55 protein-coding genes (1 of these 55 only partly in view) are annotated in these 56,457 nt (G+C 67.2%); 26 read left to right on the top strand and 29 right to left on the bottom strand.

What is annotated here, in order from left to right; genetic code table 11:
* From HG262_RS16885 to HG262_RS16850, 8 genes are all read right to left on the bottom strand, one after another.
* Window positions 1-47, bottom strand: the start of a protein-coding gene (locus HG262_RS16885; RefSeq protein ID WP_169272103.1) for a TRAP transporter small permease subunit. It extends 580 nt beyond the left edge of the window; only the first 47 of its 627 coding nucleotides appear in the window; its start codon is at window positions 45-47; its stop codon lies off the left edge, out of view.
* A gap of 79 nt (window positions 48-126) precedes the next feature.
* Entirely contained in the window at window positions 127-903 is a 777-nt protein-coding gene (locus HG262_RS16880) for an ABC transporter permease (RefSeq protein ID WP_169272102.1), read from the bottom strand.
* Entirely contained in the window at window positions 900-1,709 is an 810-nt protein-coding gene (locus HG262_RS16875) for an ABC transporter ATP-binding protein (protein WP_169272101.1), read from the bottom strand. Before HG262_RS16875 ends, HG262_RS16880 begins: the two co-directional genes overlap by 4 nt.
* A complete protein-coding gene (locus HG262_RS16870) occupies window positions 1,706-2,731 on the bottom strand; it encodes an ABC transporter substrate-binding protein (protein WP_169272100.1) in 1,026 nt (341 codons plus the stop codon). Before HG262_RS16870 ends, HG262_RS16875 begins: the two co-directional genes overlap by 4 nt.
* 64 nt (window positions 2,732-2,795) lie before the next feature.
* Window positions 2,796-4,016 carry a 2Fe-2S iron-sulfur cluster-binding protein gene (locus HG262_RS16865; protein ID WP_169272099.1) on the bottom strand — a complete coding sequence of 407 codons (1,221 nt, stop codon included), beginning with the start codon at window positions 4,014-4,016 and terminating at the stop codon, window positions 2,796-2,798.
* A gap of 11 nt (window positions 4,017-4,027) precedes the next feature.
* The gene (locus HG262_RS16860; protein ID WP_169272098.1) at window positions 4,028-4,855 is read right to left on the bottom strand and encodes an FAD binding domain-containing protein; all 828 of its coding nucleotides are present in this window, start codon (window positions 4,853-4,855) and stop codon (window positions 4,028-4,030) included.
* The gene (locus HG262_RS16855) at window positions 4,852-7,251 is read right to left on the bottom strand and encodes a xanthine dehydrogenase family protein molybdopterin-binding subunit (protein ID WP_169272097.1); all 2,400 of its coding nucleotides are present in this window, start codon (window positions 7,249-7,251) and stop codon (window positions 4,852-4,854) included. Before HG262_RS16855 ends, HG262_RS16860 begins: the two co-directional genes overlap by 4 nt.
* A 23-nt stretch (window positions 7,252-7,274) precedes the next feature.
* Window positions 7,275-8,378 (bottom strand): TRAP transporter substrate-binding protein, encoded by a 1,104-nt coding sequence (locus HG262_RS16850; protein WP_169272096.1) that lies wholly within the window; start codon window positions 8,376-8,378, stop codon window positions 7,275-7,277.
* Between the two features lie 401 nt (window positions 8,379-8,779).
* Here HG262_RS16850 and HG262_RS16845 point away from each other — a divergent pair, with 401 nt between their 5' ends.
* The 4 genes from HG262_RS16845 to HG262_RS16830 are packed head-to-tail and all read left to right on the top strand — an operon-like array spanning window position 8,780 to window position 12,256.
* Complete coding sequence (locus HG262_RS16845) at window positions 8,780-9,094, top strand: non-heme iron oxygenase ferredoxin subunit (protein WP_169272095.1); 315 nt, start codon at window positions 8,780-8,782, stop codon at window positions 9,092-9,094.
* A 2-nt stretch (window positions 9,095-9,096) separates the two neighbouring features.
* Entirely contained in the window at window positions 9,097-10,395 is a 1,299-nt protein-coding gene (locus tag HG262_RS16840; RefSeq protein ID WP_169272094.1) for an FAD-dependent oxidoreductase, read from the top strand.
* A 35-nt stretch (window positions 10,396-10,430) separates the two neighbouring features.
* A complete protein-coding gene (locus HG262_RS16835) occupies window positions 10,431-11,720 on the top strand; it encodes an aromatic ring-hydroxylating dioxygenase subunit alpha (RefSeq protein WP_169272093.1) in 1,290 nt (429 codons plus the stop codon).
* 17 nt (window positions 11,721-11,737) lie between these two features.
* The gene (locus tag HG262_RS16830) at window positions 11,738-12,256 is read left to right on the top strand and encodes a nuclear transport factor 2 family protein (protein WP_169272092.1); all 519 of its coding nucleotides are present in this window, start codon (window positions 11,738-11,740) and stop codon (window positions 12,254-12,256) included.
* Window positions 12,257-12,326: 70 nt separating this feature from the next.
* Here the strand turns inward: HG262_RS16830 and HG262_RS16825 are convergent, their stop codons facing one another.
* From HG262_RS16825 to HG262_RS16805, 5 genes are read right to left on the bottom strand one after another with little or no spacing between them, the layout of a single operon-like run.
* Complete coding sequence (locus HG262_RS16825) at window positions 12,327-12,947, bottom strand: N-carbamoylsarcosine amidohydrolase (protein ID WP_169272091.1); 621 nt, start codon at window positions 12,945-12,947, stop codon at window positions 12,327-12,329.
* A gap of 40 nt (window positions 12,948-12,987) precedes the next feature.
* Complete coding sequence (locus HG262_RS16820) at window positions 12,988-14,037, bottom strand: 2,5-dihydroxypyridine 5,6-dioxygenase (protein WP_169272090.1); 1,050 nt, start codon at window positions 14,035-14,037, stop codon at window positions 12,988-12,990.
* A gap of 30 nt (window positions 14,038-14,067) precedes the next feature.
* Window positions 14,068-14,892, bottom strand: a complete 825-nt coding sequence (locus tag HG262_RS16815; protein WP_169272089.1) for an alpha/beta hydrolase — start codon at window positions 14,890-14,892, stop codon at window positions 14,068-14,070.
* Between the two features lie 11 nt (window positions 14,893-14,903).
* Window positions 14,904-15,656, bottom strand: a complete 753-nt coding sequence (locus HG262_RS16810; RefSeq protein WP_169272088.1) for an Asp/Glu racemase — start codon at window positions 15,654-15,656, stop codon at window positions 14,904-14,906.
* A gap of 21 nt (window positions 15,657-15,677) precedes the next feature.
* The gene (locus HG262_RS16805) at window positions 15,678-16,640 is read right to left on the bottom strand and encodes an amidohydrolase family protein (protein ID WP_169272087.1); all 963 of its coding nucleotides are present in this window, start codon (window positions 16,638-16,640) and stop codon (window positions 15,678-15,680) included.
* Window positions 16,641-16,992: 352 nt separating this feature from the next.
* Here HG262_RS16805 and HG262_RS16800 point away from each other — a divergent pair, with 352 nt between their 5' ends.
* A complete protein-coding gene (locus HG262_RS16800) occupies window positions 16,993-17,982 on the top strand; it encodes an XdhC family protein (RefSeq protein ID WP_169272086.1) in 990 nt (329 codons plus the stop codon).
* 43 nt (window positions 17,983-18,025) lie between these two features.
* On the opposite strand, the gene HG262_RS16795 is transcribed toward HG262_RS16800, so the two are convergent.
* Entirely contained in the window at window positions 18,026-18,559 is a 534-nt protein-coding gene (locus HG262_RS16795; protein WP_169272085.1) for a MarR family transcriptional regulator, read from the bottom strand.
* Between the two features lie 121 nt (window positions 18,560-18,680).
* The gene (locus HG262_RS16790; protein WP_169272084.1) at window positions 18,681-19,589 is read right to left on the bottom strand and encodes a LysR family transcriptional regulator; all 909 of its coding nucleotides are present in this window, start codon (window positions 19,587-19,589) and stop codon (window positions 18,681-18,683) included.
* Window positions 19,590-19,710: 121 nt separating this feature from the next.
* Here HG262_RS16790 and HG262_RS16785 point away from each other — a divergent pair, with 121 nt between their 5' ends.
* The 16 genes from HG262_RS16785 to ccmI all read left to right on the top strand — a co-directional run bounded on the left by HG262_RS16785 (window position 19,711) and on the right by ccmI (window position 32,867).
* Complete coding sequence (locus HG262_RS16785) at window positions 19,711-20,673, top strand: 3-hydroxyacyl-CoA dehydrogenase NAD-binding domain-containing protein (protein ID WP_169272083.1); 963 nt, start codon at window positions 19,711-19,713, stop codon at window positions 20,671-20,673.
* On the top strand, window positions 20,670-21,524 hold the full coding sequence (locus HG262_RS16780; protein ID WP_169272082.1) for a 3-keto-5-aminohexanoate cleavage protein: 855 nt from the start codon (window positions 20,670-20,672) through the stop codon (window positions 21,522-21,524). Before HG262_RS16785 ends, HG262_RS16780 begins: the two co-directional genes overlap by 4 nt.
* A 185-nt stretch (window positions 21,525-21,709) precedes the next feature.
* On the top strand, window positions 21,710-21,868 hold the full coding sequence (gene napE, locus HG262_RS16775; RefSeq protein WP_105560214.1) for a periplasmic nitrate reductase, NapE protein: 159 nt from the start codon (window positions 21,710-21,712) through the stop codon (window positions 21,866-21,868).
* Window positions 21,869-21,888: 20 nt separating this feature from the next.
* Window positions 21,889-22,206 carry a chaperone NapD gene (locus HG262_RS16770; protein ID WP_169272081.1) on the top strand — a complete coding sequence of 106 codons (318 nt, stop codon included), beginning with the start codon at window positions 21,889-21,891 and terminating at the stop codon, window positions 22,204-22,206.
* Window positions 22,190-24,685, top strand: a complete 2,496-nt coding sequence (gene napA, locus HG262_RS16765; RefSeq protein ID WP_169272080.1) for a periplasmic nitrate reductase subunit alpha — start codon at window positions 22,190-22,192, stop codon at window positions 24,683-24,685. Before HG262_RS16770 ends, napA begins: the two co-directional genes overlap by 17 nt.
* A 21-nt stretch (window positions 24,686-24,706) precedes the next feature.
* A complete protein-coding gene (locus HG262_RS16760; RefSeq protein ID WP_169272079.1) occupies window positions 24,707-25,183 on the top strand; it encodes a nitrate reductase cytochrome c-type subunit in 477 nt (158 codons plus the stop codon).
* Window positions 25,184-25,198: 15 nt separating this feature from the next.
* Window positions 25,199-25,837, top strand: coding sequence for a cytochrome c3 family protein (locus HG262_RS16755; RefSeq protein ID WP_169272078.1), 639 nt, complete (start codon window positions 25,199-25,201; stop codon window positions 25,835-25,837).
* Window positions 25,824-26,507 carry a heme ABC exporter ATP-binding protein CcmA gene (gene ccmA, locus HG262_RS16750; protein WP_169272077.1) on the top strand — a complete coding sequence of 228 codons (684 nt, stop codon included), beginning with the start codon at window positions 25,824-25,826 and terminating at the stop codon, window positions 26,505-26,507. The genes HG262_RS16755 and ccmA overlap by 14 nt, the downstream gene beginning before the upstream one ends.
* Complete coding sequence (gene ccmB / locus HG262_RS16745) at window positions 26,473-27,138, top strand: heme exporter protein CcmB (protein ID WP_169272138.1); 666 nt, start codon at window positions 26,473-26,475, stop codon at window positions 27,136-27,138. The genes ccmA and ccmB overlap by 35 nt, the downstream gene beginning before the upstream one ends.
* A gap of 8 nt (window positions 27,139-27,146) precedes the next feature.
* Window positions 27,147-27,938, top strand: coding sequence for a heme ABC transporter permease CcmC (ccmC, locus tag HG262_RS16740; RefSeq protein ID WP_169272076.1), 792 nt, complete (start codon window positions 27,147-27,149; stop codon window positions 27,936-27,938).
* Window positions 27,935-28,099, top strand: a complete 165-nt coding sequence (gene ccmD / locus HG262_RS30995; RefSeq protein WP_169272075.1) for a heme exporter protein CcmD — start codon at window positions 27,935-27,937, stop codon at window positions 28,097-28,099. Before ccmC ends, ccmD begins: the two co-directional genes overlap by 4 nt.
* Window positions 28,096-28,563: a cytochrome c maturation protein CcmE gene (gene ccmE, locus HG262_RS16730; RefSeq protein ID WP_169272074.1), complete on the top strand. Its 468-nt coding sequence runs from the start codon at window positions 28,096-28,098 to the stop codon at window positions 28,561-28,563. Before ccmD ends, ccmE begins: the two co-directional genes overlap by 4 nt.
* Window positions 28,560-30,569, top strand: coding sequence for a heme lyase CcmF/NrfE family subunit (locus HG262_RS16725; RefSeq protein ID WP_169272073.1), 2,010 nt, complete (start codon window positions 28,560-28,562; stop codon window positions 30,567-30,569). The genes ccmE and HG262_RS16725 overlap by 4 nt, the downstream gene beginning before the upstream one ends.
* Window positions 30,569-31,090, top strand: a complete 522-nt coding sequence (locus tag HG262_RS16720) for a DsbE family thiol:disulfide interchange protein (RefSeq protein WP_169272072.1) — start codon at window positions 30,569-30,571, stop codon at window positions 31,088-31,090. Before HG262_RS16725 ends, HG262_RS16720 begins: the two co-directional genes overlap by 1 nt.
* Window positions 31,087-31,575: a cytochrome c-type biogenesis protein gene (locus tag HG262_RS16715; RefSeq protein ID WP_211187438.1), complete on the top strand. Its 489-nt coding sequence runs from the start codon at window positions 31,087-31,089 to the stop codon at window positions 31,573-31,575. Before HG262_RS16720 ends, HG262_RS16715 begins: the two co-directional genes overlap by 4 nt.
* Entirely contained in the window at window positions 31,572-32,867 is a 1,296-nt protein-coding gene (gene ccmI, locus HG262_RS16710) for a c-type cytochrome biogenesis protein CcmI (protein ID WP_169272071.1), read from the top strand. Before HG262_RS16715 ends, ccmI begins: the two co-directional genes overlap by 4 nt.
* 29 nt (window positions 32,868-32,896) lie before the next feature.
* Here ccmI and HG262_RS16705 read toward each other — a convergent pair whose 3' ends face one another.
* The 4 genes from HG262_RS16705 to HG262_RS16690 all read right to left on the bottom strand — a co-directional run bounded on the left by HG262_RS16705 (window position 32,897) and on the right by HG262_RS16690 (window position 39,077).
* A complete protein-coding gene (locus HG262_RS16705; RefSeq protein WP_248293382.1) occupies window positions 32,897-36,010 on the bottom strand; it encodes a tetrathionate reductase subunit A in 3,114 nt (1,037 codons plus the stop codon).
* Between the two features lie 148 nt (window positions 36,011-36,158).
* A complete protein-coding gene (gene nrfD, locus HG262_RS16700; RefSeq protein WP_169272070.1) occupies window positions 36,159-37,193 on the bottom strand; it encodes an NrfD/PsrC family molybdoenzyme membrane anchor subunit in 1,035 nt (344 codons plus the stop codon).
* A gap of 19 nt (window positions 37,194-37,212) precedes the next feature.
* Window positions 37,213-37,974 carry a sulfate reduction electron transfer complex DsrMKJOP subunit DsrO gene (dsrO, locus tag HG262_RS16695; RefSeq protein ID WP_169272069.1) on the bottom strand — a complete coding sequence of 254 codons (762 nt, stop codon included), beginning with the start codon at window positions 37,972-37,974 and terminating at the stop codon, window positions 37,213-37,215.
* A gap of 566 nt (window positions 37,975-38,540) precedes the next feature.
* Entirely contained in the window at window positions 38,541-39,077 is a 537-nt protein-coding gene (locus tag HG262_RS16690; RefSeq protein WP_169272068.1) for a DNA-deoxyinosine glycosylase, read from the bottom strand.
* Between the two features lie 166 nt (window positions 39,078-39,243).
* Here HG262_RS16690 and HG262_RS16685 point away from each other — a divergent pair, with 166 nt between their 5' ends.
* On the top strand, window positions 39,244-40,107 hold the full coding sequence (locus HG262_RS16685; RefSeq protein WP_169272067.1) for a pirin family protein: 864 nt from the start codon (window positions 39,244-39,246) through the stop codon (window positions 40,105-40,107).
* Between the two features lie 235 nt (window positions 40,108-40,342).
* Window positions 40,343-41,371 (top strand): AraC family transcriptional regulator, encoded by a 1,029-nt coding sequence (locus tag HG262_RS16680; protein WP_169272066.1) that lies wholly within the window; start codon window positions 40,343-40,345, stop codon window positions 41,369-41,371.
* A 136-nt stretch (window positions 41,372-41,507) separates the two neighbouring features.
* Here the strand turns inward: HG262_RS16680 and HG262_RS16675 are convergent, their stop codons facing one another.
* From HG262_RS16675 to HG262_RS16635, 9 genes are all read right to left on the bottom strand, one after another.
* Complete coding sequence (locus HG262_RS16675) at window positions 41,508-42,404, bottom strand: transporter (RefSeq protein WP_169272065.1); 897 nt, start codon at window positions 42,402-42,404, stop codon at window positions 41,508-41,510.
* On the bottom strand, window positions 42,401-44,023 hold the full coding sequence (locus tag HG262_RS16670) for an NAD(P)/FAD-dependent oxidoreductase (RefSeq protein ID WP_169272064.1): 1,623 nt from the start codon (window positions 44,021-44,023) through the stop codon (window positions 42,401-42,403). The genes HG262_RS16675 and HG262_RS16670 overlap by 4 nt, the downstream gene beginning before the upstream one ends.
* A 24-nt stretch (window positions 44,024-44,047) precedes the next feature.
* Complete coding sequence (locus HG262_RS16665) at window positions 44,048-44,557, bottom strand: flavin reductase family protein (protein ID WP_169272135.1); 510 nt, start codon at window positions 44,555-44,557, stop codon at window positions 44,048-44,050.
* Window positions 44,554-45,795, bottom strand: a complete 1,242-nt coding sequence (locus HG262_RS16660; RefSeq protein ID WP_169272134.1) for a styrene monooxygenase/indole monooxygenase family protein — start codon at window positions 45,793-45,795, stop codon at window positions 44,554-44,556. Before HG262_RS16660 ends, HG262_RS16665 begins: the two co-directional genes overlap by 4 nt.
* A 63-nt stretch (window positions 45,796-45,858) precedes the next feature.
* Window positions 45,859-46,647: an SDR family oxidoreductase gene (locus tag HG262_RS16655; RefSeq protein ID WP_169272063.1), complete on the bottom strand. Its 789-nt coding sequence runs from the start codon at window positions 46,645-46,647 to the stop codon at window positions 45,859-45,861.
* 258 nt (window positions 46,648-46,905) lie between these two features.
* Complete coding sequence (locus HG262_RS16650; RefSeq protein WP_169272062.1) at window positions 46,906-47,535, bottom strand: class I SAM-dependent methyltransferase; 630 nt, start codon at window positions 47,533-47,535, stop codon at window positions 46,906-46,908.
* Window positions 47,532-48,542 (bottom strand): PDDEXK nuclease domain-containing protein, encoded by a 1,011-nt coding sequence (locus HG262_RS16645; RefSeq protein ID WP_348984400.1) that lies wholly within the window; start codon window positions 48,540-48,542, stop codon window positions 47,532-47,534. The genes HG262_RS16650 and HG262_RS16645 overlap by 4 nt, the downstream gene beginning before the upstream one ends.
* 235 nt (window positions 48,543-48,777) lie before the next feature.
* Window positions 48,778-50,634 carry a phosphoenolpyruvate carboxykinase (GTP) gene (locus HG262_RS16640; RefSeq protein ID WP_169272061.1) on the bottom strand — a complete coding sequence of 619 codons (1,857 nt, stop codon included), beginning with the start codon at window positions 50,632-50,634 and terminating at the stop codon, window positions 48,778-48,780.
* A 141-nt stretch (window positions 50,635-50,775) separates the two neighbouring features.
* Window positions 50,776-52,398 carry an acyl-CoA synthetase gene (locus tag HG262_RS16635; RefSeq protein ID WP_169272060.1) on the bottom strand — a complete coding sequence of 541 codons (1,623 nt, stop codon included), beginning with the start codon at window positions 52,396-52,398 and terminating at the stop codon, window positions 50,776-50,778.
* A gap of 101 nt (window positions 52,399-52,499) precedes the next feature.
* Here HG262_RS16635 and HG262_RS16630 point away from each other — a divergent pair, with 101 nt between their 5' ends.
* Window positions 52,500-53,243, top strand: coding sequence for a TetR/AcrR family transcriptional regulator (locus HG262_RS16630; RefSeq protein WP_169272059.1), 744 nt, complete (start codon window positions 52,500-52,502; stop codon window positions 53,241-53,243).
* On the opposite strand, the gene HG262_RS16625 is transcribed toward HG262_RS16630, so the two are convergent.
* Complete coding sequence (locus HG262_RS16625; protein ID WP_169272058.1) at window positions 53,189-54,118, bottom strand: SDR family oxidoreductase; 930 nt, start codon at window positions 54,116-54,118, stop codon at window positions 53,189-53,191. The genes HG262_RS16630 and HG262_RS16625 overlap by 55 nt on opposite strands.
* A gap of 137 nt (window positions 54,119-54,255) precedes the next feature.
* On the opposite strand from HG262_RS16625, the gene HG262_RS16620 reads away from it, so the two are divergent.
* Window positions 54,256-55,050, top strand: coding sequence for an enoyl-CoA hydratase/isomerase family protein (locus HG262_RS16620; protein ID WP_169272057.1), 795 nt, complete (start codon window positions 54,256-54,258; stop codon window positions 55,048-55,050).
* A gap of 120 nt (window positions 55,051-55,170) precedes the next feature.
* On the top strand, window positions 55,171-56,457 hold a 1,287-nt coding region (locus tag HG262_RS16615), incomplete at its 3' end, for a Zn-dependent hydrolase (RefSeq protein ID WP_169272056.1).

Genomic DNA, 56,457 nt, shown 5'->3' with positions numbered 1-56,457 from the left:
AGGTTGATCGCGTCTATGCCGCGCGACAAGGCGAGTAGTGCCTGCATCTGTTTTCCCCAGAATTGTTTTTTGACCACACATTTGCCCGCACTCGGCGCGGTCCGCCGCCTCGGGCCTGAACCCGCCTCAGCCATCCTCGCGATGGTGCCGCAACCACGGCGTCGACCGGCGTTCCAGCCACGCCAGCAGCGCGAACAACAGCATGCCCATCAGCGCCAGCACGAAGATCGCGGCAAACACCCTCACCGTGTCGAACGTGCCCTGCGCGCTCATGATCACGTAGCCCAGGCCGCGCTGCGACGACACGAACTCCCCGACGATGGCGCCCACCAGCGCCAGCGAAATCGACACTTTCATGCCCGCCAGGATGGAGGGCAGCGCGCTGGGCAGCCGCACTTTGAAGAAGAAATCACGGCGTGAGCCCTTCAGCACCCGCCCCAGGTCCAACACGTCCTGCGGCACCGACCGCAGGCCATGGACCGTGTCCACGATGATCGCGAACACGGCGATCAGGAAAGCGATCGCGATCTTGGGCTCGGCGCCCGTGCCCATCCAGATCACGAACAGGGGCGCGATGGCGACCTTCGGCACGCTGTTCAGCGCCACGATCAAGGGATAGATGAAGCGTTCGAACCAGCGCGACCCCACCAGCATGATGGCGATCGCCACGCCGCCCGCCACGGCCAGCGCAAAGCCAGCCAGCGTCGTCATCAAGGTGTAGGCGGCGTGGCCGGCGTACCAGCTCCACTCGGACACCAGTTCCAGCACCACTTGCCCGGGCAGCGGCAGCATGATGGGGCGCACATGGAACGCCCGGGCGGCGAATTCCCAGAACAGCAGGAACACTGCCACCGACACCAGGCCCGCCATCCGACGGACGGTTCCCCGCAATAGCCGGATCATCGAGCGGCCTCCCCGTGCGCGGCCGCCCGGGCACCCTCGTCGATCAGGCCCATTTGCTGGAACAGCCCCCGGATGTGCCGCACGTATTCGCCGAAGGCCGGCGTTTCGCGCAGCGCCAGCGGCCGGGGACGCGGCAGGTCGATGGCAATGGTCTCCAGAATGCGGCCGGGACGCGGCGAGAACACCATCACCACGTCGCCCAGGAACACCGCCTCGGCGATGCCGTGGGTCACGAACAGCACCGTGTTGCGCGTTTCCATCCAGATCCGCTGCAGCTCCACGTTCATCTGGTCGCGGGTCAACGCATCCAACGCCCCGAAAGGTTCATCCATCAGAAGCAATTGCGGGTCGTCTACCAGCGCGCGGCAGATCGCCGCGCGCTGGCGCATGCCACCGGACAGTTCGCGCGGGTAGCTCTGGGCAAATGATTCCAGGCCGGTCAAGGCCAGCAGCCCGCGCACCTTGTCTTCATAGGCCGCCACGGGCTTGTGCGCGAATTCGATCGGCAGCAGGATGTTGCGCCAGACGTTGCGCCATTCCAGCAGCGCATCGCGCTGGAACACCATGCCCATGCCTTGCGGCGGCCCCTGCACCGGCACGCCCGCCACACTCAACTCGCCGGTGGAGATCGTCTCCAGGCCCGCCACGCAGCGCAGGAATGTGCTTTTGCCGCAGCCGCTCGGCCCCAGGATGCTGACGAAGCGCCCCGGCGGCACCTCGACCGATACCGAGGCCAGCGCCTCCACTCCCGATGCCCCCGGATAGCGCTTCTGCACGTTGCGCGCCGCGACCGCCCACGGCGTCATGGTTGCACCAGGGTGTCGTACGTTTCCGCGTGCGCCAGGTCCGGCACGTAGAACGACGTGGGCTCGGCGCCCGCGCCGACCAGTCCCACGGAGGACAGCGTCTTGACGGCCTGCGTCCAATCCTGCGGCACGATGGCGCCCAGCCGCGCGCCGGGCGCGGGCTGCCCGAAGTACGGCTGCAGGGCGTCGATCTGGCCGCGCAGCACCTTCTTGTCCAGCCGGGCCTGCGGCCGCTGCGCCAGGATGGCGGCCACGGCCTCATCCTGGTGCCCGGCGTAGATGTATTCCCAGGCGCGCGCCGTCACGCCGGCAAAGCGCGCGATGGCCTCGCTGCGCTGCGCCAGCTTGGATTCGTTGGCGAACAGGCCGAAGCTGGGCATGTTCAAGCCGAAGTCGGCAAAGCGCACCGCGCGGGACGGCCGGTTCTGCGAGACGACGGGCAGGAAGAACGGGATCGTGGAAAACGCGGCGTCGGCCCGCCCCACCGCATAGGTCGAGGCCTTGCCGGCGGCGTCCACGTTTATCAGTTCAAGGTCGCCCTTCTTGAGCTTGCCCGCGGCCAGGAAGGCGTCGATGAAGGGAGCTTCGAGCGAGCCGGCGGTATACGCCACCTTCTTGCCCTTCAGCTGGGCCGGCCCCGTGATGCCGGCATCGGCCGGAACCAGCAGCCCGATATCGCTCTGGCGCGCGAACACCGCCACCGCCTTGACGGGCATGCCCTTCTCGCGGGCGATCATCATCGAGGCCAACGCGGCGTGCCCCACATCGAAACTGTCACCGGCGCCGACGATCTGCACCGTCGTCACCGACCCGTTGCCGTCTTCCAGCGACACATCCAGGCCGGCCTGCTTGTACCAGCCCTTCTGCTGCGCCAGGTGGAACGCGCCGTGCACGCCCCACGGCGTCCAGTCCAGCCGCACCCGCAGCGGCTCCGGAGCCTGCGCCCAGGCCGATGCGCTCAGCCCGGCCGCCACCAGGCCCAACACCGCTTTGCGCCACCCTCTTGCGAATACCGCGTGCATGATTTTCCCCGTCATCCGTCGACACTGTGCGGCCGCCTTGGCAGCGGCCCATCCCCGCCCGCGCTCAGCCGCCGCGGCCGAACCAACGCTTGATGCGCGCCCACAACACGCTGAAGAACATGGCCGTGGGATTGAAACTGGCTTGAACCAGGGGTTCGCCCTGGCCGGCGGGCTGACGCAGCCTGGCCGTCACGTTGTTGCCGAAGTCGGCGATCATGCGGCGCACGAAATCCTGCACCAGCCCCGAACGCGAGAACTGCGCCAGCGGTCCCTGCAGCGAATACAGAAGGTTCACGTTGACCCGCGTTTCGGTCGGCGACAGCGCTTCAAGTTGATAGGTGATATCGCCATTGGCGCGCGACTGGCTGAGCGAATCCTGCCCGGCGCCCCGGAACACGGCGCGCATGGCGGCGTCGTCCCGTTCCAGCCGGGCTGCGCCATTGAAGGCCGCGGCCATCGGGCCGAACTTGATGGCCACGCGGCCTTTGACGCGGTCGCCCTCGTGCGATTCGATCGAGGCGCCCGGCAGGCAACTGGCCAGGGCCGGCAAGTCCACCATGAACGCCCAGACGTCGGCGGCCGGAAACGGCACCTGGAAGCCGCCGTCGATCTGACTGCCGCGACCCTCCTTCTTGCCGGCCGGGGCAGCGCCGGCCGTTCCGGCGGGATTGGCGGGATTGGCGGGGGTGGTAGCGGATGCTGCGACACTTGCCGCTGTCGGCGTAAAACCAGCGAACGCCACGGGTTTCTCCACCGCCGGCGCCGCGCCGCGCCCCTGCGCCTGCGCCGTGCGCAACGCCTCGACGGCGGCGTCGGGCTGCGCCCTCAGATCCGCCAGCACCGACATCACCGCGGCGACAATGCCCATGTAGCCCGTACAGCGGCAAAGGTTGCCAGACAGCTCCACCCGGACCCGGCTTTCATCGGCCTGCGGCAACCGCAGCACGATATCCCGCGAGGTCGCCAGCATGCCCGGCGTGCAATAACCGCATTGCAATGCGTGGTGCTTCGTAAAGGCGGCGCGTAGCCGTTGCATCACCGGATCGGCGTCGTAGCCCTCGATGGTGGTCACCTGCCGCCCGTCGCACGCTACCGCGAACGAAATACAGGACCGCACCGGCGCACCGTCCACCAGCACGGTGCACGCGCCGCACACGCCATGCTCGCAACCGAGGTGGGTCCCGGTCAGGCGCGCCTGATCCCGCAGGAAATCCCCCAGATGCATCCGCGCGGGCGCCTCGTACGACACGCGCTTGCCGTTTACTTCCAATGTCACCTGAACCATGGTTTTTCCTGTCAACCCAACGCCTGAGCCAGGCAGCGCGCCACCGCCGTCCCGTGCAGCTTGCGGTGGTGTTCATCCTTGTCCTGCATGACGCCGGCCAATTCATCGGCCAGCAGCGTCTCGTCCAGGCCGGGCAGGCCCTGCTGCGCGATGCGCGCCGCCAATTGAGGCAGCAGCCTGGGCGCGCCGTCCAGAGCGCCCACCGCGATGCGCGCCGTGCCCGTCGACGGATCGAACCAGGCGGCGCAGCTGGCCTCGGCGAACTCGCCCGTCTTGCGGCAGAACTTGTAGTAGCCCCAGCGCCCCGCTGGGCCGGCGACCGGCACGTGCACCGCAGCGATCAGCTCGTCGTCGCGCAGCGCCGTGGTGTAGGCGCCCTGCATATAGCCATCAGCCGGCAGCATGCGCACACCGTCCGGCCCGGCGATTTCGAGGGTCGCCCCCAGGCCGACCACGGTCAGCACCCAATCGGCCGCCGGATCGGCATGCGCCAGGCTGCCGCCCAGCGTCCCGCGGTTGCGGATGGCGCGATAGGCGATGCCCGGGGCCACCTGCTGCAACGGCGTGCCGCGCAAGAGCTCGTGCACACCGTCTTCGATTTCGGCGTGTGTCACGGCCGCGCCCACGCGCAGCATGCCGTCCTGCCGGGTGACGGTACGCAACTCCGGCAACCCGGAAATGTCGATGACGACGGGCGGACGCGCCAGGCGCAGGTTCAGCATCGGCCCGAGCGACTGGCCGCCGGCCATCAGCTTGGCGCGTCCATCGTGTTCGCGCAGCGCCAGCAAGGCTTCCTTCAACGAGCCGGGACGCGTGTAGTCGAATGCGGCGGCCTTCATGCCATCACCTCCGCGGCGGCCTGGACCGGCTGCTTGCCCAGCGCAATGGCGGCCAGCACCCGCGTGGGCGACAAAGGCGTGCGCAACAGCTCGGCGGCGCCAAGCGGCCGCAGCGCATCGTTGACCGCGTTGAACAGCACGGCAGGCGGCGCGATGGCGCCCCCCTCGCCCATGCCCTTCGCCCCGAACTCGGTATGCGGCGACGGCGTCTCGAAATGATGCAGGCGCATGTTGGGGACTTCCGTGGCGCCGGGCAGCATGTAGTCCGCCAGGGTCGACGCCAATGGCTGGCCGTTCTCGTCGTAGGGCGTCTCTTCATAGAAGGCGGTGCCGATACCCTGGGCCACGCCGCCGATGGTCTGCCCTTCGACGACCATGGGATTGATCATCGTCCCGCAATCCTCCACCACCACGTAGTCCAGGATCTCGACGCCGCCCGTGCCCGGGTCGACCGCGACCACCGCCGCGTGAGTGGCGTACGTGAAGCAGCCCGTATCGACCTTGGGCTTGTAGCCCACGGTGACCTCCAGGCCGCTGGGATCGACATCGGGCGGCAGCAGCTGCGGCCGCAAATACCAGGCGTCGGCCACGTCCTTGACCGACACCGACTTGTCGCCCGCTTCCAGGCGGTCCTGGTTCCAGGCCACGTTGGCAGGATCGGCCTGCAACAGATGCGCGCCGATATGCGTCAAGCGGGGCAGCAGGCGCTTGCAGGCCTGCGACACCGCGCCGCCCGACATCACCAGCGAACGCGACGCGTAGGTGCCGGTGGAAAACGGCGTCTGCCCCGTATCGCCGTGCAGCAGCTTGATGCTGCCCACGTCAACGCCCAGGATTTCGTTGGCGATCTGCGCGAAAGTGGTTTCCATGCCCTGCCCGTGGGAATGCACGCCCACGCGCAGTTCCAGCCCGCCGTCGGGCGTGATCCGTGCGGTGGCCTGGTCGAACCCCGGAATGACGGGGGTGCCCCAGGCCGCGAATACGGACGTGCCGTGGGCGGCCTGCTCGGTATACGTCGCAAGGCCCACGCCGATCAAACGGCCGTCGGCCTCGCCCCGCCGCTGGCGTTCGCGCACCGCGTCCACGCCGATCATGTCCATGGCCTGCTGCAAGCTGGCGGGATAATCGCCGCTGTCCAGATGCTTGCCGGTGACGTTGACGAACGGCATCTGGTCGCCCTGAACCAGGTTTTCCTGGCGCACTTCCCAAGGCTCGCGTCCGACTTCGCGCGCGATCGCATCCATCGTCAGCTCCATGGCGAAGCACACGCCGGTACGCGCCACGCCGCGGTAAGGCACGAATCCCGGTTTATTGGTGGCCACCGCGCGCGTCACGCAACGGTAGCCCTTGAAGGCGTACGGCCCGGGCAGGTTGCCGATGGCTTGCCCCGGTTCCAGCCCGATGGTGAACGGCCACACCGAATAGGCACCGCCGTCGATGGTGATCCTGGCGTCCAGCGCCAGCAGTTTGCCGCGGCGATCGGCGTAGGCCACCATCTCGTAATGGTGCTCGCGCGAATTGGCGCCCGCGGTCAGGTGTTCGCGGCGGTCCTCGATGAAACGGAACGGCCGCTTGAAGGTCTTGGCCAACCAGGCCACGCACAGCTCTTCCTGCTGCAAGACGCATTTGTACCCGAAGGCGCCGCCCACATCCGGCGACACCACCCGCACGCGGCCCTGCTCCAGGTCCAGGCACTGAGCCAGCACGCTGCGGATCATATGCGGCACTTGCGTGGCGCTGACCACCACCAGTTGGTCGGCCTGGTGGTCCCAGTACGCCAGCACCGCCTTGCCTTCCATCGGCACCATGCATTGGCGCGCCAGGTCGATCTTGCGGCGGACCACCACCTCGGCTTGCGCCGCATACTCGTCGAACTGTTTGTCGGCGTTGAGCGTGACGAAGACGTTGTCGCGCCATTGCTCGTGCAGCAGGTCGGCCGTTGCCGCCTGGGCGCTGTCGACGTCGGCATATACCGGCAGGTCGTCGTAGTCGACCTCGATCAGTTCGGCATAGTCCTCGGCTTCGGCACGCGTCGGCGCGAACACCATGGCGACGGGTTCCCCCACGAAACGCACCTTGCCCGAGGCAAGCGGCGGCTGGGCTGAAGCCTGATAGGTGGGTAGCGTTGAATCGGCCACGATGTCGCGCGCATCGGGCATTGACTGGCGCAGGAACACATTGGCGGCGACCGAGTCGGCCACGCGCACCGCCGAAATGCGCGCATGCGCAAGCGGGCTGCGCAGGAACGCCACTTCGCTCAAACCCGGCATGGCCATGTCGGCCACGAAATTGCCCTTGCCGTGCAGGTGGCGCGCATCCTCCTTGCGCGGCACCCGCGCGCCCACTCCCTGCGGCTTGCCCGGCCGGCCGTGCGTATTGGCGTGATCTGTCGTCATGACTGCCTTCTGCCTCCCTGGCGTCACTTGGCCTGCGCCTTCGCCACGGCGGCGAAGGTGTAGTTGTCAAGCGGACTTTCGGCGACGCGGAACCAGCCAGCCTGGTCCACCTGGAACTTCTTCCAGTCCGGATAGATCGCGGCAAAGTCCGGATTCTTGGCCGACAGTTCCACCCACAATTCCTGCGACGCGGCATAGGCGGCGTCCATCACTTCCTTGGGGAAGAAGCTGACCTTGGCGCCGCCTGCGATCAGCTTGCGCAGTGCAAGCGGGTTGCGCGCGTCGTAGTTGGCAAGCATGCGCATGGTCTGCTCACCCGCCGCTGCTTCGAACGCGGCCTGATAGGCCGGAGGCAACGCGTCCCAGGCCTTGTCGTGCACCATGCTGGTGATCGAGGCGCTGCCTTCGAACCAGCCGGGCGAATAGTAGTAAGGCGCCACTTTGTTGAAGCCGAGCTTCTCGTCGTCGTAGGGCCCGATCCACTCGGCGGCGTCGATCGTGCCCTTTTCCAGCGCCGGGTAGATATCGCCAGGCGGAATCTGCTGCGGCACCGCGCCCAGCTTGGACAGCACCATGCCGCCGATTCCGCCGATCCGCATGTTCAGGCCTTTCAGGTCGGCGACCGACTTGATCTCCTTGCGGTACCAGCCGCCCATCTGCACACCGACGTTGCCACAGACGTGGTTCACGATGTTGTATTTCTTATAGAGCGCCCGCAGCATCTTCAGGCCACCGCCGCTATGGATCCAGGCATTGTGCTGGCGCGCGCTCAAGCCGAACGACAGGCCGGTATCGAACGTCAGCGCGGTGTTCTTGCCGATGTAAGCCGTGCTCAGCACGTGGTTGCATTCCACCGTCCCGTTGCTGACCGCGTCCATGTTCTGCGCGGCCGGCACCAGTTCGCCGCCGGGGAACGCGCGGATTTCGAACTTGCCATCGGTCAATTGCGCCACGCGCTTGCAGAGGTCTTCGGCCGAACCGTAGATGGTGTCCAGGCTCTTTGGCCAGCTGGTCGACATGCGCCAGCGCACCGCGGGCGCGGATTGCGCGATGGCGGGCATGCCGACAGTGGCAAGTCCGGCGCCGGCGGCGCCAGCGGCTTGTGCGAGGAAACGGCGTCGTTGCATGTAGTGCTCCCGATCTGATTCGATTGAGTCCCCTTGGACCCGCCTCAACCCATGCCAACGCCGCTTTTTTACGACCCAAAAAAACGTTAGCACACTGAATTGTTGATCAGCATACTGACAGTAATTTTGAGTGTCAACAAGGTTAATCCCCACTGCGAAACACGTGAAAACCCTGCGTTTCCGGCCCTTTGGGTCCGCGTTGCGAGACGGCCCGGACGGCGTTTTTGGGCATGCCTTCCATATAGGAGAAACGGCCCCGTCCACGTCGCGCGGGGCGGGCATAATAGGCGCGCGCAGCAAGCCGCCGACGATCGTCGCGTCGGGGAAATCCCTAGCTCCTGACTTGTTTTTTTGAGCAGTACACTGACCACATTACTCAGCATACTGATTAGAGAGACAATATGAACTGGATCCGCATTGCCTCCACCGACCAACTGACGGACGACGACGAGGTCATCCCCGTCGCGGCCGGCGAAAAACAGCTTGCGCTATATCGCAGCGACGGCGAGTTCTTCGCGTCCGACAACGTCTGTACGCACGCCTACGCGCTCCTGTCCGACGGTTACCTGGAAGACGGCTGTATCGAGTGCCCGCTGCACCAGGCCAGGTTCGACATCCGCACCGGCCACGCCATGTGCGCGCCCGCGACCAGCGGCATCCGCGTGTACCCCGTCAAGGTCGAAGGCCAGGACATCTACGCGGACGTGCAGGGTTGAGCATGGCTGACGCCGACTCGATCCTCATCATCGGCGCCGGGCAGTCCGGCGCGGTGGCCGCCGCAGCCTTGCGCGACCTGGGCCATGACGGCCCCATCACGCTGATCGGCCGCGAGGCGCATGCCCCTTACGAGCGCCCGCCCTTGTCCAAGGCCGTGCTGCAATCGAACGAGGCGCATGCGCAGACGGCCGTCCACCCCAGCGGCTTCTATGAACAGCGGCGCATCGGCTTGTTGACCGGCGTCGAAGTGGTCCGGCTGGATTCCGCGGGCCATCTCGTCCACTTGGCCGACGGGCGCCGCCTGAACTACCACCGCTGCCTGCTTGCCACCGGCGGCCGGGCGCGCGAATTGCCCACCTTGCCCCGCGGCACTGCCGGCGTGCACTACATCAGGACGCTCGATGACGCGGCGGCGCTGCGCGCCAGCCTGACGCCTGATGCGCGCGTCGCCGTCATCGGCGGCGGTTTCCTGGGGTTGGAAGTGGCCTCCACCGCGCGCGGCCTGGGCGCCCAGGTAACCGTGCTGGAAAGCGCGCCGCGCCTGCTGGAACGCGTGTTGCCGCCGGCCCTGTCCGACTGGCTGGCCGAACGCACCCGCCACGCCGGCGTGGCGCTGCGCCTGGACGCGCGCATGGCACGCTGCACCCGGCGGCCCGATCCCGATGACACGGTCCCCCCTCGGGCCCGTTTCACGATCGAATTAGAGGGCGACGCCGTGATCGACGCCGACGTGGTGGTGGTCGCCATCGGCCTGACGCCCGAGGTGTCGCTGGCGGCCGAGGCCGGCCTGGCGCTGGACCCCGCCAACGGCGGCATCGCGGTCGACGCCGACTGCCGCAGCAGCGCCCCCGACGTCTACGCCGCCGGCGATTGCGCCAGCCAGCACCGGCGTCATCTGAACATGGCCCTGCGGCTGGAGTCTTGGCAGAACGCCAATGAACAGGCGCGCGCCGCCGCGGCCGGCATGCTGGGCCAGCCCGCGCCGGGCGAACCCTATCCGTGGTTCTGGACCGACCAATTCGGCTGCAACGTGCAGATGCTGGGCCTGCCGCAACCGGGCCTGGCCTATGCCTGCCGCGGGACGCCCCAAAGCGGGGCCGACGTGCCCAAGTTCATCTGGCTGGGCCACCGCGACGGCGTGCCGGTCCATGCCATCGCCATCAACGCCGGCGGCGACCTGCGCCAATTGCGCGTGTTGTTCGAACAAGGCCTGCGCATCGATCCGCAGCGCTACGCCGACGAAACCGTGGCGCTCAAGCCGCTGGTGAAAGCCTGCCAGCAACCCGCCGCCACGCCCTGAATTCCATTGTTGCCCCGCCTCGACAGGAGCTTTCCATGTATCAATCACAAACCGTCATCGGCCGCACGGTGGCCGCCAAGGACGCAGCGCTAGCCGACTGTGTCTGGCCGGAAGACGCGCTGCACTACATCCCCGACTGGGTCTACACCAGCAGCGCCATCTACGACAAGGAAGTCGAGAAGATCTTCCACGGCAAAACCTGGAACTACGTGGCGCTTGAGGCCGAACTGCCGAATCCGGGCGACTACAAGCGCTCTTACGTGGGGCCAACGCCGGTCGTGGTCTCGCGCGCCGAAGACGGCTCGGTCAACGTATTCGAAAACCGCTGCGCCCACCGTGGCGCCGAGTTCTGCCGCAATAGCCAAGGCAACGCCAAGGAATTCGTCTGCCCTTACCACCAATGGTCGTACGATCTGAAAGGCAATCTGCAAGGCATTCCCTTCAAGCGCGGCGTGAACCGCGAAGGCGGCATGCCCAAGGACTTCAAAAACGACGAGCACGGCCTGCGTAAGCTCCACGTCACGACGCGCAACGGCGTCATCTTCGCGTCCTATCACGCTGACGTCGAACCCATCGACCAGTACCTGACGCCCGAGATCCTGGCCGATTTCGACACGGTTTTTCCTGGCAAGAAGCTAAAGATCCACGGCTACTACCGCAACGAGTTGCCTTGCAACTGGAAGATGTACCACGAGAACCTGAAGGATCCGTACCACGCGACCCTGCTGCATTCGTTCCTGGTGGTGTTCGGGCTGCTGGTGGCCGGCAATAAATCGGCCATGCTTGTCGATTCCGTGCACGGCCGCCACGGCACCATGGCCTCGGCCAAGAGCGAAGACAAGTACGCCACCGTCAGCGAAGAGAACAAGAAGGAAATGCGCTCCTTCCATGACGGCCTGCACCTGCAGGACGACCGCTTCCTGGAATTCGTGAAGGAGTTCGACTCGCCCTGGTCGGTCACAATGCAGACGGTGTGGCCCAACCTGATCGTGCAGCGCGAGATGAACACGCTGGGCGTGCGCCAGATCGTGCCCAACGGGCCCGACAGCATGATCATGCAATGGACCATGTTCGGCTACGAGGACGACACGCCCGAAATGGAACGCCATCGCCTGCGCCAGGGCAACCTGATGGGGCCGGCCGGCTTCCTGGGCCTGGAAGACAACGAAGCCATGAAATTCGTGCAGGAAGGCGTGCGGCGCGCCAGCACCGACGTCAACGTGCTGAAGCTGGAGTCCGGCAAGCAAGGGACGTCGAACACGTTGATTTCGGAGGCCGCGATCCGCTCGATGTACAGCTACTACCGCGGCGTGATGGGCTTCTGAGGCAGGAACCAAGACACATGAGAACCCGATTCGAATTTTCCCCCCGCAAGATCGATCCGGCACGCGCCATCGCGCTGCGCCAGGAAATCGAGGAATTCCACGCCGACTACTGTGCGACGCTGGACGCCGGCCAGATCGAGGCCTGGCCCGACTTCTTCACCAAGGACGGCCTGTACCGCGTGACCGCGCGCGAGAACGCCGAGCTGGGCTTGCCGGTGGGGCTGGTCTACGCCGAGGGCCGGGCCATGATGCACGACCGCGCCGTGGCCATTTCGCGCACCCAGATGTTCGCCCCGCGATACATGCTACACCTGGTCAGCAACACCCGCGTGATCAGCGAATCGCCTGACGGCGACATCGAGGCCCAGGCCGCGTTCATGCTGATGCAGACCTTGGTGGAAGGCCCCACGACCCTGCATCTGGCGGGCACCTACTACGACCGCTTCACCCAGCAGGACGGCGTGCTCAAACTGAAAGAGCGCCAGGTGGTGTACGACACCACCATCCTGGCCAACGACCTGGTCTACCCCGTGTAGGCAGGCGGCCGCCAACGCAAAAAGAGGGGTTGCGCCAACTAGGCGCAACCCCTTTTCCGTTGGAAGGCCATCAGGCCAGCGTCGCTCGCACCGCTTCCTCGCGCGTCAGCACCGTGGCGTATTTCTGTCGCATGTCGAACAGGTTGGCCTCATGCGGGCCGATGGCGCGGTCGCCTACGCAATCGGACACCACCAGCGGCCGAAAGCCATACTGCATCGCGTCCACGACGCTTGCCCGCACGCAGCCGCTGGTGACGGCGCCCGCCACCAGCAGCGTCTGCACCCCGCGCTGCGACAACCAAGCCGCCAAGCCGGTGCCGAAGAACGCCGAAGGCACCGTCTTGCGCACCACCAGTTCCCCGGCGGCAGGCGTCAGTTCAGGGACGATCGCGCTGTTGGGATGCGCTTCCTTCAGCGTCAGCATGCCTGGGACTTTCAGCGTGAAGATGTTGTGGTCGGCGTCGTCGTCGGCGAACACGATGCGGCTGTGCGCCACCGGCCAGCCCTGGCTGCGCGCATGCGCCAGCAGATGCGTCGTCTGCGCGATGGCCGGCGCGATGTTGCCGCCGCCGAATACGGCTGGATCGGCGAATCCGTTGACCAGGTCCACGATCAGCAGGCCATAGGGCGGCTTCGGGGCCATCGTGGCGCCGAAGCCCTGGCGTTCGTAGGCGGAGATGTCGTCATGCATGAAGCAGTTTCCTTGATCGATGGTTGCTTGGCGCCATGGCTTATTCCTGCGGGGCGGCGCCGTCCAGCACCTTGCCCTGGCGGACCACGTCCTCGCCGTCCAGCCGCACGGTGCAGCCGCGCAACGGGATGTCGATGTGGCAGGTGGTGGTGCGGCTGCCGCCCGCCTCGTTGTTCGGCCCCAGCGAGAACAGGAAATTGCCCTCGTACGCCCGTGCGTCCATGCCGATGGTGGCTTCACGGTCGTACAGGCCCAGCGTGGTCCAGTGCGCGCGCGGCTGCAGGCCCCAGCCGATATGCGAGATCGCGTACGCCTCGGGGTCCCGGAACGACGCCACGTACTCGCTCAGCAGCTCCGCGTCGACCCCGCCTTCAATGCGCGTGGCGAAACCGTTCTCTACCGTCAGTTCGATGGGCGAGCGCACGTACAGCTTCTGCGGCAGCAGAATGTCGCCCGCGTCGATCACGATCTTGCCGTGGGCGCCGCGTTCGTTGGGCCAGGTCAGCACAAAGCCGCTGGGCCAATGATCCCAACGCCCCGGTTCGTCCACGAACCCGTATTCGCTGATCGCCGGGAACTCGCCCAGCGGGCAACGCAAGTCCGTACCCGCCGCCGACACGACGCTCATCTCGCGCGCCGCACTGATGCGCGCCGCCGCGGCCTTCACCCGCGCGCGGTCCGCCTCCGTCGGCACCAGCCGCGCCAGCACCTCGGGCGGCTCCACGGCCAGCAGGATCTTGGTGCCGGTGGCCAGGATCTCGTGCTGCTCCGGCGAAAACAGCAGGGTCATCAAATCCAGCACCAGATCGCTTTCCTTCAGCGCCGCGATCGCGGGCATGTTCCCGGTCAGCGGCGTGGTGCCCAGATAGGCCAGTGAATCGCGGCTTAACGCCTTTTCACCATTGACGGGCGGCAAGTCCAGCCGGTTGACCACCGCCCCCATCGATTGCGCCGCGATCAGCGCGGTTGACAGCGTTTGCGGGTGGGTCGCGGCGCTGGTCAGCACCGTTACGGACTGGCCGGGCTGCAGGTTGGACAAGGTCAGCACCTGCTGCCAGGCTTTCACCAGTTCATAGTCGCTTACAGGCATGATTCTCTCCTTGCGTGAAGGCCCGGCGATTCAGGCCCGCGCCAGCGGCGCGCCCAGGAAATCGCCGAAGGCCGCGTAGAAGCCTTCCTCGTTATCCCACGGGATCATGTGCCCGGCCGCCGGCACGCGGTGGTGCAGGGTCCCCGGCGCCAGCCGCGCAATCTCGGCCGCGTCGTCTTCCAGCACGACGTCGCCCTTTTCCGCTGTCACCAGCAGGACCGGCACATTCAGACGCGGCAGGTCGGCATGAATATCGTCGGTCTGGAAGGCGTCAAAGCTCTGGATGATGGCGCGTTCGTCGCAGGTGTGCAGCCATTCGGCGCGCAGTTGGCGTTGCGCGTCCGTCCAACTGGGGCAAAAGGCCCGCATGGCCTCGGCGTCCATCCCGTGGCGGGCCTGCGCCATGGAATCGACATACCAGGGCAGCTTGGCCGGATACGGCCGGCGGCCAGGGCCGGACACCGGCGGGTCGACCAGGACCAGGCGGCGCAGGCCGGCGGGCCGGGTACGGCCCGCGCGCACGCCGATCCGCCCGCCCATGGAATGGCCGACCAGGCTGTAGCGTTCCAGTCCCAGCGCCTGCGCGAAGGCCAGCACGTCGGCGGCTTGGGCGTCCAGGCTGTAGTCCAGCGATGCGCCGGCTTCCGACAGGCCACGTCCGCGCACGTCAAGAATGTAGGTGTCGAACGTCTTGCCGAACCGCTCGCCCACGAAGCCCCACGTGGCCGCGGGGCTGGTGATGCCCGGCACGATCACGACCGCATCGCGGTCCGCCGCGTGGCCGCCGCCGTAGCGCAGGTAGTGTTGGCGGATGCCATTGGCATGGACGTTGCCGCCATAGAGATAAGTGCTCATGGCCGTCTTCCTTAGTAGGCGCCCGACAGCAGCGCGCCCGCGCCGGGGACTACCGGTTCCAGGTCCAGCGACTTCAGGATCGCGTAGGTGGTGGCGACGGCGGCGGTGATCACCGGTTTGCCGGTCTGCGCCTCGACCTTGGCGATGGCCGGCAGCGACGGCATCTGCACGCAGGCCGACAGCACAATGGCGTCGACATCGCGGGTGTCCATCTGCGCGACGATCTCCGGCAACCGCGCCGGGTCGTGGCGGCCGACGTCCAGATTGTCGGGGATCTCCAGCGCGCGGTAGTCCACCACCTCAAAGCCTTCGTTGCGGATGTAGTCCACCACCAGTTCGGTCAACGGCTTCATGTACGGGGCCACCACCACGATGCGGCGCGCGCCGATCACCGTCAAGGCGTCCACCAGGGCCCCCGCGCTGGTGATCACGGGCGCATCCGCGCCGTTGGTGGCCGTGTGCGCCTGCAGGCGCTTTTCCGATACCCGGTGATATCCATGGCCCATTGCCATGATGGCCACCAGGCAGGCGTATCCCAGCACGTCCACCCGCGCGTCGCTCAGTTCCACCGCGCAACGGTCGGACTCGCCGTCCATCGCCGCCAGTTCCTCCTTCACCACCTTCTTCATGCGCATCCGGCTGGAATGGAACGTGAAACGTTCCGGCCGGATCTGCTGGCGCGCCAGCAGCATCGCGGGGATCTCGGTTTCCATCGTCGTGTTCGAGCTCGGCACGATCTGGCCGATACGGAAGGGTCTCTGCATGGTTGCTCCTTTTTCCGGGGATCAGAGTTTGAACAGGCGCTGCGCGTTGCCGTGGCAGACCAGGTTTCGGGTGGCGTCGTCCATCGGCGTCTGCTCGATGAACTCGGCGGCCAGCGCCGTCGATTCATAGGGGTAATCCACCGAGAACATCACCGCTTCGCGGCCCATTTCGGCAATGGCGGCCGTCAACGTGGGAGGCGAACAGACACCGGACGTGGTGATGACGATGTTGCTGCCCAGGTATTCCGACGGCGCGCGCGCCAGCTTGATGCCGTGCGAATAGACCGCGAAACGACTGTCGAAGCGCCACCGCTGGAACGGCAGGCCTTCGCCCATGTGCCCCAGGATGAGCTTGACGCCGGGATAGCGGTCGAACACGCCGCCGAACAACAGCCGCAGCGCGTGCGTGGCGGTCTCGACGCCCCAGCCCCACGACGCCCCCACCAGCTCCGGGTGGCCTGAATAAGCCTGCGGAATGACATAGGGATCGCTCGGATGCAGGTAGATCGGCACATCCAGTTCCTGCACCTGCTCCCAGAATGGGTCATAGGCGCGGTCGTCGTAATAGACGCCGTTGGTGTGGCCGTTGATCAGCGCGCCCTTGAAGCCCAGTTGCTTGACGCAACGCGCCAGCTCAGCCGCGGCGACGCGGGGGTCGTGCATGGGCAACGTGGCGAAGCCGCCGTACCGGGTCGGATGGCGCGCGATCTGGCTGACCAGGAAATCGTTGTTCTCCTTGGCGCGGTTGAGCGCCACCGCGGCATCGGCTTCCGCCTGCACGCCGGGGCCGGTCTGCGACAGGATGACGTAGTCGATGCCGGCGCGGTCCATTTCGCCCAGCCGGACCTCATCGAAATCCACCAGCCGCGCCGCCAGGTCGGCCAGCACGGCGGGATCGATATGCTGCGCGAAACTCTTTGAATAATCCTTGAATCCAACCGCGGTGTAGTGCTCCTCGAACGCGATCTTGCGCACTTTGCTCATTCCCCTGCTCCCAGTGTGATGGCGCGGCGCCTGCCCCGCCCCGGCATGTCAGTACCTATTATCAGTACACTGACTATTTGATTGGAACAACCGGAACACCGGACGGCATCCCCGCAGGGGGAATGCGCACCGTCCGGCTTCCGAATTTACGTCAGTATACTGACTTTATAGTCAGCGTACTGACCAATTAGGGAAATCCCGGGGCCGGCGAGACGCCTTCCGAACCCGCCGGAAAAGGCGCGAAAATAGGTAGGGATAGACACTAGAGACATCTCGTCAATTCATCAGTACAGTGAACATAAACCGTGCCGGCGCCCTTCTGCCGCCACCGCATTTCCCCTGTGAGAAACCGATGAACGCCCTGGACCTGGATGTACTGCAACTTGCCCGCGACTGGGTCGCCGCGGGTAGCCGCGTGCACTTGATCACTGTTGTGCAGACCTGGGGCTCGGCGCCGCGGCAAGCGGGCGCCATGCTGGCGGTGCGAGACGACGGCCGCGTCGCCGGATCGGTATCAGGCGGCTGCATCGAGGACGATCTGATCGCGCGGGCCCGCGCCGGCGCGCTGGAGGACGCCCCCGCCCGCCTGACCTATGGCGTCACGCGGGACGAGGCCGCGCGCTTCGGCCTGCCTTGCGGCGGTACGCTGCGCCTGATCAGCGAACGGCTGCGCGACACCGTATGGCTGGACCGGGTGCTGGCGTCGATCCGCGAGCATCGCCTGATCCAGCGCACGGTGGATCTGCTGGACGGCCATACCTCGATTTCGCCTGCCGGCCCCGCCGACGGGCCCGATTTCGATGGCCGGATCTTCCGCAGCGTGTACGGGCCGCGGTGGCGGCTACTGATCATCGGCGCGAACCAGACGGCCCGCGTCTTGGCCGATATCGCCGCGACGCTGGAATTCCACGTCACGGTCTGCGATCCGCGCGAAGAGTTCTTTACCGATTGGAATGCGTCCCGGGCCACGCTGCTGACCAGCATGCCGGACGATGCGGTGCTGGAGATCGGCACCGATGAACGCACCGCGATCGTGGCCGTCACCCATGACCCCAAGCTTGACGACATGGCGCTCTTGGAAGCATTGAAATCGCGCGCGTTCTACGTCGGCGCATTGGGCTCGCGCGCCAACCAGGAGAAACGGCGCGAACGGCTTCGGTTGTTCGACCTGGACGACGGCCAGATCGCCCGCCTGCATGGCCCGGTGGGCCTGCGCATCGCCAGCAAAACGCCGGCCGAGATCGCCGTGGCGATCGCCGCCGAACTGATCTGGGTGCGCAATACCCTGGGCGACGGGCAAGCCGCCCGAGGCGTGGCCCGGATGAATGCGCTGAAAGACTGATGGCGAAACGGGGCACGCGCCAGCGGTGCGGCCCCCTCCCGCCCTACATCGGTTTGAGCGTGGTGCGGCTGTACTGGTTATTGGCTTCCACCAGCGTGGAAAGCAGCTTCATGAAGATTTCCTGGTTGCGCGTGGACAGCGGTTCCAGCAAGCGCCGCTGCGCCCGGGCCATGCCTTCCTGCAGCAACCCCATGATGCGCAAGCCTTCCGGAGTGATCACCGCCTGGCGCGAACGCTTGTCGGTGGGATTGACCCGGCGCTCCACCAGGCCGCGCTCTTGCAAGCGCTTGACGACGTCGGCGGTAGTGGTGCGATCCAGCCCCAGCTCCATGCCGATGGCGGTCTGGTCCAGCCACGGGCTGAGCGACAGCGCGGTCAGCACGCCGTATTGCACGGGCGTCACGTTCTGCGTCTTGCACTCTTCGTAGAACATGGCGTAGTGGATCTGGTTCAGGCGCCGCACCAGATAGCCGGGGCGCGACCACAGCACCTGTTTGGCCGGATCAAAAATATTGCTCTCTGTCTTCTGAGTTGCGACGCGCTTCTGGGACGTCGTCTTTTTCTGTACATCCGGCACGTTGAGGCAGCTCCAATTAGTTAGTGTACTGAGAATAATACCACCGCCCACTTCGTGTCGAGAGCCTTTGCGCGGCCGCTTGAGGGAAATCAAAAATGGCGTGGCGCGGCACCGCAAAACCCTAGCGCGGATGCGCGGCCAGATAGGCTTTCAGGGTCTGCACCAGCGCCGCGGCGGCAGGCGAAAGACTGCGATTGCGCGACGTGACCAGGCCGATCGAACGCTCTGCCACCGGCCCGGTCAGCGGCCGCTGGACGATGGCGGTCTGCGACACCGCGCCCGCCGCGATCTCGGGCAAGGCGGCCACGCCGAAGCCGCATTCGACCATGGCCACGATCGTCGTCAGATGCTCCGCTTCGAACGCCGGCGCGAATCGGATGCGGTTTTGCAGAAAGGCCCATTCCGTGTACTGCCGCACGCTGCTGGGCTGCACCATCGACACGTGCGCCGCGCTTGCGGTGTCGGCCCAACGCACCGGCCCCCGCGTCTTGGCCAGGGGGTGCGATTCGGGGATCAACAACAGGAAACTGTCGGACAGCAGCGGCACGTAGTGCAGGTCGGCGTGCTGCGGGTCGGCGGCGGTCAGCGCAAAATCCACCTCGCCCGCGCGCACCAGATCGAAGGCGGGACCCGACAAGGTGTCGCGCACTTTCAGCGCCACGTGCGGGTGCGCCTGGCGGTAGGCCATCAGCACGCGCGGCAGCAGCCGGGCCGCCAGCGACGGCAACGCGGCAACCGACACCTGCCCCTGCTCTGCACTGGTGACGCCGCTGACCGCCGCGATCGCGTCGCGGAACGCCACCTGCAAGGTCGCGGCCTGCTGCATGAAGACTTCGCCGGCCGCCGTCAGGCGCACGGTGCGGGTCGTGCGGTCGAACAGCCGGACGCCCAGGGCCTCTTCGATGCGCTGGACCTGCGTGGACAGCGCCGATTGCGACAGGTGCAACTGCCCCGCCGCCTGCCGGAAATTGAGCGTGCGGCCCAGCACCAGCGTGGTGTCGATATCGCGCATCGAAAGATTGATCTGCATGATGCCTTGCCTGTCTCTATTGATCTGTTTTACCGATCATTCTATCCAAAAAATCTGATTCATCAATCAAAGCGGCTTCTCTACACTCGCCCCCAACGACGATGCAAGAGAGGAGCAAACCATGCAGACGGACGCAACAGCGCTGCCCAACCCGGGCGCGGCGCATGCAGTGGTAGTGGGCGGCGGCACGATGGGCGCGGACGTAGCGGTGGTGCTGACCCGCGCGGCCTGCCGGACGACCGTGATCGAATCCAACGCAGAACGCGCGGCCGGCCTGCCCGCCCGCGTCGCCGAAAACCTGAAGACAATCGGCCGCGAAGCCAATGCCGCGCTGCTGGCGACCGCGCCCAGCCTGGACGCGGTGGACTGGTCCACCGTGGACCTCGTTATTGAGTGCATTCCGGAACGCCTGGACATCAAACAGGCGTTGTTCGCGGATCTGGCGCGGCGCGCCCGCCCGGACGCCATCCTGGCCAGCAACAGTTCCAGCTTCCCCATCAGCGCCATCGGCCAGGGCCTGGAAACGCGCGGCCGCATGCTGGGCCTGCACTTCTTCATGCCCGCGCACCTGGTGCCGCTGGTGGAAGTGGTGCTGGGCGAGGCCAGCGATAACGCCTGCGCGGATTCGCTCATCGCCTTCATGCGCCGCTGCGGCAGCGTGCCGGTGAAGGTCAAGCAGGACCTGCCCGGTTTCCTGGCCAACCGCTTGCAGCACGCGTTGTCGCGCGAAGCGTTTGATCTGATCGACCGCGGCATCGCCTCGCCGGAGGACGTGGACGCGGCCGTGCGCTTCGGCTTCGGCTTCCGCTTTCTGGCGGCCGGCCCCGTCATGCAGCGCGACCACGCGGGCATCGACGTGCACGCCGCCGCGGGCGCGACCATGTATCCGACCTTCTGCAATGCGGACCACCCCGCGCGCTGCCTGACCGAACGCGCCGCCGACGGCCGCTACGGCATGAAAGCCGGCGAAGGCTTCTACGCCTGGACGCCCGAGACCATCGCCGCCGAGCGCGCCCGCTATGATCGCCTGCTGCGCGCCGGCCTGGACCTGATCAGCCCCGAACTGCCGGAGATCCAGCCTTGAACACGACCACCCTGCCGCGCGCCGCGCTGGCCGAATCCCCCGTCATCATCACCGTGGCGCCCAACGGCGCCTACAAGAAAGCCGCGGACCACCCTGCCGTGCCGATGACGCCCGAGGCCTTGGCGCTTGAAGCGCGCGCCTGCCTGGAGGCCGGCGCCGGCATGATGCACATGCACGTGCGCAAGCCCGACGGCAGCCACTTGCTGGACGCCCATGCCTACCGCGAGGCGCTGGCCGCCGTCGACCGCGCCGTAGGCCGAGAGCTGCTGGTGCAGGTCACCAGCGAAGCCGCCGGGGTCTACAAGGCGGCCGAACAGATCGCGCTGGTGCGCGAACTGCAGCCCGAGGCCGTGTCCATGGGCCTGCGCGAAATCGCCGTGCCGGACATTCCCGAAACGGAACTGGCGGCGTTTTTTGCCTGGGTGGCGGAGCGCCGCATCCTGGCCCAGATCATCCTGTACGACGAAGGCGACGTACAACGCTGGCAGTCGCTGCGCGCACGCGGGCTGGTGCCCCCGGGCGCCTGGTCGGTGCTGTTCGTGCTGGGCCGCTACAGCGTAGGCCAGACGTCTTCGGCCTACGATCTGCTGCCCTTCCTGGCGGCGTACGACCACACGCTGCCCTGGGCGATCTGCGCGTTCGGCGCCGAGGAAAACGCCTGCGTCACGACGGCGGCGGCGTTCGGCGGCCACATGCGTGTGGGCTTCGAGAACAACCTGAAGCTGCGCGACGGCAGCATCGCGGCGGGCAATGCGGCGCTTGTCCGGCAAGCCGCCGAAGGCGCACGCGCGCTGGGCCGCCCATTGGCCACGGCAGAGGACGCCCGGCGCATCTACGGCGCCATCGGCTAATCCGCAACGCGAATCAATACAAGGTGCCTGACGCGCTACGGCAAGGCGTCAGGCACTTTCGTATATAGCGCCACGGCGCGATTGTTTCGCCGTGATGCAACATTGACGCCGTGTGAAAGCACTGCTACAAACTTCGGCATCCGCACGTTAAACGCAATACCCCAACCGTTGTCGCGAGGTGGTGTGTGCAAAACGAGTCTGATGGCTACACAAAGCCTCAGGAACTGCGAAGTTTCCTGTTCCTGACGGCGGTCATGGCCCCCGTCCTTACGGTCGTCATCGTGGCGGGCTACGGTTTCATTGTCTGGTTCTATCAGCTGATCGCCGGCCCCCCGGGCAGCTGATGCGAGGCGACGGAACCCCCATGTCCGCGCTTGCCTCCCCCCCGCCGTCCACGGCACCGCCCGAGCTGCATATCGCCAGCCTGGTCGTGCATGCCCTGCCCCGACGCCTGCCCGAGGTCCGCGCCGCCATCCTGGCCGTCGCGGGATCCGAAATCCATGGCGCGTCCGACACCGGGAAACTGGTGGTCACGCTGGAAGCGCCTTCCACCGACGACATGATGGCGCGGATCTCCCAGATCCAGCGCCTGGATGGCGTGCTGGCCTCGGCGCTGGTCTACCAGCACGCCGACACGCTTGCCGCGATGAACGAGGAGATTGGCGATGTCCATGGCTCGTAGAGATTTCATCAAGCAATCCGCCGCCGCGGCTGCCGCCACCGTCGCGGGCATTCCGATCGTCGGGTACACGCAGAACATCGTGACGGAATCCGAAGCGGCCAAGCTGAAATGGTCCAAGGCGCCCTGTAGGTTCTGCGGGACCGGCTGCGGCGTGAACGTCGCGGTCAAGGACAATCAGGTCGTGGCCACGCACGGCGATTTCAACGCCGAGGTCAACAAGGGCCTGAACTGCGTCAAGGGCTACTTCCTGTCCAAGATCATGTACGGCAACGACCGGCTGACCACGCCGATGTTGCGCATGAAGGACGGCAAATACGCCAAGGACGGCGAGTTCGCGCCGGTGTCCTGGGACCAGGCGTTCGACGTGATGGCCGAACAGTTCAAGCGGGTGTTGAAGGACAAGGGCCCGACCGCCGTCGGCATGTTCGGGTCAGGGCAATGGACCGTGTGGGAAGGCTACGCCGCGCTGAAATTAATGAAGGCGGGCTTCCGGTCGAACAACCTGGACCCGAACGCGCGGCACTGCATGGCGTCGGCGGCCGTGGGGTTCATGCGGACCTTCGGCGCCGACGAACCCATGGGCTGTTATGACGATATCGAGAACGCCGACGCCTTCGTGCTGTGGGGCTCGAACATGGCCGAGATGCACCCCATCCTGTGGACACGCGTCACCGACCGCCGGCTGTCCGCCCCCAAAACCAAGGTGGCGGTGCTGTCGACCTTCGAACACCGCTCGTACGAACTGGCCGACCTGACGCTGACGTTCACGCCGCAGACGGACCTGGCGATCCTGAACTACATCGCCAACTACATCATCCAGACCAAGCGCGTAAACCGCGATTTCGTGGACAAGCACACCGTGTTCCACGAAGGCAACACCGACATCGGCTATGGCCTGCGGCCCGACCACCCCTTGCAGAAGGCGGCCAAGAACGCGGACAAGGCGGGCGGCTCCAAGCCCATCACCTACGATGACTTCGCCAAGTTCGTCTCGAAGTACGACCTGGAATACACGTCCAAGCTGACCGGCGTGCCTCAAAAGCAGTTGCAGGATCTGGCCGAGCTCTACGCCGATCCGAAGATCCGCGTGACATCGTTCTGGACCATGGGCTTTAACCAGCACACGCGCGGCGTGTGGGCCAACAACATGGTCTACAACATCCACCTGCTGACGGGCAAGATCTCGACGCCGGGCAACAGCCCGTTCTCGCTGACGGGGCAGCCCTCGGCCTGCGGCACCGCGCGCGAAGTGGGCACGTTCTCCCACCGCCTGCCGGCCGATCTGGTCGTCACCAACCCCAAGCACCGCGCGCACGCGGAAGAGATCTGGCAGTTGCCCGACGGCACGATCCCCGACAAGGTGGGCGCGCACGCCGTGCTGCAGAACCGCATGCTGAAGGACGGCAAGATCAACGCCTACTGGGTGATGGTCAACAACAACATGCAGGCCGCGGCCAACCTGATGAACGAAGGCCTGCCGGGCTACCGCAACCCCGACAACTTCATCGTGGTGTCGGACGCCTACCCCACGGTCACCACCATTTCCGCCGATCTGATCCTGCCCGCGGCCATGTGGGTGGAGAAGGAAGGCGCCTATGGCAACGCGGAACGGCGCACCCAGTTCTGGCATCAACTGGTGAACGCCCCGGGCGATGCGCGTTCCGACCTGTGGCAGTTGATGGAATTCTCCAAGCGCTTCAAGGTGGAAGAGGTCTGGCCCGCCGACCTGCTGGCGAAAAAGCCCGAGTACCGGGGCAAGACCCTATTCGACGTGCTCTTCGCCAATGGCAAAGTCAACAAGTTCCCCAATAGCGAGTTGAACGCGGAATACGAAAACCAGGAAGCGAAGGCCTTCGGCTTCTATGCGCAGAAAGGCCTGTTCGAGGAATACGCCGAATTCGGCCGTGGCCACGGCCACGACCTGGCCCCGTTCGATACTTACCACGAGGCGCGTGGCCTGCGCTGGCCCGTCGTCAACGGCAAGGAAACGCTGTGGCGCTACCGCGAAGGCAGCGATCCCTACGTGAAGGCCGGCGCCGGCTTTGAGTTCTACGGCAACCCGGACGGCCGCGCCGTCATCTACGCCCTGCCCTACGAACCGCCCCCGGAGTCGCCGGACAAGGAATATCCGTTCTGGCTGTCCACCGGACGCGTCCTGGAGCACTGGCATTCCGGATCGATGACGCGACGCGTGCCCGAGCTGTACCGGGCGTTTCCCAACGCGGTCTGTTTCATGCACCCCGACGACGCGCAGGCGATGGGCCTGCGGCGCGGCGTGGAAGTCGAGATCGAGTCGCGGCGCGGCAAGATGCGCACCCGGCTGGAGACCCGTGGACGCAACAAGCCGCCGCGCGGCCTGGTCTTCGTGCCGTGGTTCGACGCCGGGCAGTTGATCAACAAGGTCACGCTGGACGCCACCGACCCGATCTCGTTCCAGACCGACTTCAAGAAGTGCGCGGTCAAGATCGTCAAGGTCTGAACGCCCCCCCGGGAGACAGCCATGAAGCTACGCGCCGCCACCATCGCCCTCGGCATCCTTCTGGGTTCGGCCGCCTGGGCCGCGCCGCCGCTTGAGGTCGAAGACCCCATGCGCGGGCCCACCCCGATCGCCGAAGAGGCCGATCCGCCGCTGATCAGCCCGATCGAGAACAAGGACATCAAGCGGATGCGCACCTATTCGATGCAGCCGCCCACCATTCCCCACAAGATCGACGGCTATCAGATCGACAAGAACTACAACCGCTGCCTGTCCTGCCACGCGCGCGTGAACACCGAGGAAACGCAGGCGCCGCCGCTGAGCGTGACGCACTACATGGACCGCGACAGCAACGTGCTGGCCGAAGTGTCGCCGCGACGGTACTTCTGTGTGCAGTGCCACGTGCCGCAGGCCGAGGCCAAGCCGCTGGTGTCCAACACCTATCAGGACATCGACGTGATCCTCAAGCGCCTGACGGCCCCGGCCACCGACAAGAAGTAAGGGATTGACGCCGCCATGTTCAAGCTCCTCAAGCGCTACTGGAACATCATCCGCCGCCCCAGCGTGCACTTCAGCCTGGGCTTTCTGACGATCGGCGGCTTCATCGGCGGCATCCTGTTCTGGGGCGCCTTCAACACGGCCATGGAGCTGACCAATACGGAGAAGTTCTGCACGGGCTGCCATGAAATGCGCGACAACGTATATGCGGAATTGAAGGGCACCATCCACTTCACCAACCGCTCGGGCGTGCGTGCCCTGTGCTCGGACTGCCACGTGCCGCACAACTGGACGGACAAGATCGCCCGCAAGATGCAGGCGTCCAAGGAAGTGTGGGGCAAGATCTTCGGCACCATCGACACGCGCGAGAAGTTCGTGGACAAACGGCTGGAGCTGGCCCGGCACGAATGGGCGCGCTTCAAGGCCAACGACTCGCTGGAATGCCGCAACTGCCACAACTACGAATACATGGACTTCACGCGCCAGAGCGTGCGCGCGCAGAACATGCACTCCACGTACCTGGCGGACAAGACCAAGACCTGTATCGATTGCCATAAGGGCATTGCCCATACGCTGCCGCACATCCCGCCTGGCCAGACCTCTGACGCGACGCCGCCGGCCGGGGCGCCCAAAGAGGTGGCGAATGCGGCCCGCTGACGCCCCGTCGCCGATCCTGGCCGCCAGCGGGCTGCGCAGCCCGCGCGGCCGTTCCGAAGGCTTGTGTCCGGTGGACGTCGACCTGCATCGCGGCCAGCTTCTGCACGTGCAAGGCGCCAATGGCAGCGGCAAGACGAGCCTGCTGCGCATGCTGGCGGGCCTGCTGCGCCCATTGGCCGGCACGCTGCATTTTGAAGGGCGGGACGTGCGCCGCGACCCGGCCGCGTACTTTGCGCGCGTGGCGTTCCTGGGCCATGCCAATGGCCTGTGCGGCGAATTGACCGCGCTGGAAAACGTGCGCTACGCCCTGCATGTGGCGGGCACGCCGCAGGATGACGCCGCCATCGCCTCGGCCCTGCGCCGCTGGCGCCTGGAAGGCAGCCTGCACCTGCCCGCGGCCCGGCTGTCTCAAGGCCAGGGCCGCCGGCTGGCGATGGCCGCCGTGGCGCTGGGCGGCAAGCCACTGTGGTTACTGGACGAACCCGATGCCGGCCTGGACGCGGCCAGCCTGGAGCAGTTGTGGCGCACGCTGGACGCGCACCTGGATGCGGGCGGCGCGGCGGTGGTGGCGTCGCACCGGGCGCCGGCGACCGGCGCCTCCCGCACGCAAACCCTGAACATGGATGACTACGCGGATGCTGGCTACGCTGTCTCAGTTGGCGCTGCGTGACGTCCGGCTGGCCTGGAGGCGGCCTGCGGACACGCTGGGCGCCACGCTGTTCTTCATCGTCGCGGGCTCGCTCTTCCCGCTGGCGATCGGCCCCGACCCTGCCTTGCTGCTGGCGATCGGGCCGGGCGTGCTATGGGTCTGCGCGCTGCTGGGCATCCTGCTCACCCTGCACCGCCCCTTTACGCAGGACCATGCCAACGGCGCGCTGGAGCAACTGCTGGTGTCGCCGCATCCACTGCCGCTGCTGGTGGGTGTGAAGCTGGCCGCGCACTGGTTCAGCGGCTGCCTGCCGCTGATCCTTGCCAGCCCCGTGCTGGCCCTGCAATTCGGCCTGCCGCCGCAGGCGATCGGCGTGCTGGTCCTGTCGCTGCTGTTGGGCACACCCACGCTGGCGCTGGTGGGCGGGCTGGGCGCGGCGCTGACGCTGGGCCTGCGCGGCGGCGCACTGCTGCCCCTGCTGGTACTGCCGCTGTATGTACCGGTACTGATCTTCGGGGCGGGTGCGGTGTCCGCCACGCATGCCGGCCTGGGCGCCGGCCCGCAATTGTCGCTGTTGGGCGCGTGCCTGTGCCTGGCGATCCTGTTGTGCCCCTGGAGCGCGTCCGCCGCGCTGCGCGTGACGCTGGAATGAGAGGCCCCATGCACAAGCATCCCGCTTTCGATTCGCCTTACGCCGCCGGCCCGTCCGCGCCCGGCGCGGGCTGGATGCGCTACGCGTCCCCCGCCGTGTTCTATCCGCTGGCTGGGCGGCTGATTCCCCTGCTGGCGCTCGCGGCGGCGCTTTTCGCCTGCGCGGGCCTGTACGTCGGCCTGGCGGTCGCGCCCACGGACAGTCAGCAGGGCGAGGTCTACCGCATCCTCTTCATCCACGTGGCGGCGGCCTGGATGTCGATGTTCCTGTACGTGGTGATGGCGGGCTACGCCGCGCTGGGGCTCATCTACAACACGCGCCTGTCCTTCATGATGATGCGGGCGCTGGCGCCCACCGGCGCGCTCTTCACGTTCCTGACGCTGTGGACGGGCGCATTGTGGGGCAAGCCCACCTGGGGCGCCTGGTGGGTCTGGGATGCGCGGCTGACGTCGGAACTGATCCTGCTGTTCCTGTACCTGGGCTTCATGGCCTTGCAGGCGGCCACCGACGACATCCGCCGCGCCGACCGGGGCGGCGCCATCCTGCTGCTGGCCGGCGTCGTGAATGTGCCCATCATCTATTTCTCGGTCCGCTGGTGGAGCACGCTGCACCAGGGCGCCTCCATCAACCTGACGTCGGCGCCCAGCATGGCGCGCATCATGGTCACCGCCATGCTGCTGATGGTGGCGGCCTTCTGGCTGTACAGCGCGGCAGTGGCGCTGGCGCGCGTGCGCGGCCTCATCGCCGAACGCGAGCCCGCCGCCCTGCGTGCCGGCCGTCCTGCCCCGGAGGCACCGTGAGCTGGGACACGCTGTTCTCGTTGCAGGGCCACGGCCCCTACATCCTGGGCGCCTACGGCGTCACGCTGGCGCTGATGGGGCTGGAGGCTTTCGTGCTGTGGCGCCGCGCCCGCATCCGGCGGGCGACCGCGCGCGGGCCTGCCAGCGAGGGACACCCATGACGCCGCGCAAGCGCCGCATGTTCGCCATCGCCGGCGGACTGGGCCTGCTGGCCCTGGCCACCGCGCTGGTGCTCAACGCCTTGCAGTCGAATCTCGTGTTCTTCTTCAGCCCCACGCAAGTCGCCGCGAAAGAGGCGCCCCGCAACGGCAGCTTCCGCGTGGGCGGGCTGGTGGAACCCGGCTCGGTGCGGCGCGAAGCGGACGGGCTGACCTTGCGGTTCATCGTGACCGACACCGCGCACTCCGTGCCCGTGAGCTATCAAGGCCTGCTGCCCGACCTGTTCCGCGAGGGCAAGGGCGTGGTGGCGGCGGGCAAGCTGGACGCCGACGGCGTGTTCCGCGCCACCGAAGTGCTGGCCAAGCATGACGAGAACTACATGCCGCCCGAGGCCGCCGATGCGATCAAGCGCGCCGGCACGGTCACGGCCACGGCCGCCAACACGATGCCGGAGCAGGCGCGATGATCCCCGAGATCGGCTTGTTCAGCCTGATCCTGGCGCTATTGACGGCGCTGGCGCAGGCCACCCTGCCGTTGATCGGCGCCGCCACCGGCTGGCAGGCCGGGCTGCGGGTGGCACGGCCCGCCGCCGTGGGCCAGTTCTGCCTGACCGTGCTGGCGTTTGGCTGCCTGGCGTGGTCGTTCGTGCACAACGATTTCTCGGTGCTGTACGTGGCCGGCAACTCGCACGCGGACCTGCCCGCCGCCTACCGGTTCGCGGCGGTCTGGGGCGGGCACGAAGGATCGCTGCTGTTGTGGCTGCTGCTGCTGACCGCCTGGACGCTGGCCGTGGCCGTGTTCAGCCGCCGCCTGCCCCTTGCGTTTGCCGGCCGCGTGTTGGCGGTGATGGGCTGGATCAGCGTCGGCTTCCTGCTGTTCCTGCTGTTCCTGTCCAATCCGTTCGAACGGCTGATGCCGCCTGCCATGGCCGGCCGCGATCTGAACCCGCTGCTGCAGGACCCCGGCATGATCGTGCATCCGCCCATGCTGTACATGGGCTACGTGGGGTTTTCCGTGGCGTTCGCCTTCGCCATCGCCGCCTTGCTCTCCGGCGAGCTGGATGCGCTGTGGGCGCGCTGGGTCCGGCCCTGGACCCTGGCCGCCTGGACCTTCCTGACCATCGGCATCCTGCTGGGCAGCGCGTGGGCCTACTACGTGCTGGGCTGGGGCGGCTGGTGGTTCTGGGACCCGGTGGAGAACGCGTCGTTCATGCCCTGGCTGGCGGGCAGCGCGCTGATCCACTCACTGATCGTGACCGAGCGCCGGGGGGCTTTCCGCAGCTGGACGGTGCTGCTGGCGATCTGCACGTTCTCGCTCAGCATCCTGGGAACGTTCCTGGTCCGCTCGGGCGTGTTGACCTCGGTGCACGCCTTCGCGGTGGACCCGGGGCGCGGACTGTACATCCTGGCCTTCATGACCGTGATCGTGGGCGGGTCGCTCGCCCTGTACGCATGGCGCGCGCCGACGGTCGGCCTGGGCGGCGGCTTTTCGCTGCTGTCGCGGGAATCGCTGCTGCTGTCGAATAACGTCGTCCTGACCGTGGCCGCCGGCTCGGTGCTGCTGGGCACGCTGTACCCGGTGGTGCTGGACGTGCTGGACTGGGGCAAGATATCCATCGGCCCGCCCTACTTCGAAGCCGTGTTCGTGCCGCTGATGACCCCGGCCATCTTCCTGATGGGCGTGGGCCCGATGGCTCGCTGGAAACAGGCCGACATGCCCGACCTGGCGCGCCGGCTGCGCGCCGCGTTTGCGGTCAGCGTGGCGACGAGCGTGCTGCTGCCGCTGGCCATGCCCGGCCCGTGGCGGCTGGGTTCGCCCATGATCATGCTGGGCCTGTGGCTGGCGGCCTGGTCGGTCGCAAGCGCCGCTGCGCACGCCACGCAGCGGCTGACGGACGGCGGGGGCCAATGGCTGCGCCGCCTGGGCCGCCAGCCACGCGCCTGGTACGGCATGCTGCTGGCGCATGCCGGCATCGGCGTCTTCATCGCCGGCGTCACGCTGGCCAACGGCTACGAGGTCAAGCACGAATTGCGCATGGAACTGGGCGCCACGCAGGAAGCCGGCGGCTACCAGTTCACGTTCGCCAGCCTGGCGCCCGCCACCGGCCCCAACTACACCGCGCAACGCGCCGTATTCCCCGTCACGCGCAACGGCAAACCGGTGGTGACGCTGTATCCCGAAAAGCGGCTGTACACCGTGCAGGACATGGCGCTGAGCCAGGCCGACATCGACAGCGGCTTCACCCGCGACCTGTTCGTGGCACTGGGCGAACCCGTGGGCGACAAGGCGTGGACCGTGCGCATCCAGGTCAAGCCCTTCATGACCTGGATCTGGAGCGGCTGCCTGCTAATGGCCTTGGGCGGCCTGCTGGCGGCCGGCGACAAACGCTACCGGCGTGCGCAAGAGGCCGCGGCCCGCCCGCCCAAGGCCGACGCCGCCCCGCCCGCCCACGCCGCGCGGGAGGGGTACTGATGCTGCGCTACCTGCTGCCGCTTGGCGCCTTCATGGCGATGGCCGTGTTCCTGGCCATGGGCCTGTCGCGCGATCCGCGCGCGGTGCCGTCCGCGATGATCGACAAGCCCGCCCCGCCCATCGACCTGCCGCTGCTGCAAGCGTCCGGCGAGCGCCTGGACGTGCAGTCGCTGCGCGGCCAGGTGTGGCTGCTGAACGTGTGGGCGTCCTGGTGCGGCCCCTGCCGCGATGAATTGCCGGTGCTGCGCGAGGTCGCCCAGCGCCACGGCCTCCCGCTATACGGGTTGAACTACAAGGACAAGCCCCAAGACGCGCGTGACTGGCTGGCGCGCAACGGCAATCCGTTCATCGCCTCCGCCAGCGATACCGACGGCCGCGTCGGCATCGAATACGGCGTCTACGGCGTGCCGGAGACCTTCGTCATCGACGGCGCCGGACGCATCCGCTACAAGCAGTTGGGCCTGATCACGCCGGACATCTGGCGCACCCGGATCCAACCCGTGATCGAGGGGTTGCGATGAGGGCCGCCCGCCTTCTTGCCGCCCTGCTGCCGGCGCTGGCGGTGATGCTGGCGGCGCTTTTGGCCTCGGGCCCCGCATCCGCCGCGCAGACGCCTGCCGCCCTGCCCCCGCTGTCCAGCGCCGACCAGCAACGGGCCGACAAGTTGGCGCACGGCTTGCGCTGCCTGGTCTGCCAGAACCAGACGCTGGCGGACTCCAACGCGCCATTGGCGCACGATATGCGCAACCTGATCCACGCCCAGTTGGCCGAGGGCCGCAGCGATGCGCAGATCATGCGCTTCTTCGAAGACCGCTACGGAGATTTCGTCCGCTACGACCCGCCGTTCAAACCGATCACCTGGCTGCTGTGGCTGGGGCCGTTCGCGCTGCTGGCGCTGGGATTCTGGGTACTGCTGCGCACGGTGAAGCGCCGAACGCGCGCACGCGCGCCGTTGACCGCCGATGAACGCGCCCGCGCCGCCCGCTTTCTGGATACCGGTTCATGACCACGCTCTGGCTTGTCGTCCTGTTGCTGCTGCTGGCGACGCTGCTGTGCCTGATCCCGCCGCTGGTACGCCGTGCACCGGCAGCGGACCCGACGTCCGACGCCAGCGTGCGCGCGTTCTACGTGGCCCAGCGCGAGCAACTGCGGCGCGACAGGCAGAACGGCAGCCTGAGCGCCGACGGCCTGGCGCGGGCCGAAGACGAGCTGCAGCGCGACCTGCTGCAGGACCTGGCCTTGCGCCAACAGCAGGCCGCGCCAGTCCGGGGCCAGCGCGCGGGCGTGGCGGCCGCTTGCCTGCTGAGCGTGCTGATCCCCGTGGCCGCCGTGCTGCTGTACGGCAAGCTGGGCAATCCCCGCGCAGCGGCGGATGCCTCCGTCATGGCCCGCGCCGTTGAACCGCATGCGCAAGACACCGGCGACGACATGGCGGTGGCCATCAACGCGCTGGCGCAGCGCCTGCGCAATGCGCCCGACGATGCGGACGGCTGGTACACGTTGGCGCGCTCTTATGAGACCCTGGGCCGCTATGCCGACGCCGTGGCCGCCTATCAACAGGTGCTGCGTCTGGTTCCGGGCCAACCCGCCGTGCTGGCCGACATGGCCGATGCGCTGCTGTCGGCGAACCGGGGCGTGCCGGACGCCCATGCGGTCGAGGCGGTGGCGCAGGCGCTGGCCACGCAGCCGGATCAACCCAAGGCGTTGGCGCTGGCGGGCATGATGGCGCTGCGGCGCGGCGATGCAGCCGAGGCACTGGCCCACTGGGAACGCCTGCAAGCCCTGCTGCCGCCGGATTCCGAGGCCGCGCGGCAGATCCAGTCCAACATCGCCCAGGCGCGCGCCATGGCGGCCGGCGCACCGCCGGCGCCGATGGCTGGCGGGAATGGCGTGCAGAATACGGCTTCGAATGCGGCGCCCCAGGCGAAGCCCGCCGGCGACGCGTCCGCCCTGGCCGCCCGCATCAGCGGCCAGGCCCGGATCGCCGATTCCCTGCGCGGTCAGGTCCAGCCCGACGATACCGTGTTCATCTTGGCGCGCCCCGTCGAGGGGTCACGCATGCCGCTGGCGATCCTGCAATGGCGCGTGTCGGACCTGCCGCGCACGTTCGTGCTGGACGACAGCAGCGCCATGTCGCCCGACGCCACGCTGTCCCGGGCCAGCAACGTCCGCGTGGAAATCCGCGTCAGCCGTTCTGGCACCGCCACCGCCCGGCCCGGCGACCTGAGCGGCGTGCTTTCCGAGGTGCCCATCCGCGCGGACGGCCTGGAACTGGTAGCCGACACCGTCGTGCGCTAGCGCGCACCGGCATCGGCCGCCACGGTCGCCTAGGCGCGTTCGATCCGCGCCGGCAGGCCCTGGCGCACCGCAGCGCCGGACACCCAGTCGATCCAGACGTTGGCGTGTTCGCCCCGCGTGGCGTCGCCGAACCCCAGGTCGTTCAGGTTGACGCCCGCCGCCAGCGCGGGATCATGCGGCATGGGCTTGCCGTCGACCACATGGACGCGCGCGCCCAGTTCGGTATGGCCGTAGCCATGCTCGATGCCAACCGCGCCGGGCTGGATGCCGTCGCGCAGCAGGGCCAGCCCCGTCACCGCGCCGCCCGGCGTCACGATGCGCACGGGGTCGCCATTACGCAGGCCCAGGCGTTCGCCGTCCTGCCGGTTGATCGACACCGGGTTATGCGGATGCACCTGGCGCAAGCGGTTCACGCCGATGGACATGGAGCTCATCAGGTTCGATTTGAACGAGCTGAGCAGGAAGGGCCATTGCTGGGCCGGGTATTCCGTCCGCACGTCGCGGCCGTCAGCCAGGCGCGCCGGATACCAGGTGGGACAGCCGCTATAGCGCTCGCCCGTCATCGCGTGGCGGAATCCCGCCAGTTCCTCGCTCCAGATATGCAAGGGCTTGGCGTAGGCCTGGCGCGTATGACGGTTCTGACCCTGGTCCACCCAGGCATCCTCCATCTTGTCGAAACGCCCGCCCCGGCTCATCAGCATGGCGACCTGGCGCCATTCGCCCGGTTTCAGCTTGTGCTGGAGCAGGTCGCGGTAGCGGTCAACGCCGGTCAGCGCCATGTCGTCGTCGCTGGCCTCGGGCACGGCTCGGCCGGCTGCAAACGCGATGTTGGCCATGCCGCGCAGGAAGAAGTCCTCAGGCGTGTCCAGCGCGTACTTTGCGCCCTCTTTGTCCGAGATCGCGTTTTCGCCAAAGCCCGGCATGCCCAACCGCTTGGCGCAGGCGATCAGGAAAGTCTCCAGGCAGACCGGTTCGTTGGTGGCCGTGCGCGCCACGCGCGGCTGCACGGCGGGCCAGCGCACGGTGGACGCCTTGGCCACCACGTCGGCCCACGGCGCGGATACGCCCCAGCTTTCGTAGGTGACGGTATCCGGCACGATGTAGTCGGCCAGCGCGTTGGTTTCATTGATGAACGCGTTGATCGATACCGATAGCGGCAGGATGCGCGGGTCTTTCATCTTGTCGATGATCACGCCCTTCAAGCCTGCGATGCCGTAGATCGGGTTGCTCATGTGGTTGAACCAGACCTTGGCGCGGTACGGATACCCCGCCAGGGCGGACGCCAGCATCTCGGAACTGAGGCCGCCGGTGGCCGGATACCAGGGCGCGGACGCCGGATACGCCGGCTGGCCCGCGGCCTTCTTGCGCTTGAATTCGCTGGACTTCTCGTACGGGAAGCGGTTGCGCGACAAGGCGACGCCCTTAGGCGTGGCGCGGTTGGCGAACCCCGCGATGTTGTAGCGCGGGCCGGGGCCGTAAGGCGGGAACGGGCCGGCATCCAGCACCAGGCCGCCGTCCACGTTCAGATTGCCCACCAGCGTGTTGAGCATGGCGATGGCGTAGGCCGTGTAGAAGCCCGAGCCGCTCATCGTGCCGCCATGCGCGTCGGCCACGGCGCGTTTGCCGTAGCTGGTGAAGCGCTTGGCCAGCGAAGCGATCTTGTCGGCCGGCACGCCGCACAAGCCGGCGTAGTCGTCCAGCGATTTGCGGTGCGATTCCTCGCGCAGCAAGGCCAGGGATGAACAGACGCGCACGGTTTCCGCACCACCGGCCATGCCGGGCACGGCGATGCGCTCGTCGACGAACAACGTGGCGGGCGAGGCGGCCGTGTGCGGCGCCAATGTGCCATCTTCCAGGCGCACCGCGTAGACGTCCTCCCATTTTTCGTCGGCGTCGGCCGGACGCGGCCAGCCCAGGTCCGCGCCGCGCACGAATGTGCCCAGGCGCGGGTGGCCGGGTTCGGCCACCACCAGATGCGTGGCGTTGGTCCAGGCCGCTTCGCCCGCCGCCTTCATGGCAGCGGGGCCGGGCTGCGCCAACATGCGGGCGTCGAAGCGTTCGTTGTCGAGGATCCAGCGGATCAAGCCCATCGCCAACGCCAGGTCGCTGGCAGGGTTCACCGGCAGCCATTCGTTGCCCGAGCCCGCTGACAGGCTGGAGGATGCGGGCAGCACGGGCGACACCACGACATACGTGAAGCTGTCCGCCTCAGGCCGCACCCGCGCCTCGGCCAGTTGCCGGGCCTGGCGTTGGAACGGGTTGCCCGCTTGCGCCGGCGCCGCGCCGATGAACAGGCCGAAGCGTGCATTGTCCCAATCGGGTTTGCCGTGCGGCATGCCCTTCAGGTCGCCCAGCGCGGCGCCCGCGCCCACGCGGAAGCTTTGACCGCAATACGAACCATGGTTGCTGAAGTTGACGGTGCCGAACGACTGCGCGGCAAAGCGCTGGATCAGCGGCGTGCGGCCTTCGTTGGAGGCGTCGGTGAACAGGAACTGGTTGACACGGGCGCCATACTCCGGATTGTCGGGATCCAGCAGCGTGTCGCGGTCGAAGATGGCGCGCAGGCCTTCCACATGGCCTTCGCCGAACAGGTCGCCGCCTTCGCATACTTCCTGCACCAGCTGTTCAAACGAGATGCTTTGCCACTTGCCCTCGCCCCGCCCGCCGACCCGTTTCATCGGTTGCAGCACGCGGAACGGGCTGTTCATCTGTTCCAGCATGGCCGATCCGCGAGCGCACGATGTGGCGCGGCCTTCCAGGCCGTTTTCGCCCCCGAGTTGCGCATAGACCTCGCGCACGGGGGTTTCCATCGCGGCGGGGCGCGTGGTCGCCAGCGGATGGTAGGGGTTGCCCGCCACGCGCAGGATGCGATTTTCTTTGGTATCCACGCGCAGCCGCACGCCGCATTGCGTCCAGCAACCCAGGCAACTGGAGGGGCTGACCGTCTGGCCCGGCTGGGCGGCGAGCGCGCCGGTCAGCGGGTCGATGCGGAATTCCGCCGTCAGCGAATTTCCGCGCACGGCATTCGCGGTGGGGACGCCGGCAGTGCCGTGCGCCAGGCCCTTCACGGCGCGGGTGACGGTTTCACCATAGCCGGCCGCAAAGGCCGCCATGCCGCCGGCGACCAAACCGCCCCGCACCATCAGTTTGCGCCGCGCCGCGTCGGCCACGGCATCGCCGGGCGTGCCGGCCGCATCGGGCGTATCAGGCACAGGGGCCGCGCCGGGCTTGTTGTCTTCGTGTTGCTTATCCATTGCTTTGTCTTCCATGTGCATTCGTCTTGCGGCCGGATCAGGCCGCCATGCCGCGCGCGCGCGCCGGGAATCGTTCCAGGGCCCAGACCGCAGCGGTGACCAGCGCCACGCACAGGCCCAGCACCCCGACCATGCCCAGCAGGCCGTCGCTGCCCCAGGGCATGTCGTACAGGTACAGGCCGGCACCGTACTTGGGCACGCCCTGCACGCTCATGAACACCACCCAGCGAAAGATCCACGCGGCGGCCAGCATGGTCAGCGCCAGCGCGGCCGAAGGCAGCGGCGCCGCCAGCGCATGCGCCGGGCGCTGCAGCAGCGCGATCATGCAAAAGGCCGTGATGACGGCGCCCGCCAGGCTGATGCGCCAGATCGGGAAGTCCGCGAACAGCCGCAAGGCGGCGTCGAACGACGGGTCCACGCCCAGTGTGCCCAGCAGGGCCCAGGCGCCGGCGCCCAGCGCCATCAGCACGACCGCAGCAAGGCTCAGCTGGCGCAGCATGCCCACCGGCAAGGCCTTCATGCCGCCCGGCAGCCAGCGGCCCACCAGGAACATCGCGCCCAGCGCGCCCAACCAGGCGGTCAACGCGAAGTTCACGGGCAGGAATACGGTGTGCCACAGGGGCCGCGAACGCAGCACCATGACTTCGGCGCCCGTATAGACCAGGATCGACACGGCGGACATCGCCAGGGCCGCGCCCAGCACGCGCACCCAGCCGATGCGGCCCCACCACCAGGCGGCGCAGAACAGCACGGCCAGGCCCGCGAACACGGGCAGCAGCAAGGCGCCCAGCCACATCCACGACCACGGCGTGGCTTGCGTGTAGAAGTGCCAGAATCTGCCGGGCTGGTGCAAGTCCGCCAGCAGCGACACGGGTGCCGCGACGGCGGTCACCAGCAGCACCGTCGCCGCCGCAGGCAGCAATCGGCGCGCGGGTGAGCCCTCGGGGCCGAAGGCGGCGAAGGCGGCGGTCAACGCGGTGGTGGCGCTGATGCCGATAAGAAAGAAATACTGCACGGCCCAAGGCAGCCAGGCGGCGTCATAGACCGGCGTAAGCAATTCCGAGATCTGCATGAAAGTCCCCTGTGTTGGCTCAATGTCCGCCAGCCAGGCGCACGCCGCCCTGGCCGTCGACCTGATGGACAAACGCGTCGGGCAGGCCGATGTAATAGACGTGGGGGTCGGTCTTCATTTCGGGCTTCAAGACCTTGATGTCGGCCTTGTGTTCGACCAGCAATCGGGATATGGCGCTATCCGGATCATTCATGTCGCCGATGACGCGCGCGCCGCCGACGCAGCTTTCCACGCAGGCCGGCAACAGGCCGGCTTCCAGGCGGTGTTCACAGAACGTGCACTTGTCGGCGGTTTGCGTTTCGTGGTTGATGAAGCGGGCATCGTAGGGACAGGCTTGCACGCAGTAGGCGCAGCCGACGCAGCGTTCGTTGTCGACCAGCACGATGCCGTCTTCCCGCTGGAAGGTGGCTTGCACGGGACAGACGGGGACGCAGGGCGGGTTGTCGCAGTGGTTGCACAGGCGCGGCAGCATGACCATGGCGGCCGGGCTGCCGTCGTCGGGGGTGACTTCGTATTGCAGGACGGTGGTGCGGAATTGCCCGATGGGGGGCAGGTTTTCCATGGAACAGCTGACCGTACAGGATTGGCAGCCGATGCATTTGCGCATGTCGACGACCATGCCGTAGCGCTTGCCGGGGATGCCGGGGCGGCGCGGGGGCTGGCCGTTCAGGCCGGTGGCCTCGGCGTGGATGGGGATGATGGTGGCGGCGGCGCTCAGGCCGAGAAGTCCTTTCAGGAAACCGCGTTTACTGGGTAGGGGGGGTTCTGCTGAGGGGGGCATTGCTTGGGGCTCCGGGGCGGTTACTTTTTGTTGTTATTAACTTATCACTGGGAGTTATATAGAGGGTTGATTTGAATCAATTGGGGGACAGATACGGGGTGAGGGAGTCGCAGGTTGCCCTTGCCCTTGCCCTTGCCCTTGCCCTTGCCGTTGCCCTTGCCGCTGGCGCTGCCGCTGCGGGTTGCTGGGTTCTTGGGGCGCCGGTTGTCGCGCGGGCGGGGGTGGCTCGGCCAACGATGACGGTCCGGCCCGCGGGGGCCGGACTCCCCCGTCCTCATCCTCGTCCGCCTTCGGCTCCCTTCGGATTCCGTCGGGCGTCACCGAACGGCCGTCCCACCCCCGCCCGCGCGACAACCAGCTCCAGCCGTGTCATGCCACGGCCGTTGGGGGGGACGGTGTGCTTGACGTTCCGGTGAAGCTGAAGATGCTGTTGGAAGAGGTGGTATGCCCGCCCGATAAGGCCGCCCTGCGCGGCCTTATCGGGCATACGTGGCGGGGTGTTGCGGGGGAGTGTTGCGCGGGAGTGTTGCGGTGGGTGCAGTGGACGCTGCGGGGGGTCGTCTTGCTCAGGCGGTGAGTGCTTGTCGCCAGGCTCCGAGCTTTGTCTCGAAGGAGACGGCGGCGTGGGCGGGGCTGGTGGAGGGAAGGTCCACGTATTCCAGGTGGGTCTGGGGGTGCGTGGGCAGGACGTGCCGGCGGTACAGGGTGGCGGCTTTGCCGCCGTTGAAGCAGATGCGGGTGATGGCCGGGTGGGCCGTCAGGAAGGCGGCGAAATCGTTCGGGATGAGCGTGTCGTGGCGGATGTTGGCGTCCAGGCTGCCGGGGCGTTCGCAGGCTTGCAGGACGTCCCACAGGGCGACGCCGGCGGCTTGCAGAGCCTGCAGGCGGCGGGGGTAGTCCAGGGCGGGATCGAAGCCCAGGACCTGCGCGGCGATGGGCCAGAATGCGTTACGGGGGTGGGCGTAGTAGCGGGCCTGCACAAGCGAGGCCACGCCGGGCATGGAGCCCAGGACCAGCACCCGCGAATGGGGGGTTGCAACAGGGGCGAAGCCCCGGACGTGATGGTTGTGCCCTTCCTGGGCCGTGTCCGCGCGTAGTTCCATCGGGCAAGGATACGACAGACGGCACCGGGCGTGACGGCGCTGGGCATCGTCCGATCTATGGAACAGTGCTTATCAATAGCAGGGACTACCGAAACCAACGTTCCGCCCTTATCTTTAACCCTATGACGAACGGCCCCGCAGGGGCCGCGCAATAGGAATAGACGCCATGAAGAAGATCCTCGGTTTGCACGCTGCTCCCCGCCCCCACTGGGTGGGCGACGGGTTCCCGGTGCGCTCGATGTTCTCCTACAACGATAAAGGCAAGAACGTCAGCCCGTTCCTGCTGCTGGATTACGCCGGCCCGGCCAAGTTCGAGCCGGCCGACCATCCTCGCGGCGTGGGCCAGCACCCCCATCGCGGCTTTGAAACCGTGACCATCGTCTACAGCGGCGAAGTCGAGCACCGTGATTCCACCGGCAACGGCGGCGTTATCGGGCCCGGCGACGTGCAATGGATGACAGCGGCCTCGGGCATTCTGCATGAGGAATTCCATTCCCCTGCATTCACCCGGTCGGGTGGCGAGCTGGAGATGGTGCAGTTGTGGGTCAACCTGCCCGCCCGGGACAAGACCGCGCCAGCGGGGTACCAAGGCATCCTCAATGCGGACATCCCCGTGGTGGCGCTGCCGGACGATGCGGGGTCGCTGCGGGTGATCGCGGGCAGTTTCGCGGGCCAGGCCGGTCCGGCGCGCACCTTCACGCCCATGGACGTGTGGGATGTGCGCCTGAATGCGGGCAAGATCGCGACGTTTCCCGTCGCCGCGGGTCGCAACAGCATGCTGGTGGTGCTGCGCGGCACGGTGCTGGTCAACGGCGAATCCGTCGCCCGCGACGCGCATCTGGCGCTGTTCTCGCAGGACGGGGAAGACATCACGGTCGAAGCCAACAACGACGCCGTGTTCCTGGTCCTGAGCGGTGAGCCGATCAATGAGCCGGTGGTGGGTTACGGCCCGTTCGTGATGAACTCGCAAGCGGAAATCGTCGAAGCTATCCAGGACTTCAACGCCGGCCGCTACGGGAAGATGCACTGAGGCAACGGGGCGGGCGCAACGCCCGCCCCCGCAATATGCCTTTCCTTTGACGGCGGTTAATCCCGCCGAAAAGAACCGCGGCCCCGGCTGCGGTTTTTTGCATTCCGCGGATAGCGTGTGCGGAAAGCGGCCAGGATCGCCCACTTCGGGACGGGTTTTCCAGCAGTCCGCGGTGTGCGGCGCAGCTTTACTATCGAAGCCGTCAAGGCCCCAAACGCGGGAGGAACCCCCAGCCATGCTCAATCCGACGCTGTCCGCCACCCGCACGCCCTGGCCCCCTGCCGCGCCGCGCATCGAGTCTGTCCTGGGACTGCCGGCGCAGCAGTTGTTCGCCTCGGGCGATCTGGACGAGGCCCGCTCGATGGTCGGCCGCGTGATGCGGCCGCATCAATTGGGCGTCGTGGGCCCGATGCAGCGCCTGGACGCGCGCATGCATCACCAGCCGCTGGGCGACGTCTCGCTGAACCGCCTGCGTTACGGCGCCCAGGTCGAGATCCGGCCGGGCCCGCTGGAAGACTTTTTCCTGGTGCAGATGCCGTTGTCGGGATCGGCGCGTATTACCAGTGGCCCCCAGCAGGTGGACTCCACGCCCGATGTCGCATCCGTGGTCAGCCCCGACGACGACCTGGCCATGCGCTGGAGCGACGACAGCGATCAGTTCATGCTTCGCGTGGGCCGGTCGCTGCTGGAGCGCACCCTGGTGGGCCAACTGGGCGGTACGCTGGACCGTCCGCTGCGTTTCCAATTGGGATTCCATTGGCGCGACTGCCCGGCGTGGCGCTGCCTGATGACCTATCTGCTGGATTGTTCCTCGCAACACGCGGATCTGGCCACGCACAAGCTGATCGTGCACCAGATGGAGCAATTGGTCGCCGCCACCCTGCTGTCCGCGCATCCGCACAACTACACCTGCGTGGCTCCCGGCCGCCGCGCCGCAGTGTTGCCGCGCCATGTGCGCAGCGTGCAGGACTATCTGCAAGCCCACGCGCACGAACCCGTCAGCGCCGAGCAGTTGGCCCGCATCGCCGGCGTCAGCGTGCGCAGCCTGTACGCGGGGTTCAAGGAATTCCTGAATGTCAGCCCGATGCACTACCTGCGCGACCTGCGCATGGAACGCGCCCGCGCCGAACTTCTGTCAGGCGAAAGCCACAATATCGCCAGCGTGGCGTTGCGCTGGGGCTTCGCGCATATGGGCCGCTTCAGCGCCGGCTATAAAGCACGGTACGGCGAAAGCCCGAGCCAGAGCCTGCGCCGTTGCGGCTGAAGGGGCTGCGCCGGCCGCCGCCAGCGCACGCGAGGCGGATGTCGAACGGTTGGGCGCGGTCACCCGCGACATCGACCTGAAGGCCGACTGACGCGGGCAGGCTTGGCTTGAACGATCGGCAACCGGTTCCACAGGCTTAGAACGGAATCGCCAGCTTCACATACAGCTGCGAGCCTTCGGGCCGGTTCTTCACCTTGAATTCCTGCTGCCACTTGGCGGTGAACAGCCAGCCCTTGTCGTTCAGGTAACGCACCGAGGGGCCAACCCCGAACGCGCGTGCGCGGCCGGCGGCGCTGTTTGGCCCGCTGTCGTCCGTCACCTGCTGGAAGGCGTGTCCGCCCACCCCCAGCACCCAGCCCTTGCCCACGCCCCAGCCCAGCGCGTAGTCGGCGTGGATGGCCTGGCCGGAACGCGTGTCCGTGGCGGAATTGCGGAAATTGAAGTCGTACATCAGCTTCAGGTCCGCATTGAAGCCGTCGGGGCTGATCCGGCTGAGCGCGAACACGGGCTGGGCCGTCCAGTAGTTCTTGCCCAGGCTGGACGGGTCCTTGCGGTCGTACTCGCCCGTCGGCGCGTACATGTCCAGCCCGACCACGTAATGCAGCGTCGGCGACACGTGATAGCCCAGCGCCACGCCCAGCGTCATGTCGCCCAATCCGGTGCTGCGGTAGCGCTCACCGGCCGCCTTGAACGTCACGTCCAGCAGGGGTGCGATCGCGTGGAAGGCCAGTTGCCCGCCCATCACCTGCTGCTCGGTCACCCAGATCAGGCGCGGCGCCAACACATTCACGTCGACCTTGAAGCCAGGCACCGGCACGCGCTCGCCGTCGTTGCCGCGCAACGTGTCGTAGCGCGCCCCGCCGCCGTAGACCAGCATATGCACGCCGGGCGGCGGCAGCGCGCCCGACATGAAGTTCTCCAGGCCGTCGGGATAGATGCCCAGCCCGCCGCCCTCGGTGGCGTGGGCCGCGGTGCCCGCCAGCGCCAATGCCACGGCACAGGCCAGCCGCCGGCGTTCAAGGTGTCTGCTCATGTTCCGCTCCTGCCCCTGCGGGGCGCCAGATGTTGCGCGACGAGATAGCCGGAGCCACCGCCCAGGCCCGGGCCGGGATGGGTGGAAGCGCCGATATGGAAAAGGTTGGGAAGCGGCGTCCTGTGCCCGCGCGCGCCCTGTCCGCCCGCGAAGGGCCGCAGCCAGAAGAATTGGTCGGGCGAGCACACGCCCGAATAGGGGTCGCCGCCGACCAGATTGCAGTTCAGGCCTTCAAGGTCCGCCGGCGAGTAGCTGCGACGCCCCACGATGCGCCGCGCCAGCCCCGGCATGACCGGTTCCAGCCGCGCCTGCACGCGGTCCGCAACCGCCTCGCGCAAGGCGGGGGTCCAGCGCCCGTCGGCAGGCGCCGCGATCTCGCCCAAAGCGTCGCCTTTGACACGCACCGGCAGTTCCTGCATCTGCACCCACAGGATCCAGCCGCCGGCCGGCGCGCGGGTGGGATCCACCGCGACAGGCTGGCCGATGGCCAGCGTCGGACGCGCTGGCAACAGGCCGTTGTTCGCTTCGGTCACCGACGCGCACACCTGCTCCATGCTCTCGGTCAGATGCACGAGCGGCACGTGCCGCAGTTCGGGCGTCAGCCAGTCAGGCGGCGCGTCCAGCGCGAAATGGATCTGCATGCCGCCACGGCCGTAGCGGTAGCCGGCGGCGCGCTGGCGCAAGGGCGCGGGCGCGTCGGGCAGCAACTGCCCGTACAACTGCCCGGGCGTCACGTTGCAGACCACCGCCTCGGCCGCCCGGTATTCGCGGCCGCCCGCCACCACGCCCGTCGCACGGCGGCGGCGGCCGTCGCGACGGATCAGGATGCGTTCGACCGCCGTGCCGGTCAGCAAGCGGCCGCCGTTCCGTTCTATCACCGTCGCCAGCGCATCCACCACGCCGCTGCCGCCGCCCTTGACCACCGGCATGCCGCCGGCGACCACGGCGGCGAAGGTCAGCTTGCCGATCAAGGCGGAACACGCATCGTCGGGGCCCAGCCCCGTGTGCAGCACCCAGGGCGCGATCAGGGCGCGGGCGGCATCGGACCGCAGTTCACGGTCCGCCCATCGGCGAAACGGCTCCATCGAATCGGCCGCGAATGCGGCCAGGCCGTCCATGCCGCGCTTGCGCCATTCCTTGAACAACAGCTTGAGCATGCCGGCGCCGTACGGGTTCTGCCCCAGCAGGCCGAACGTCAACGCCGCATCCTCGCCGAACAGCCGCTGCGCCATGGCGGCGAATGCCGCGCCATCGCCCTCGGCCCACGCGTCGAGCCGCCGCGCGCTGTCCTGGACATCCTGCTTGAACGCAAGGCCCGAGCCATCGGGCCGCACCAGCCCGGTCGCGTATTCGCCTTGCATGAACACCAGCCCGGCCTCGGCCAGCGCGGGTTTCAGCGCCGCATAGGCCGGGCTGCCCATGAACAGCGGATACCAGCACGACAGCACATCGTGGCGGTACCCGGGAAACAACTCCTCGGTGCGGATGCATCCGCCCAACCGGTCGTTGCGTTCCAACACCAGCACCGATTTGCCGCGCTGCGCCAGTAGCGCGGCGCAGACCAGCGAGTTCATCCCGCTGCCGACGATGACGACCTGCGCGTCTGACTCTGTGGCCATGATGGTCTCCGACAGGGAAAGCCGCTATGCGGCGGTCAGCGCGGTGAAGCGCCCGGCATGGAACACCAGCGGGGTCGCCGCCACGCTGGCAACGCGCAGCACACGGCCGAACAGCAGCAAGTGGTCGCCGGCCGCGTTCTGCTGGTCATTGGCGCATACCAGCGTGGCGACGGCCCCCGCAATGGCGGGCACGCCTTCCGGCACTTCATGCAGCGGTGTGCCATCGAACTTGTCGGCGACGGCCGAACTGGCAAAGCGCATCGCCAGCGCTTCCTGGCCGCAGGCCAGCACGCTGATCGTGAAGTGGCGGCAATCGCGGAACGCCGCCAGATTGGGCGAATGGTTCACCAGGCTCCACAGCACCAGCGGCGGGTCCAGCGACAGCGAGGCGAAGGAATTGATGGTCAGGCCGACCTTGCGGCCGTCCGGGCAGCGCGTGGCCACGATGGCCACGCCCGTCGGGTAGCTGCCCAGCACGCCGCGCAGGACCTTGGGATGCAGGTCGGTACTGCCCCAGTCCAGCGGCGCCGTCATGCCGCCGCCCGTGCCGCCCTGGCGGCGATGAACGCGTCGCACGCGACCTCGTCCCGCCACCACGGGAAGAAGGACGGCGGGTGGTTGAAGCCGTTGGCGACGGCGCCGGCCAGCGCCGGCGAATCCTCGGCCGCCTTCAACAACTTGAGCAAGTGAGGCGCGGGCGGCATCAGCATCGAATTCGTCCATTCCACCACCGCGCCGCCGTACTCCCAGAAGCGCTCGAAGGTCTGCTGCATCCAGTCGGCCGTGAACGCGGCGTCGCCATGCGCCAGGATCGCCTCCAGGTATACGGCGCAGGCCTTGGTCGCGTTGTTGGAGCCCTGGCCGGTGATCGGGTCGTTGGTCACCACGGCGTCGCCCAGGCCGAACACCAGCCGGCCCGACGGCAAGGTCATCACCGGTTTGCGCACCGTGGGCGCAAAACTGCCGGCCAGGATGCCATTGGCGTCGGTCAGCTCCACGCCGTGGCAGCGGTCGGCCTCCCAGGGCAGGTAGGTGCGCAGGACGTCCAGGCTTTGCGCCAGATGTGCCTGCGGCGACTTGATGTCGCGCCAGCAATCCATGGGACCGCCCGGGATGCCCTCGAACACCATGATTTCGCAGGGACCGCCCGTCGTCAGCGCCGGGAACACGAAGTACTCGCCTACGCCCGGAATCAGGTTGAAGGCGACGCGCGAGTAGTCCGGCGCGGGGCGCATGCCCGAGACGTAGGTCAGCGCCAGCGCGCGCTGCGGCCGGTCGAATTGCGACCGTTGTGCATCCCGCTCGAACAGCTTGACGACATCGCCCTTGCCGGCGGCCAACAGCACCAGGTCATGCGAGGCGGCCAGCAGTTCAAGTTCGCCGACGCCGCCGTCCTGGATCAGCAGCCTGCCGCCGCGGGCCGCGAACAATTCCATCCACGCCGGCATCTTGATGCGCTGGTCCACCGCCTGCGCCGGCTTGTCCAGCCGAGCGGCCCAGTCGATCAGCTTATGCCCGGGATGCTCGGGATGCGGCACCGCCAGCCCGATCCCGTCAACGGTCGGACAGTCGGCTTCCCACTGGTTCAGGCCCAGGTCGCGTTCGATCTGCAATGACGCATCGAACATGCATTGGCTGGACATCACTTTGCCATTGCGAATGTTGTCCGGGTCCCGGTTCGTGACCACGGTGACTTCGTACCCTTTGTCCAGCAGGCCCAAGGCCAGAGGCAGTCCGGCCTGGCCGCCGCCCACGATCGCGATTCGACGCATCATTCATCTCCTTTCGTTTGCCTGGCCCGCCGCCCTCGCCGCAGGCCCGTTCATTTCCCAGGCTTACTCCGCCAGACGGGGAATCGCAGGCCGAGCCTGCTCCGGCCCCATGGCGCAGTAGCCGCCATCCACCGCGTAGTCGGCGCCGGTGACGAAGCTGGCGTGGTCCGACAGTAAAAACGCGACCACCTCGGCGACTTCGGCGGGATCCCCCGCGCGCCCCAGCAAGTGGTAGTCGGCCGCCACGCGGTCGGTCTTGGCGCGGTCGCCTTGCGTCAGTTCGTCCATCACGCGCGACCACGTCCAGCCCGGCGATACCGAATTGACGCGGATACCGTCGGCGGCGTAGTCCATGGCCAAGCTGCGCGTCACCTGCAACAACGCCGCCTTGGACACGGGATACAGCCAGCGGCCGGTCTGCGCGACGCGCGACGAGATGCTGGTGAAATTGACGATGGCGCCGCCGCCGACGGCGACCAGATGGGGATGGACCGCGCGGGCAGCCATCACGGCGCTGACGACGTTGACGTCCAGCGCCCGCAACCAATCGACGCGGCCGGAGGCAGCGCCGTCGTCAAGATACGTGGCGGCCAGGTTGACCAGATAGTCGATGCGGCCGAAGTGCGACACGACCTCGGCCACGCCGCGCGCCAATCGCGCGTCGTCGGTAATGTCCACTTGCCAGAAACGCGTGCCGGCCTTGTCCCCCCCGGCCACGCGTTCGCCATTGGCGGCGTCGATGTCGAACAGCGCCACGCGCACGCCCTTGTCGCGCAGCGACTGGACCACGCCCGCGCCGATCAATGTGGCGCCGCCGGTCACGATGGCCACCTTGTTTGCCAGACCCTTCATCACATCACCTCCCCGCATTGCTGACTGAGTGAGGCGAATACTGACGCCGCGCGCCGTGGCGGGCGTAGCCGGATCCGGCAGCCGCTATCCGCAGGCTGCGCTTATTCGGGGCAATGGGGGGGCCGGCTGGACACGATGGCCGGAAATCGCGGCCGCTGTCCATTTTCTGCTCAAGCGCAGCCGGCCGCGGCGCGGGGTGCTTGCGCGGCGGCGGGAATTACGGGGTGTGTACCGGCGGTGACGCGGGTGCGAGCTGCGCTAGCCCGTCCGCCGCCAGACGCTGGCCAGCCAGGGCTGCTGGTCGCGGGGCAGCCCTTCCGGGCGGTAGTAATGTTCCAGCTCTTCGAACCCGGCATCCGCCAGCAGGCTGCGCCAGCCGTCCAGGTCGTGATAGACCCCGTAGCGCCCACGGTTCCATCCTTCCTGATTGCCACCTCGCGGGTTGGAACTGAACAGCACGCCGCCCGGCTTGAGCGCGGCGCGCAGCGCACGCAACACCTGGGGCAGCTCTTGACCGGGCACATGGAACAGCACGGCATTGGCGAAGATGCCGTCAAAGCGCTCCGCAGGCAAAGCCAGTTTCAAGAAGTCCTGGTGCCAGACCTCGCAGCCGCTGGCCGTGCGCGCCATGCCGACAAAGCTGGCCGTTCCGTCCAGCCCCACCGGCCGATGGCCCAGCGCCACGAAAGTCTTCAGGTCGCGGCCAGGGCCGCATCCCAGGTCCAGGATGTCGTAGGGCGGCTTGCCCTGGATATGCCGCAGCAACGCGGCGATGTTCTGGCTGACATCGTGGTCGCGCGTGCCGGCCTCGAACGATTCCGCGTTCTCTTCATAGTGCGCAAGCGTCAGCGCGCTGATCTTGGCAAGGTCTTCCGGGTCCAGTTTCATGAAGCCATTGTGCCTCGTTCCGCCATGCCCCGCAGTTCGATCTGCGCACGCGCCCGGCTAGCGGCCTGCTGCAACCGATCCACCAGCACCGCCCGCGGCGGCAAGGCGGTCAGATACTCCGCCACGTGTATGCCTGACTTGTCCAGTTCCAAGAGCTCGATTTGCTCGGATTTCTTGCCCGCGCAAAGAATGATGCCCAGCGGCGCGGCTTCCTCGGGCTCGCGCTCGAATTTATCCAGCCACCGCAGGTAAAGCTCCATCTGGCCTTTGTAGGCCGCCTTGACCTCATCCACCTTCAACTCCACCGCCACCAGCCGGCGCAACTTGCGGTTGTAGAACAGCAGGTCAAGGTAAAAGTCGTCGTCGTCGATCTGGATGCGCTTTTGCCGGGCCACAAAGGTAAAGCCCGCCCCCAGTTCAAGCAAAAAGGATTCCATATCGCGGATGATGGCAGCTTCCAGGTCGCTTTCCTGCCAGGTGTCGCGCAGTTCCAAAAAATCGAGGATATAGGGATCGCGCATCACCAGACTGGGCGACATCCGTTGCGCATTACGCAGGGTTTCCAATTCCTGTGCGACCAGCCTGTCCGGTTGACGAGATAACGCGGTGCGCTCGTAGAGCATTGAGCCGATCCGCTCGCGCAGCGTTCTGACGCTCCAGCGATCGGCGCTGGCTATCTGCGCGTAGAAGTCTCGCTGAAGGGGCTCTTTTAGAGGGATCAGCGCGATAAAGTGCGTCCAGCTCAATTGTCGTATCAGTGATACGACAATTTTTTCATCTGGGAACGCGACCGCAAACTGCACCATGCGGCGCAGGTTTTTCACGGCGAAGCCGCCTCCGTAGCCCTTGACCAACTGCGCCGCCAGCGCCGCGAGCAGCCCCACGCCATAGTCAGCCCGCCGCCCCGCCAGAACCTGCGTATGAATGCGATGGCCGATGCGCCAGTGGAGCATCGTCAGTTCACTGTTGACCGCTGACGCCGCGCGCTGGCGAGCCGCTTCGATCATCGCCTTGATATCGCCAAGCAACGCGGCGGATTCAGCAAACGGTGAGCCCGCTGCCGTGTCCACGAACTGCGTCGACGCTTGTGCCGCATCGCCCACTACCCGTTCCCGCTTCGGTTTCGCCACAATGACTCCTCAAATACCCCGCAGGCTCGCAATGCCCTGGGAAAAAGTCATCATGAAATAGAAAAGCCCGCGTGCCTATGCGGCACACGGGCTTTTCAGACGCAGTCAGCGGTCAGGCTGCCAGGCGCCCTTCGATCTTGGCCTTGGTGGCCGGCAGGTCTTCGGGCAGGCCCTGGGCCAATTGGCCGAACAGCTCGTCATGCAGTGCCAGTTCGTCGCGCCAGGCGGCGGCGTCCACCGACATGACCTGGTCGAATTTGTCCGGCGTGAACTCCAGCCCCGTCCAATCGATGTCCTGATAGCTGGGCGAAATGCCGAACACCTGGTCCACGCCCTTGGACTGGCCGTCGATGCGGCCCAGCATCCAGCGCAGCACGCGCATGTTTTCGCCGAAGCCGGGCCAGACGAACTTGCCGTCCGGGCCCTTGCGGAACCAGTTGACGCAGTAGATGCGCGGCAAGGTGGCGCCGGCGGCTTCCATCTGCTTGCCCAGCTTCAGCCAGTGGTTGAAGTAGTCGCTCATGTTGTAGCCGCAGAACGGCAGCATGGCGAAGGGGTCGCGGCGCACCACGCCCTGCTGCCCGACGGCGGCGGCAGTGGTTTCCGAACCCATCGTCGCGGCCATGTAGACGCCTTCGACCCAGTTGCGCGCCTCGGTCACCAGCGGCACCGTGGTGGAGCGGCGGCCGCCGAAGATGAAGGCGTCGATGACCACGCCCTGGGGGTTTTCCCATTCCGGGTCGATGGACGGGCATTGCGCGGCCGGCGCGGTGAAGCGCGCGTTCGGGTGCGCGGCCTTGCGGCCGGTTTCGCGCGCGATGGCGGGCGTCCAGTCCTGGCCCTGCCAGTCGATCAGGTGCGCGGGCGGCGTGTCGGTCATGCCTTCCCACCAGACGTCGCCGTCATCGGTCAGCGCCACGTTGGTGAAGATCACGTTGGCCTTCAAGGTGGCCATGGCGTTGAAGTTGGTTTGCTCGCTGGTGCCCGGGGCCACGCCGAAATAGCCGGCTTCCGGGTTGATGGCGTGCAGGCGGCCGTCGGCGCCCGGCTTGATCCAGGCGATGTCGTCGCCGATGGTGGTGACCTTCCAGCCATCCATGCCCTGCGGCGGAATCAGCATGGCGAAATTGGTCTTGCCGCAGGCGGACGGGAACGCGGCGGCCACATGGTATTTGCGGCCCTTGGGCGAGGTTACGCCCAGGATTAGCATGTGTTCGGCCAGCCAGCCCTGGTCGCGCCCCATCGTGGAGGCGATACGCAGCGCAAAGCACTTCTTGCCCAGCAGCGCGTTGCCGCCATAGCCCGAGCCGTAGCTCCAGATCTCGCGGCTTTTGGGGAAATGCACGATGTACTTGGTGGGGTTGCACGGCCAGGCCACGTCGGCTTCGCCGGCGGCCAGGGGCTTGCCCACGGAGTGCACGCAAGGCACGAAATCGCCGTCCGTACCCAGCACGTCGTAGACCTGCTTGCCCATGCGCGTCATGATGCGCATGTTCACGGCCACATAGGGGCTGTCGGAGAGTTCCACGCCGATGTGGGCGATGTCCGAGCCCAGCGGGCCCATCGAGAACGGCACGACATACAGGGTGCGGCCGCGCATGGCGCCGTCGAACAGGCCGTTGAGCGTGTCGCGCATCTGGGCCGGGTCGGCCCAGTTGTTGGTGGGGCCGGCGTCTTCAGGCCGGTCCGAACAGATGAAGGTGCGGTCTTCGACGCGCGCGACGTCGGAAGGATCCGAGCAGGCCAGAAAGGAATTGGGCCGCTTGGCGGGATTCAGCCTGCGCATCGTGCCCGACTGGACCATCTGTTCACACAGGCGATCATATTCTTCTTGCGATCCGTCGCACCACACGACGCGATCCGGCTTGGCCAACGCGACAAAACTGGCCACCCAGTCGATCAGGCCGCGATGTTTGACGTAGGCCGGCACGTTCAACGCCGCAAGGCCCCCATCCAATGGCTTATTCATTGGGGCTATCTCCATACTTAGACAAATGGTGATACGGCCCCAATTGCGTGGGGCCGTATGTAATTTGCGCCATCATACTTGCAGCGCCGGGCAACCCGTCAACCCATCCACATGGACGAGTTTGTCACGGGTTGAGACCGCTCAGACATACCGGCCGTCACGCAACTCCCTGCGGATGATCTTGCCCGTGGCGGTTGTCGGCAAACTGGTTACAAACCGGATCGCACGCGGGTATTCGTGCGCGGCCAACCGCGTGCGGACATGGGCCTGCAACGCCTTGACCAGCGCGTCGTCGCCGTCGAAGCCGTCGTTCAGCACCACATAGGCCATCACGATTTCCGTGCGCTGCTCGTCGGGCACCCCCACCACCGCAGCCATGCGCACGGCGGGATGGCCGATCAGGCAGTCTTCGATGGGGGCCGGGCCGATGCGGTAGCCGGCGCTGGTAATGACGTCGTCGTTGCGGCCCACGAAGCGGATGAAGCCTTGCGCGTCGCGCACGCCCAGGTCGCCAGTCAGCAGGTAGTCGCCCACGAATTTCTCGGCGGTGGCCTCGGGGTTGTTCCAGTAGCCCAGGAACATGACGGGGTCGGGTCGCAATACGCCGATGTTGCCCTCTTGTCCATCGGCCACTTCCACGCCCTGCTCATCCACAATAGCCACCCGGTGTCCGGGCGCCGCGCGGCCGATCGCGCCGATTTCCGGATCGAACAGCGACGAGCACGACGACACCAGCATGTTGCATTCGGTCTGCCCGTAGAACTCATTGATGGTGACACCCAGCACGCGGCGGCCCCAGTCGATCAGTTCGGCCCCCAGCGATTCGCCGCCGCTGGCCACCGAGCGCAGGGCCAAGGGGCCCGCCGCGTCGGGATAGGCCGCGCCGCGCATCATCTTCAGCGCGGTGGGCGGTAAAAAGGTGTGGGTCACGCCATGGCGCGCCATCAGTTCCAGGGCCGACGTGCCGTCGAACTTCTCGAAGCGGCGCGCCAGCACGGGCACGCCGTGGTGCCACGACGGCAGCAGCACGTCCAGCAGGCCGCCGATCCATGCCCAGTCGGCCGGCGTCCACATCAGCCTGGCGTTTTCAGGGAAGAATTCGTGCGACATCTCCACGCCGGGCAGATGTCCCAGCAGGACGCGATGCGCATGCAGCGCGCCCTTGGGCTTACCCGTGGTACCCGACGTATAGATGATGACTGCGGGGTCGTCCGCCGCCGTCGCCACCGGGGTGTAGTCGTCGGACTCGGCGGCCAGCGCCGGATGGAACGGCACCGCGCCGCCCTCGCCTTCGCCGTCGATGCAATAGATGACCTTCAGGTCCGGCAGGCTGGCGCGGATTTCGCGCAGCTTGCGGCAACCCTCGGCGTCGGTCACCAGCGCCGCCGCGCCGCTGTTGGCCAGCCGGTACTGGATGGCGTCGACGCCGAACAGCGTGAACAGCGGCACCGCCACCGCGCCCATCTTGTAGACGGCGATGTGCGTCACGGCAGTCTCGGGCGCTTGCGGCAAATACACCGCCACGCGGTCGCCGCGCCGCACCCCGTGGCGCGTGAGGCTGTGCGCCAGGCGGTTGGACTGCGCCTTGATGTCGTCGAAGGTGTAGCGCGTTTGCGCGCCGTCGCTCTTTTCGTAGATCAGGGCCACCCGTCCGCTGCCGTCCGCCCACTTGTCGCAGGCGTCGACGCCGATATTGAACGCCGCCGGCACCTGCCATTGGAATTGGGACACAAGCTGCTTATAGGATTCCGCTCGGGACAGCATGGTTTCGTCTCTGATGTTGTTATGGATCATCCAGGGCTTGCTCAACTTGCCTGACCCTGGCTCAATAATAAGCCCCGCCTACCCGCCCCTTTGCCGTCCGCATGGAAAAACCCCCAGTCGTCCCGATCCGCCGCCCACCGGCCAGCGCCAAGTCCGAACAGCGCATCCGCGACATCCTGCACATGGCCCGCCAGGTCTTTTCGGAAGCCGGTTTCCAGGCGGCCACGACGACCGAGATCGCCCAGCGGCTGGGCGTGTCCGAAGCCACGATCTTCACCTACTTCGGCGGCAAGCGGGAACTGTGCGTACGGGTGATCAGCGATTGGTACGACGAGATCATCGGCAAGGTGGAAGACAGCCTGCCCCACGTGCAGGGCGCTCGCGCCCAGCTGCACTACCTGGTGCATACGCACCTGCGCCACCTGCTGGCCGAAGGGCCGGGGCTGTGCGCCTTCATCCTGTCCGAGGGGCGTGCCCGCAATGACGATTTCGGCGAGGTCTACGCCGGGCTGCAGCGCCGCTACACCGCGCCGCTGATGCGCATCCTGGCCCAGGGCCAGGCCGACGGCGACATCCGCCGGGACATGCCCTTGCGGCTGTTGCGTTCGTCGGTCTACGGCCCGATGGAGCACGTGCTGTGGGACGCCATCCTGCGCGGCGCGCGGGTGGACGTGGCGGCCACCGCCGACCAGTTGGTCGGCTTCCTGTGGCAGGCCTTGCAGCCGCCCCGCCAGGACGCCCTGGCGCTGGCCCGGTTCCGTGGAGAAGTGCGCGACGCCCTGCATCGGCTTCAGGCGTCAGAAGCGTCCGACGAGTCCAAGAACAAGGACGGCGGCACGTACTGAGGAAAGCCGTTGTAGACCTCGCCGCGCTCGGCGGGCTGCAGCGACCAGGAGTGCCGCGCGTTGGGCACGCCGCCATCCACGCGGATGACGCTGCCATTGATGAACGCGGCTGCGGGCGACAGCAGGAACACGACCGCCGCCGCCAGTTCCGCCTCGGTGCCGAAGCGTTGCAGGGGCACCTTGGTCTTCAGTTCGCGCAGCACGGCGCGGTATTGGTCGTCGTAGCTGTCCATGCCGCTGGACGCGATCCAGCCCGGCGCCACCGCATTGACGCGCACACCCGCATGTGCCCATTCGCAGGCCGCGGTCTCGGTCAGATTCCAGACACCGGCGCGCGCCGCGCCCGAATGCCCCATGCCCGGCATGCCGCCCCAGATGTCCGCCAGCATGTTGACGATGGCCCCGCCGTGCTGGCGCATGTGCTGCGTATAGACCTCGCGCGCCATCAGGAAGGTGCCGTGCAGATTGTTCTGCACCACCGCGTTCCAGCCGTTGAAGCTGATGCGGTCCAACGGCGCCGGAAACTGCCCGCCCGCGCAATTGAACAGGCCGTCGATGGCGCCATGCCGGGCCAGCACGTCGGTGACCGCGCCGCGCACGCCGGCCTCGTCGCGGATATCGCAGGCATGCAGGCTGATGCGCCCGGCCGCCTCCGGATAGATACGGGCAATCTCTTGGCCCGCCGCCTCAAGCTTGTCCAGCTTGCGACCGACCAGTGCCAGGCTCGCTCCCAGCGCCGCCAATTCGTGCGCGGTGCAGCGTCCCAGGCCGCTGCCGCCGCCCGTCACCACGATGGTCTTGCCGTCGTACAGCCCGGGCCGGAACACCGATGCGTAGCGCTGGTCGGCGGCGGCGCCGCCCAATTGTGGATTCATGTCTCGCTCCGTTATTTTTTTGAGGATAACTCAATACTTGATCAGATTGCATCGCGAATTACTCAAAATAGCCCTAGAATCATTGACTAGTAGCACCTGGCTTATTGAGCCCTATTCAATACAACAGGAGACCCGGCATGACTCTGCACGCCCCCCTGGACGTCGCCCACGACGGGGCCATCGTCCGCCTGACGCTGAACCGTCCCGACATGCGCAATGCCTTCGACGAAACCCTGATTGCCGCGCTGACCCGCGCCGTCAGGCAGGCGGCGCAGGATCCCCGTGTGCGCGTGCTGCTGTTGACCGGCGCCGGCAAGGCATTCTGCGCGGGCGGCGACCTGAACTGGATGCGCAAGATGGCCACGCATACCGACGCCGACAATCGCGCCGATGCCACCCGGCTGGCCGACATGCTGCACACGATCTGGGCCTGCCCCAAGCCCGTGGTGGCGTGCGTAAACGGCGACGCCTACGCTGGCGGCATGGGCTTGCTCTCGGCCTGCGACATCGCCATCGCCGCGGACAGCGCGCACTTCTGCCTGTCTGAAACCCGCTTGGGCCTGCTGCCGGCCACCATCAGCCCCTATGTGATCCGCGCCATGGGCGAACGCGCGGCCAACCGCTATTTCCTGACCGCCGAGCGCTTCGACGCGGCCACCGCGCTGCGCCTGGGGCTGCTGCACGACGCGGTACCGGCCGAGCGGCTGCACGACGAGGCCGAGGCGATCTGCCGCACGCTGTGCGCCAACGGCCCCGACGCCGTCCAGGCCAGCAAGCGGCTGGTCCGCGACTTTGCCGGCCAGCCCATCGACGCCGCGCTGATTGCCGACACCGTTGAACGCATCGCGGCCTGCCGCAGCACCGAAGAAGCCCGTGAAGGCGTGGCCGCTTTCCTCGAGAAGCGCGAACCGTCGTGGCGCCTGGCGTCCTGATGGCGCCGCGCGGTCGGCGATTCCCCACGTGGCGATTCGCCTTTCGCGACCTCTTGAACGATGCGTCCGGGCGCGCGCGACCGCCATGACATAATCCATGGCGCATCTTCAGGAATCTTCATGCCGCACGCAACACCCCCCGCCTCGCCTTCCCCCCAGTTCCCCCCACTCAATGCCGACCGTCTGTGGGCCCGCGTTGACGCCCTGTCCCGATTCACCCTGCCCGACGTCCCCTGGACGCGACGCGCCTTTTCGCCGCTGTTCGACGAGGCCCGCGCCTGGCTGCGCGGCGAGTTCGAAGCCGCGGGCCTCGCCACCCGCCTGGACGCCGGCGGCAACCTGATCGGCACCCGCGCCGGGCGCGACCCCGCCCGCAAGCCGATTGCCACCGGTTCGCATTGCGACACCGTCATGGCCGGCGGCCGCTTTGACGGCATCATCGGTGTCCTGGCCGGCATCGAAGTCGCGCACACAATGCAGGAGCACGGCATCGAACTGGCGCATCCGTTCGAGGTCATCGACTTCCTGTCCGAAGAGCCCAGCGACTACGGCATCTCGTGCGTGGGCAGCCGCGCGCTCTCCGGCCAACTGTCGGCGGACATGCTGGCCGCCCGCAACCCGGACGGCGAGACGCTGGCCCAAGGCATCGCCCGCATCGGCGGCGACCCGGGCGCGCTGAGTGCGCCCTTGCGCGGCGCGGGCGACACCGCCGCGTTCGTCGAACTGCATATCGAACAAGGTCCTGTGCTGGAAAGCCGCGGCCTGCCGATTGGCGTGGTCACCAACATCGTGGGCATCCGCCGCGTGCTGATCGTGGTGGAAGGCCAGCCCGACCACGCCGGCACCACGCCGATGGACATCCGCCGCGACGCGCTGGTGGGCGCGGCCCGCATCATCGATGCCGCCAGCCGCCAGGCCAGCGCCGCCAGCGGTAATCCGCATTACGTGGTGGCCACCGTGGGCCGCTTGTCGATGACCCCGAACGCTGCCAACGCCGTGCCCGGCCGGGTGGAGCTGACGCTGGAAATGCGCAGCGACAGCAATGCCGTTCTGGACACGTTCCCCGAAACGCTGATGGCGGGCGTGGCCGACGACCTGAAGGCGCTGCGCCTGACGGCCGGCGTCACGCAACTGAGCCGCGCGCAGCCCACCGATTGCTCGCCGCGGGTGATGGACGCGGTCAAGGCCGCGGCCGACCAACTGGGCTACGCGTCGATGCGCCTGCCCAGCGGCGCGGGCCACGACGCCGTGTACATGGCGCCCACCGGCCCCATCGGCATGATCTTCATCCCGTGCCTGAACGGCCGCAGCCACTGCCCGGAGGAATGGATCGAACCCGCGCAGCTGCTGGACGGCACCCGCGTCCTGTACCAGTCGGTGCTGGAACTGGACCGGGTGCTGCGCGGC

The organism is Achromobacter sp. Bel, assembly GCF_012928505.1.
Taxonomy (GTDB): Bacteria; Pseudomonadota; Gammaproteobacteria; order Burkholderiales; family Burkholderiaceae_B; genus Achromobacter.
The sequence above is the reverse complement of the archived record's forward strand: the minus strand, read 5'-3'. Positions and strand labels throughout refer to the sequence as shown.

Coding starts and splice junctions, on each gene's coding strand:
- HG262_RS16755 (WP_169272078.1), top strand. CDS start 25,199: ATGTTCAAGCTCCTCAAGCGCTACTGGAACATCATCCGCCGCCCCAGC.
- HG262_RS16705 (WP_248293382.1), bottom strand. CDS start 36,010: ATGGTGCGGGGCGGTTTGGTCGCCGGCGGCATGGCGGCCTTTGCGGCC.
- HG262_RS16815 (WP_169272089.1), bottom strand. CDS start 14,892: ATGAGCACTTATCTCTATGGCGGCAACGTCCATGCCAATGGCATCCGC.
- napA (WP_169272080.1), top strand. CDS start 22,190: ATGTCCATGGCTCGTAGAGATTTCATCAAGCAATCCGCCGCCGCGGCT.
- HG262_RS16720 (WP_169272072.1), top strand. CDS start 30,569: ATGCTGCGCTACCTGCTGCCGCTTGGCGCCTTCATGGCGATGGCCGTG.
- HG262_RS16850 (WP_169272096.1), bottom strand. CDS start 8,378: ATGCAACGACGCCGTTTCCTCGCACAAGCCGCTGGCGCCGCCGGCGCC.
- ccmC (WP_169272076.1), top strand. CDS start 27,147: ATGCACAAGCATCCCGCTTTCGATTCGCCTTACGCCGCCGGCCCGTCC.
- HG262_RS16830 (WP_169272092.1), top strand. CDS start 11,738: ATGAGAACCCGATTCGAATTTTCCCCCCGCAAGATCGATCCGGCACGC.
- HG262_RS16810 (WP_169272088.1), bottom strand. CDS start 15,656: ATGCAGAGACCCTTCCGTATCGGCCAGATCGTGCCGAGCTCGAACACG.
- HG262_RS16715 (WP_211187438.1), top strand. CDS start 31,087: ATGAGGGCCGCCCGCCTTCTTGCCGCCCTGCTGCCGGCGCTGGCGGTG.
- HG262_RS16855 (WP_169272097.1), bottom strand. CDS start 7,251: ATGACGACAGATCACGCCAATACGCACGGCCGGCCGGGCAAGCCGCAG.
- ccmB (WP_169272138.1), top strand. CDS start 26,473: ATGCTGGCTACGCTGTCTCAGTTGGCGCTGCGTGACGTCCGGCTGGCC.
- HG262_RS16650 (WP_169272062.1), bottom strand. CDS start 47,535: ATGAAACTGGACCCGGAAGACCTTGCCAAGATCAGCGCGCTGACGCTT.
- ccmE (WP_169272074.1), top strand. CDS start 28,096: ATGACGCCGCGCAAGCGCCGCATGTTCGCCATCGCCGGCGGACTGGGC.
- HG262_RS16880 (WP_169272102.1), bottom strand. CDS start 903: ATGATCCGGCTATTGCGGGGAACCGTCCGTCGGATGGCGGGCCTGGTG.
- HG262_RS16860 (WP_169272098.1), bottom strand. CDS start 4,855: ATGAAGGCCGCCGCATTCGACTACACGCGTCCCGGCTCGTTGAAGGAA.
- HG262_RS16805 (WP_169272087.1), bottom strand. CDS start 16,640: ATGAGCAAAGTGCGCAAGATCGCGTTCGAGGAGCACTACACCGCGGTT.
- HG262_RS16835 (WP_169272093.1), top strand. CDS start 10,431: ATGTATCAATCACAAACCGTCATCGGCCGCACGGTGGCCGCCAAGGAC.
- HG262_RS16800 (WP_169272086.1), top strand. CDS start 16,993: ATGAACGCCCTGGACCTGGATGTACTGCAACTTGCCCGCGACTGGGTC.
- HG262_RS16870 (WP_169272100.1), bottom strand. CDS start 2,731: ATGCACGCGGTATTCGCAAGAGGGTGGCGCAAAGCGGTGTTGGGCCTG.
- HG262_RS16630 (WP_169272059.1), top strand. CDS start 52,500: ATGGAAAAACCCCCAGTCGTCCCGATCCGCCGCCCACCGGCCAGCGCC.
- HG262_RS16670 (WP_169272064.1), bottom strand. CDS start 44,023: ATGGCCACAGAGTCAGACGCGCAGGTCGTCATCGTCGGCAGCGGGATG.
- ccmI (WP_169272071.1), top strand. CDS start 31,572: ATGACCACGCTCTGGCTTGTCGTCCTGTTGCTGCTGCTGGCGACGCTG.
- nrfD (WP_169272070.1), bottom strand. CDS start 37,193: ATGCAGATCTCGGAATTGCTTACGCCGGTCTATGACGCCGCCTGGCTG.
- HG262_RS16725 (WP_169272073.1), top strand. CDS start 28,560: ATGATCCCCGAGATCGGCTTGTTCAGCCTGATCCTGGCGCTATTGACG.
- HG262_RS16785 (WP_169272083.1), top strand. CDS start 19,711: ATGCAGACGGACGCAACAGCGCTGCCCAACCCGGGCGCGGCGCATGCA.
- HG262_RS16790 (WP_169272084.1), bottom strand. CDS start 19,589: ATGCAGATCAATCTTTCGATGCGCGATATCGACACCACGCTGGTGCTG.
- dsrO (WP_169272069.1), bottom strand. CDS start 37,974: ATGCCCCCCTCAGCAGAACCCCCCCTACCCAGTAAACGCGGTTTCCTG.
- HG262_RS16865 (WP_169272099.1), bottom strand. CDS start 4,016: ATGGTTCAGGTGACATTGGAAGTAAACGGCAAGCGCGTGTCGTACGAG.
- HG262_RS16665 (WP_169272135.1), bottom strand. CDS start 44,557: ATGACGGCGCCGCTGGACTGGGGCAGTACCGACCTGCATCCCAAGGTC.
- HG262_RS16640 (WP_169272061.1), bottom strand. CDS start 50,634: ATGAATAAGCCATTGGATGGGGGCCTTGCGGCGTTGAACGTGCCGGCC.
- HG262_RS16875 (WP_169272101.1), bottom strand. CDS start 1,709: ATGACGCCGTGGGCGGTCGCGGCGCGCAACGTGCAGAAGCGCTATCCG.
- HG262_RS16635 (WP_169272060.1), bottom strand. CDS start 52,398: ATGCTGTCCCGAGCGGAATCCTATAAGCAGCTTGTGTCCCAATTCCAA.
- HG262_RS16820 (WP_169272090.1), bottom strand. CDS start 14,037: ATGCCTGTAAGCGACTATGAACTGGTGAAAGCCTGGCAGCAGGTGCTG.
- HG262_RS16825 (WP_169272091.1), bottom strand. CDS start 12,947: ATGCATGACGACATCTCCGCCTACGAACGCCAGGGCTTCGGCGCCACG.
- HG262_RS16760 (WP_169272079.1), top strand. CDS start 24,707: ATGAAGCTACGCGCCGCCACCATCGCCCTCGGCATCCTTCTGGGTTCG.
- HG262_RS16690 (WP_169272068.1), bottom strand. CDS start 39,077: ATGGAACTACGCGCGGACACGGCCCAGGAAGGGCACAACCATCACGTC.
- HG262_RS16685 (WP_169272067.1), top strand. CDS start 39,244: ATGAAGAAGATCCTCGGTTTGCACGCTGCTCCCCGCCCCCACTGGGTG.
- HG262_RS16645 (WP_348984400.1), bottom strand. CDS start 48,542: ATGATCGAAGCGGCTCGCCAGCGCGCGGCGTCAGCGGTCAACAGTGAA.
- HG262_RS16680 (WP_169272066.1), top strand. CDS start 40,343: ATGCTCAATCCGACGCTGTCCGCCACCCGCACGCCCTGGCCCCCTGCC.
- HG262_RS16770 (WP_169272081.1), top strand. CDS start 21,889: ATGTCCGCGCTTGCCTCCCCCCCGCCGTCCACGGCACCGCCCGAGCTG.
- HG262_RS16655 (WP_169272063.1), bottom strand. CDS start 46,647: ATGAAGGGTCTGGCAAACAAGGTGGCCATCGTGACCGGCGGCGCCACA.
- HG262_RS16840 (WP_169272094.1), top strand. CDS start 9,097: ATGGCTGACGCCGACTCGATCCTCATCATCGGCGCCGGGCAGTCCGGC.
- HG262_RS16620 (WP_169272057.1), top strand. CDS start 54,256: ATGACTCTGCACGCCCCCCTGGACGTCGCCCACGACGGGGCCATCGTC.
- HG262_RS16845 (WP_169272095.1), top strand. CDS start 8,780: ATGAACTGGATCCGCATTGCCTCCACCGACCAACTGACGGACGACGAC.
- HG262_RS16625 (WP_169272058.1), bottom strand. CDS start 54,118: ATGAATCCACAATTGGGCGGCGCCGCCGCCGACCAGCGCTACGCATCG.
- HG262_RS16660 (WP_169272134.1), bottom strand. CDS start 45,795: ATGCGTCGAATCGCGATCGTGGGCGGCGGCCAGGCCGGACTGCCTCTG.
- ccmA (WP_169272077.1), top strand. CDS start 25,824: ATGCGGCCCGCTGACGCCCCGTCGCCGATCCTGGCCGCCAGCGGGCTG.
- HG262_RS16675 (WP_169272065.1), bottom strand. CDS start 42,404: ATGAGCAGACACCTTGAACGCCGGCGGCTGGCCTGTGCCGTGGCATTG.